The organism is Limnohabitans sp. DM1, from assembly GCF_001269385.1.
Lineage (GTDB): Bacteria > Pseudomonadota > Gammaproteobacteria > Burkholderiales > Burkholderiaceae_C > Limnohabitans_A.
On sequence record NZ_CXOO01000026.1, the window covers coordinates 1 to 57,671 of the forward strand.

General features: G+C 62.0%; 25 protein-coding genes, 1 tRNA gene and 1 pseudogene (1 of these 27 running past the window's edge). 9 read left to right on the plus strand and 18 right to left on the minus strand.

Annotated elements, in window-relative coordinates:
• The first annotated feature begins 531 nt into the window (after positions 1-531).
• Complete coding sequence (locus AMM33_RS10020) at positions 532-1,305, plus strand: FadR/GntR family transcriptional regulator (RefSeq protein ID WP_053173462.1); 774 nt, start codon at positions 532-534, stop codon at positions 1,303-1,305.
• A 137-nt stretch (positions 1,306-1,442) separates the two neighbouring features.
• Here AMM33_RS10020 and AMM33_RS10025 read toward each other — a convergent pair.
• Together AMM33_RS10025 and AMM33_RS10030 are read right to left on the minus strand one after the other, a co-directional pair.
• Positions 1,443-2,441, minus strand: a pseudogene (locus AMM33_RS10025) (Bug family tripartite tricarboxylate transporter substrate binding protein).
• Positions 2,442-2,674: 233 nt separating this feature from the next.
• The gene (locus tag AMM33_RS10030) at positions 2,675-3,274 is read right to left on the minus strand and encodes an isocitrate lyase/PEP mutase family protein (protein ID WP_090141294.1); all 600 of its coding nucleotides are present in this window, start codon (positions 3,272-3,274) and stop codon (positions 2,675-2,677) included.
• 71 nt (positions 3,275-3,345) lie between these two features.
• On the opposite strand from AMM33_RS10030, the gene AMM33_RS10035 reads away from it, so the two are divergent.
• Positions 3,346-4,140: an SDR family oxidoreductase gene (locus tag AMM33_RS10035; RefSeq protein WP_090140933.1), complete on the plus strand. Its 795-nt coding sequence runs from the start codon at positions 3,346-3,348 to the stop codon at positions 4,138-4,140.
• 106 nt (positions 4,141-4,246) lie between these two features.
• Positions 4,247-4,834 (plus strand): lipocalin family protein, encoded by a 588-nt coding sequence (locus AMM33_RS10040; protein WP_090141295.1) that lies wholly within the window; start codon positions 4,247-4,249, stop codon positions 4,832-4,834.
• 109 nt (positions 4,835-4,943) lie between these two features.
• On the opposite strand, the gene AMM33_RS10045 is transcribed toward AMM33_RS10040, so the two are convergent.
• The 10 genes from AMM33_RS10045 to AMM33_RS10090 form a co-directional block, all read right to left on the minus strand.
• Positions 4,944-5,483: a hypothetical protein gene (locus AMM33_RS10045; protein ID WP_090140935.1), complete on the minus strand. Its 540-nt coding sequence runs from the start codon at positions 5,481-5,483 to the stop codon at positions 4,944-4,946.
• A gap of 268 nt (positions 5,484-5,751) precedes the next feature.
• Complete coding sequence (locus AMM33_RS10050) at positions 5,752-6,180, minus strand: c-type cytochrome (RefSeq protein ID WP_090140937.1); 429 nt, start codon at positions 6,178-6,180, stop codon at positions 5,752-5,754.
• Between the two features lie 191 nt (positions 6,181-6,371).
• Entirely contained in the window at positions 6,372-6,560 is a 189-nt protein-coding gene (locus AMM33_RS10055) for a hypothetical protein (RefSeq protein ID WP_090140939.1), read from the minus strand.
• Between the two features lie 164 nt (positions 6,561-6,724).
• Positions 6,725-9,085, minus strand: a complete 2,361-nt coding sequence (locus tag AMM33_RS10060) for a tetratricopeptide repeat protein (protein WP_090140942.1) — start codon at positions 9,083-9,085, stop codon at positions 6,725-6,727.
• A 36-nt stretch (positions 9,086-9,121) separates the two neighbouring features.
• Entirely contained in the window at positions 9,122-9,946 is an 825-nt protein-coding gene (locus AMM33_RS10065; protein WP_194945368.1) for an FkbM family methyltransferase, read from the minus strand.
• Entirely contained in the window at positions 9,936-10,928 is a 993-nt protein-coding gene (locus tag AMM33_RS10070; protein WP_194945369.1) for a glycosyltransferase, read from the minus strand. The genes AMM33_RS10065 and AMM33_RS10070 overlap by 11 nt, the downstream gene beginning before the upstream one ends.
• A 1,061-nt stretch (positions 10,929-11,989) precedes the next feature.
• Positions 11,990-46,033 (minus strand): Ig-like domain-containing protein, encoded by a 34,044-nt coding sequence (locus AMM33_RS22420; RefSeq protein ID WP_090140947.1) that lies wholly within the window; start codon positions 46,031-46,033, stop codon positions 11,990-11,992.
• 498 nt (positions 46,034-46,531) lie between these two features.
• Positions 46,532-46,786 (minus strand): DUF2789 domain-containing protein, encoded by a 255-nt coding sequence (locus AMM33_RS10080; RefSeq protein ID WP_090140950.1) that lies wholly within the window; start codon positions 46,784-46,786, stop codon positions 46,532-46,534.
• A gap of 163 nt (positions 46,787-46,949) precedes the next feature.
• Positions 46,950-47,513, minus strand: coding sequence for an NADPH-dependent FMN reductase (locus tag AMM33_RS10085; protein ID WP_090140952.1), 564 nt, complete (start codon positions 47,511-47,513; stop codon positions 46,950-46,952).
• 31 nt (positions 47,514-47,544) lie between these two features.
• Entirely contained in the window at positions 47,545-48,078 is a 534-nt protein-coding gene (locus tag AMM33_RS10090; RefSeq protein WP_090140953.1) for a ferritin-like domain-containing protein, read from the minus strand.
• 101 nt (positions 48,079-48,179) lie between these two features.
• On the opposite strand from AMM33_RS10090, the gene AMM33_RS10095 reads away from it, so the two are divergent.
• Both AMM33_RS10095 and AMM33_RS10100 read left to right on the plus strand, forming a co-directional pair.
• Entirely contained in the window at positions 48,180-48,341 is a 162-nt protein-coding gene (locus AMM33_RS10095) for a hypothetical protein (protein ID WP_194945370.1), read from the plus strand.
• The gene (locus AMM33_RS10100; protein ID WP_090140956.1) at positions 48,338-49,699 is read left to right on the plus strand and encodes a class II fumarate hydratase; all 1,362 of its coding nucleotides are present in this window, start codon (positions 48,338-48,340) and stop codon (positions 49,697-49,699) included. Before AMM33_RS10095 ends, AMM33_RS10100 begins: the two co-directional genes overlap by 4 nt.
• A gap of 136 nt (positions 49,700-49,835) precedes the next feature.
• Here AMM33_RS10100 and AMM33_RS10105 read toward each other — a convergent pair.
• From AMM33_RS10105 to cysS, 6 genes are all read right to left on the minus strand, one after another.
• A tRNA-Ser gene (locus AMM33_RS10105) sits at positions 49,836-49,928 on the minus strand.
• Between the two features lie 18 nt (positions 49,929-49,946).
• Positions 49,947-51,209, minus strand: a complete 1,263-nt coding sequence (locus tag AMM33_RS10110) for an aspartate kinase (RefSeq protein WP_090140958.1) — start codon at positions 51,207-51,209, stop codon at positions 49,947-49,949.
• Between the two features lie 146 nt (positions 51,210-51,355).
• Positions 51,356-52,300 carry a tRNA lysidine(34) synthetase TilS gene (gene tilS, locus AMM33_RS10115; RefSeq protein WP_090140961.1) on the minus strand — a complete coding sequence of 315 codons (945 nt, stop codon included), beginning with the start codon at positions 52,298-52,300 and terminating at the stop codon, positions 51,356-51,358.
• 29 nt (positions 52,301-52,329) lie between these two features.
• Entirely contained in the window at positions 52,330-53,304 is a 975-nt protein-coding gene (locus AMM33_RS10120) for an acetyl-CoA carboxylase carboxyltransferase subunit alpha (RefSeq protein WP_090140962.1), read from the minus strand.
• A 44-nt stretch (positions 53,305-53,348) separates the two neighbouring features.
• Positions 53,349-53,996 (minus strand): DNA-3-methyladenine glycosylase family protein, encoded by a 648-nt coding sequence (locus AMM33_RS10125; protein WP_090140964.1) that lies wholly within the window; start codon positions 53,994-53,996, stop codon positions 53,349-53,351.
• A complete protein-coding gene (gene cysS, locus AMM33_RS10130) occupies positions 53,993-55,378 on the minus strand; it encodes a cysteine--tRNA ligase (RefSeq protein ID WP_090140965.1) in 1,386 nt (461 codons plus the stop codon). The genes AMM33_RS10125 and cysS overlap by 4 nt, the downstream gene beginning before the upstream one ends.
• A 268-nt stretch (positions 55,379-55,646) precedes the next feature.
• On the opposite strand from cysS, the gene AMM33_RS10135 reads away from it, so the two are divergent.
• The 4 genes in view from AMM33_RS10135 to AMM33_RS10150 are tightly spaced (at most 58 nt apart) and all read left to right on the plus strand, a layout consistent with a single transcriptional unit that may run on beyond the window.
• Positions 55,647-56,159 carry a tetratricopeptide repeat protein gene (locus tag AMM33_RS10135; RefSeq protein WP_090140967.1) on the plus strand — a complete coding sequence of 171 codons (513 nt, stop codon included), beginning with the start codon at positions 55,647-55,649 and terminating at the stop codon, positions 56,157-56,159.
• A gap of 58 nt (positions 56,160-56,217) precedes the next feature.
• A complete protein-coding gene (locus AMM33_RS10140) occupies positions 56,218-56,901 on the plus strand; it encodes a peptidylprolyl isomerase (RefSeq protein ID WP_090140969.1) in 684 nt (227 codons plus the stop codon).
• 4 nt (positions 56,902-56,905) lie between these two features.
• On the plus strand, positions 56,906-57,412 hold the full coding sequence (locus AMM33_RS10145) for a peptidylprolyl isomerase (RefSeq protein ID WP_090140971.1): 507 nt from the start codon (positions 56,906-56,908) through the stop codon (positions 57,410-57,412).
• A gap of 54 nt (positions 57,413-57,466) precedes the next feature.
• Positions 57,467-57,671 carry the 5' portion of a UDP-2,3-diacylglucosamine diphosphatase gene (locus AMM33_RS10150; protein WP_090140973.1) on the plus strand. It continues 599 nt past the right edge of the window, so 205 of the gene's 804 nt are visible here — the first part of the coding sequence; its start codon is at positions 57,467-57,469; the stop codon falls past the right edge of the window.

Sequence of the window (57,671 nt, forward strand, 5' to 3'; positions counted from 1 at the left end):
CGAGGCCCTGCAAGCGGGCATCGATGGCGGCGGCCAAGCCCACCGGCCCTGCGCCAATCACGATCAAAGGTTTGCGCAACGGCGGCGTGGCCATCAGGTCGGCGGGCGACTTGTAGGGATAAATCGGGTTGATGTAGGCACCCATGAACGGTCTCCGATCTCTTCAAAAGCACCCTCTGGTGCAACAACCGATAATTTACTATAGATAAATAGATTTACCTATTCGTAATTTTAAACAAAGTTGTAAACCGACGACTTCGCCCCGACAAGTGCCTGCGCCAAACCACCAACGTCAGAGCTGAAGCTGTCGACCTACACACATACCGCATCCCCGTAGGTCGGCGGCTTCAGCCCCGACAAGTGCCTGCGCCAAACCACCAACGTCGGAGCTGAAGCTGTCGACCTACACATACCAACTCACCGCAGGTCCGTGGACTGCAGACCGCCACCCACAGCACAAGTTCAGCGCGCCACACACGCAGCCGTTGCGTTGCGGCTATGCTTGGCAACTTGTCTTTTGTATGACAAGTCATGAGCCACCACTTCACCCCCGTCACCAGCGGCGCCCGATTGTCTGACCAAGTGGGCGAACAACTCGCCGCCGAAATTCGCCAAGGACGCCTTTTGCCCGGCGACAAACTGCCCACCGAGGCGCGCCTGGTCGAGCAGTTTGCCGTCAGCCGCACCGTCGTGCGAGAAGCCGTCTCGCGCCTGAAATCCTTGGGTCTGGTCGAATCACGTCAGGGCAGCGGCGTGTTTGTCAGCCAACAGCAACCCTTTGCACCGCTCAATTTTGAAGCCCGCCACGCCGCCTCGAAAGACGCCGTGGTGCAAATGGTCGAGGTGCGTCGCGCCCTGGAAGCCGAGGTTGCAGCACTGGCCGCACAAAGGCGCAGCGAAAGCGACCTGCACGCCATTCGTCAAGCCGCCAAGGCTTTGGACACAGCCGTCAAAGAAGGCGGCAATGGGGTGGCCGAAGACGTGAAATTTCACCGCGCCATTGCCGACGCGGCATGCAACCCGTTTTTGATCCAGACCCTCGAATACCTCGGACAGTTCTTGCACGGGGCCACGCAAGTCACACGCGCCAATGAAGCGCGCCGCGTGGACTTTGCCGCCGAAGTGCAAACCGAACACCAAGCCATCTTGCAAGCCGTCGAAGCAGGCAATCCCAGCGCCGCCCGCCAAGCCGCCGCCGCCCACATGGGCAATGCCATCGTGCGCATCCAGCAAGCCGACCCGACGTTCTGGCAACAAGAAGGCGAACGCCTGGCGCAACCGCTGATCAAGGGTCTGCGCAAATAAGCGCTTCGTGCATGCGTGTGGGTGCCCCATCGGGCAAACGTCGGACTCTTCGAGTACCGACCTACGAAGAGATGGCCCCCAGGGTTCCCTGTAGGTCGGTGGTCGAAGACCCCGACATGAGCTTGTGACGAAGACGCTTACTCGGCCTTGATGTTGGCCGCTTTGACCACTGCCGCATAGCGCGTCAGGTCTCGCGCCATATCGCGGCCAAATTTTTCAGGGCCGCAGGGGCTGGCGGTGATGCCCAAGGTGTTCAGGCGCTCGCGCACTGCCGGGTCTTTCAGCACGGCGTTCAGTTCGGTGTTGAGCTTGTCCACAATGGCCCGGGGCGTTTTGGCCGGGGCCAGCAAACCGACCCAGGAGTTGATGACGAAATCGGTCACGCCCGCTTCGATGAAGGTGGGCACATCGGGCATGGACGGGGCGCGTTGTGCGCTGGACACGGCCACCGCATGCAGCTTGCCCGCCTTGACGTGCTGGATCGCCCCCACCACGGCGGTGTAGACCAGCGGGATGGTGCCGCCCAGCAAGTCGGTCATGGCCTGGCCACCGCCTTTGTAGGGGATGTGTGTCAGGTTGGGACCTGTGCGCTGCTTGAGCAATTCACCCGCAATGTGCGGCGTGCCGCCCTTGCCGGAGGTGCCATAGGACAGGCCACCTGATTGGGTCTTGGACAGGGCGATCACTTGTTACAGTGTTTTGGCCGGCACACCGGGATGCGACACCAGAATCAAAATCGCGTCGCCAATCTTGCCGATGGGGGCAAAGTCTTTGGCGGTGTCAAAACCCACTTTGGGAAACACATGCGGGTTGAGCACCATCGTGCCGTCAAAACCCAAGAGCAAGGTGTAGCCATCGGGCTCGGCCGTGGTCACCATTTGTGTGCCGATGTTGCCCGAGGCACCGGGCTTGTTGTCCACGATCACCTGCTGGCCCAAGCGTTTGGACAGCTGCTCGGCGATCAGTCGGCCACTGGTGTCGGTGACCCCTCCCGTGGCAAAGGGCACGACCAGGCGGATCGGTTGACTGGTGTAAGTCGATTGCGCAGAGGCTGTGCCTGCGCCCAGCGCCAGGCAGGCGGTCACGCTGGTGGTCAGCAGGGTTTTCAGCCATTGGCGGCGGGGTGCAGCGTTCATTCTGGACATACAGATCTCCTGATGAATGGGGCCAAGTCAGCCTATCGCCAGCAGGGCTGGCTCCTACAAGGGCCGTGAATTGGGGGGTCAGCCCATCGCCAGCAGGGCTGGCTCCTACATAGGCCGTGGCTTGGGGGGGGGGCAGCAGCGATTGACGGACAAGGATTTGTTGTAGGAGCTTGCCCTGCAAGCGATGGTTTATGGGCCGCATCGGGTCGTGCTTCGCGCCGAGCTTATTCGGTTTCGGCGTAGCGTTTTTCAAACGCCCACACGTCTTCAAAACCCATGAGCTTGGTCAAATCGGCAAAGTCATACAAAGCCGTCTGGCCAGCGGCCGACGAGCCCGTGTCCTTGAACTGCTGGTACACCTGCGTCATGGACTGCACACTGGCCAAAAGCGCCGTCACCGGAAAAATCGCGATCTTGTAGCCCAGCGCCTCCAACTCGGGGCGGGTCAGCCCCGGCGTGTGGCCGCACTTCTTGGGAAACTCCTGGTCCTCCAGCTGAATCGCGCAGGCCCCTGCGGCCTCATAGCCACGCACGGTGTGGCGCATGTTGAGCAAGCCGCCATAGCCCGTATCGCCATCGGCCATCAAGGGCGTGCGCGCCATGCCCGCCATCGCCGTCACGCGGCCCACCATGTCGCTGTAAGTGGCCAGCCCCGCGTCGGGCAAACGCATGTGCGACGCCACCGTGCCGTAGCCCGTCATGTACAGCGCATCAAAACCAAAGCTGTCGGCCAGACGCAAAGACACCGTGTCAAAAACGCCCGGCACCACCACCAGACCCGGTTGATCCAAACGTGCGCGCAAGGCAGAGGTTTTTGTGTTCATGAAGGCACGGCTTTCCAAAAGGATGTTCAAATCTGCGGCTCAATTGCCTCCATTCAGCAGAAGAAAATTCCATGGACCTGCACCTCAGCGACAAACATGTGTTGATCACCGGCGGCAGCAAAGGCATTGGCCTGGCCTGTGCCCACGCCTTCTTGCAAGAGGGCGCCAAAGTGAGCCTGGTCTCGCGAGAAAGCGCCAACCTGAACGCCGCACGCGCCCAGCTGCAAGCCACCTTCCCCGCCGAGCGCATCCACACCGTGGCCGCCAATTTGCGCGACGCACTGGCCGCGCTCGCTGCCCTTGATTCGGCCGAAGCCGCATTCGGCCCCGTCGACGTGCTGGTCAATTCGGCCGGCGCTGCCAAACGCACCCCTGCCCCCGAGCTGACCCCCGAAGCTTGGGCCGACGCCATGCAGGCCAAGTACTTCACCTACATCCACATGATGAACCCCAGCATCCAGCGCATGGCCGCACGCGGCCAAGGCACGGTGGTCAACGTGGTCGGCAACGGCGGCAAAGTGGCCAGCCCCATCCACCTTCCCGGCGGCGCGGCCAATGCTGCCTTGATGCTGGCCAGCGCAGGCCTGGCCGCTGCCTACGGCCCGCAAGGCATCCGCGTCAACGCCATCAACCCCGGCCTCACGCGCACCGACCGCCTGAAAGAAGGCATGGCCGCTGATGCCCGCAACCAAGGCATCAGCCCCGAAGAAGCCATGAGCCAGGCCGTTGCCAAAATCCCCTTGGGCCGCATGGCCGAGCCCGAAGAAATCGCCCACGCCGTGCTCTTTTTGGCCTCATCCAAAGCCAGCTACGTCACCGGCATTTGCATGAGCATGGATGGCGCGCTCAACCCCATCGTGGTCTGAGCCCAGCCCAACAGCGGGGCCGGGTGCCAGCCTGGTCGCGCGGCGATGGCTGGTGCTCTACGAGGAACTATCGCGGCGATGGCGCCGCGCCGACAAGGAGGAATCCATGCATACATTTTTGAGCCCCATCAACAGCAAACGCCTGTTCTGCATCGCCCGCCAATGCGCAAGCGTGGGGCTGCTGAGTTGGACACTCAGCGCCGTGGCCACACCCGCGCAGGTGCCTGCGCTGCAAACCGTGCCCTCGGTCGACGTGCCACGGTACATGGGCACCTGGCACGAAATTGCCAAATACCCGAACTGGTTTCAAAACAAATGCGTCAGCAGCACACAAGCCACCTACAGCCTGCAAGCCGATGGGCGGGTGCAAGTGCTCAACCGCTGCAAAACCGACAAGGGCGAATGGAGCGAGGCGCTGGGTGCGGCCCGGCAAATGGGTGGGCCCACTTCGCCTCGGCTCAAGGTGCGCTTTGCCCCCGAGTGGCTGTCCTTCTTGCCGATGGTCTGGGGTGACTACTGGATCATTGAGCTCGACCCCGACTACCAATGGGTGGTGGTGAGCGAGCCCCAACGCGAGTATTTGTGGATCTTGTCGCGCACACCGCAAATGCCTGCCGCCACCTACCAAGCCCTGCTGGCCAAATTGCAGGACCGGGGCTTCGACCTGAAACGGATCGCGCCCAGTCTGCCTTGAGGAAATTTCGCTAAAACATGTCGGGGCTAAACCCACCGACCAACGACAGTCAGTTCCCGTAGGACGGCAGCTTCAGCGCCGACGCTGACTGGCTTGGCGCAGGTCAATATCAGTGCACCGCTTCGGTTTCTCGCACCGCGCTGACCGGCACCCCGGCTTGCAGGCGTTGTGCGGCGTCCGCGAAGTTGTGCGCTGCTTGGGCCAGGTCGTCAGCGTCCAAAGTGGCAGGTTTGAAGACCGGGCTGCAAGGCACCTTTTGACCGAGTGCTTGGTAAAAGACAGCCGCCAGGTGGGCCGATGCGCCATACACACTGCGCACTTGACCGGCCACCATCACACGCAAGGTGTAACCGTACTTGCCCTTGACGCACTCGGCCTGGGTGATGTCCTTCAAAGCGAAGGTGTGCACTTCTGTGCCCGTGTCGTGCTCTGAAATCAGCAAGTTCTGCTCGGTCAACAACCACAGGCCACGACCGGCCAGCACCACACGGCCCAAGACATAAGCCAGGACCCGTTCATCGGGCTGGATGTGAGCGCGCAGTTGGTCCACATCGGATTGTTTGAGCAAACTGTCACCGTAGGGATTGCAGCCCTCGATCAAGAGTTCGCTCAGTTCATTGCCATTTTTCAAAAAGTCCAGCCAAGCCATAGGTGTCTCCTCAACAACACGCCATGTTCGTTCATGAGCGAGTTTGCGTTGCCCACAGCCCAGAAATAGGCACTGATACAGCAAGGTTAATGCGCCGACCTCGCACAGTTGCGGGGCACTGACTTCGATTTAGACAGGACTGCTTGGATCACAGGGTAGATGTCGGGGCTAAAGCCACCGACCTACGGGGTGACTGGATGCAAACCTTTCAGTCTCCAACATGCCGGCTCCACATTCACGCAGACAGCGTGGTCAATCGCCTCAAACCTCATGGCACCTGAATCGACTCCAGGTACTTCAACAAAGACACGATCCGGTTACGCGCTGACCACTCGGCGGTGTTGGACGAATCGCCGGGCTGCCCCATGGCGCGGGCCTTGAATTCGTTGCCCCAAACCGGCATTTCGCGCGAACCATGCGGCCCTCCATCGCCCGACCACCGGCCGTCGATCACCTCCCACATCAGGTCTTGCGGAAACTTGCCCCCGTTGCGTTGGGCAATCGTGGTCAAGTCAGATGGGCGCTTGAGCAAAAAGGACTGCACCGGGCCATCGCCCTTGCCTGACACGCCATGACAGCTGGCGCAGTTGTCCTTGAAATCAGCGCGCCCCAATGCCACAGATGTTTGCCCCCAAGACGAGGACGTGACCGCCAAAATGCTGGCGATCAATGCTTGACTCATGGGTGGATGTTTCATGCTTTTCTCCAGTGGTTGAAAAGCCCATCATCGAAAGAACATCCTGCATGCGCTGTGCGTCAACTCGCACAATTTGAGCAAGGACGACCGGCAACAACTGAGCGTGTAAGCGCACACAGATGTGCGGGACCTCAACCGCAGACCAAATGGCTTGGCGTCGCTTTGTCAGGGGCCGACCACCTGAGTTTTTTTCAGGCCGAGACCAAGGTGTCATACAGGTCTTTGGAGGTGACGCCGCCCGATGGCGCGCTGGCCTGGATGATGCGGGCCAACAAAGCCGTGCTCATGGCGCCAGACAATTCTTGCAATTGGTGTTGCTCCATGATGTCTGTCAGGCCCTCGGAGATCTCTTGTTCATTTTGGTAAGTGATGGTGTTCATTTTGTATTTCAAAGTTGGGGTTGGGTTGGTAAGTGCGCAAATACTCCGTCATTGCGAGCCAAGCGTGGCAATCCAGCTACTCAACTCGTGCTGACGTCGGTGCTTGAGCAAGCGACACCGCTGGATTGCCGGGTCCAGCAGGTCGGCACTTGAAGAGGCCTGGTTTATTTGCTCTTGCAGAACTTCGTCCACATGCTGCGCAGGGCTTTTTCCATGTCGCGGGTGTAGGTGTCGACGTTCCAGGCGGGCAAGGCCAACTGGCGGTCACGCAGGCCCTGTTTGAGCTTGAGCAAGGCCTTTCGGTCTTTGGCCATGCGGGCGGCGATTTGCACATACTCGGCATCGTCTTTGGCCACCCACTCGGGCAAGGCTGCGGCGCGCATGAAGCTGGCGCCCATGCGCGAGACAAAATTGTTGCCTTCCTTGACCACCACTGGCACGCCCATCCACATGGCTTGCAGCGTGGTGGTGCCACCGTTGTAGGGCACGGGGTCCAAGGCGATGTCCACATCGGCGTACTCGGCCATCATGTCGGTCAGGCCGACCGGGCCACGGAACTCCAGGCGTGCGGGATCGACGCCTTCTTTTTCCAGACGTTCACGGAAGACCTTGATGGCCGACTCGTCCTTGAAGCTGGGCGCCTTGAGCAGCAAGCGCGAATCGGGCACCGCCTTGAGCACCTGCGCCCACAGCTTGAGCGTGTGCGGCGTGAGCTTGGGCACATTGTTGAACGAGCCGAACGTCAAGGGACGCTTGGCGTGTTCCTCGGTGTAAGTCGGGAATGGGTAATTGGCTTCTGGCGCATAGCAGAACACCGTGTTGGGCAGGCGCATGACCTGCTCGGTGCACAAGGCTTCGGCGCCCTGCGGCACCACCACCGAATCGGCCAGCATCCAGTCGATGTTGGGCACGCCGGTCGAGCCGGGATAGCCCAAAAACGTGGCCTGCACAGGCGCAGTGCGCTGCGCCAACATGCCCACGCGCTGCAAAGACGTGTGGCCTGCCAGGTCCATCAAAATGTCAATGCCATCGGCCTCAATGCGGCGCACTATCTGCACCTCGCTCAAGTTGGCACAAGCGACCCAATGGTCCACACGCTTGCGCGCCAACTGCGTCTGGTCATCATGCGAGACACCTGTGTGGTAAATCGTCACTTCAAACTGCGACTTGTCCAAGCGCGCCAACACCGGCTGCATGAAAATATTCACCGGATGTTGGTGGTGGAAATCGCCACTGACCAGACCCAACTTCAAACGCTTTTTAGGATCACGCTCATTTTTGAAACTGCTGGCTGCGCGTGCGCCCTCGCCCAACGGTGCAAACAATTCGCGGTGCAACTGGGCCACTTCCTCGGCCGTCATCGCATCGCTGTACAAAGAACTCATCGCCGCACTCGAACGCATGGCTGAACGCGGGCCTTCTTCTTCGGACAACTCTTTGTACAAGCGCATGGCCGTGTCCGCATCACCCAGGCGACCGGCCACCGAAGCGCGCATCGACTTGGCGCCCGGCTGCGGCGCAATCGCCTCGGCCTTGGCCAGGGCTTCCATGGCCTCTTCCATCATCCAGCTCTCGGCATACGAGTGCGCCAAATTCCAATACGCCGGGGCGCTGTTCGGGTGCAATTCCACATTGCGCTTGAGCACCTCTTGTGCCTCCACCCACAAATTGTTCTGAAACGACTGCGCCGCCAAACGCGACAACACCGCCTCGGACGTGGCCACCGAAGCGCGCTCAAACGCGCGGTGTGCTTCGGCGTGCAAACCCAGACGCATCAAGATCTCGCCCAAGTCAATCTGCACATCGGCGCGCTCGTTCACATCGGGCTCGGGCTTTTCGATGCGCATCATGCCCAGCGTCTGGCGCAGCGACTCCAAGGCCCGGGACGTATCGCCACGCTCGAGCCGATAGCGAGACATCAGGCGGTGCACCTGACGAATGCCGCCGGGCTTTTCTGAGGCCAGCGGCAATGCACGGTGGTAATGCAAAGCAGCCTCTTCAAATCGCCCCGCATCTTCCAGCTCACGCGCCAACGACAACAAGCCTTCCCAACGGTCTGGCGCAGCCAACACCGCACGCTGATAACTGATCAAGGCCTGCTCAGGAATGCCCAGCTGACGGCACAAGTGCCCCGCTTCCAGCCAAGCCGTGAAATGCTTCGGATTGCCCTTGAGGATTTGTGCAAACAATTCACGCGCCTGCTTGGGATCGTTCATGCGCACCGCGCAGCGCGCCAATTGCAAAGCCGCAGGCTCCATCGTCGGGTCACGCTGCAAAGCCTCTTCAAATGCCTTGCGTGCATCCACCAGATTGCCCGTGTCCATCAACGCATTGCCCAGATTGAAAAACACCGCACCCGGTGCCCCGCTCATACCCGCCGCCTGCTTATAGAACACCAAGGCCTCTTGCACCTTGCCTTCGCGGCGCAGCTGCACACCTTGGTCAACCAAAGCGCTGATCTCTTTCGGGATCACATCCGTCACTTCTTGCATCTCTTGCGTCATCTCATTCACTCCTTGATTCATGGTTTGTTCAATCCTTGAAAATCTTCGCGGCCCGCATCACAAACAGGCCATCCACTGCACCAAGTTCTCCTTGGGCAAAAACACATGGTCGCGGGCGCGATCATTGGGCACCACCTGCAGCTCGGCACTCAGCCAGGGCGCCTGCGGCTTCATGACAAAGTGCACATAGTCAAAACGCTGCACCAAGCCCTGCCAAAACCGCACATCCGTGCCCTCCAAAATCTCGCACACCAATGCTGGGCGCCAATGGTGCAATACCTGCATCGCACCGGTCAACACCTCCGACTCGGCCGTCTCCACATCAATCTTCATGAGCAGCGGCTGACCGGGCGCCAAGCCCTGCGTCAGGCTGGGCATCAAGTCATCCAACTTGCGCACGGGCACCGGCCGCTGGCCCGAATGCTGAGTGCGAAACTTCGGATTCAAAGAAGCCGATGTCTCCACCAGCCCGTGCTCGGTCGTGGGCATGAACAACAAGCCCTCACCCGCCTGCGCGCCCAAGGCCACCTGATGCAGCGTCACGCGCCGGGACAACTCCGAAATCGCCACATTGGCCTGCAAAACCTCGACGATTTCCGTCACCGGCTCAAACGCATGCACATGCTTCGCACCACAAGCGGCGGCCATCAAACTGTAAAAACCCGTGTTCGCCCCGATGTCGATCATCAAAGGCTGTAAGCCATGGCACCAACGCGCCACCAAATCGGGCAAAGGCGCCTCATACGCCTGCCAGCCATCGCGCTGCATCTGCTGGGCCACCTGATCGCGGCCACCGCACGAATCCATCCAAAAGCGCACATCTGCCCCGGCAGACACCACCGGACTGGTCACATCCGCCTGAATCAAATGGTTAATTCGCATGCACTGCTCCTTCAGGCTGGGGCAACATGAAATCCCGGCACTGATCACCCAGCACATGACGCCAAGCCAGCTCCAGCTCCTGTTCAAAACGCGACTCGGTGAAATGCGACACCGTCGCCTGCCCATTGAGCACCCGCATCTGCGCCTCATCGGCAGGCAACTCCAGGGCCTTGGCCACCGCATGGGCAAAACCCTCCAGATCGCCATCAGCCACCCAAAAACCGTTGTCCGGCGTGGCGTATTCCTGCCCACCTTGACCGTCAAAACCGCACACCAAAGAACCTGCAGCCATGGCCTCCAGCGGCGGCAAACCCAAGCCCTCGTACTGGCTCAAACTGGCAAACACCTGCGACTCGCCCAGCACCTGCGCCACCTGCGGGCGCGCCATATTGCTGATCTCCACCCATGGCACATCGGCCAAATGCGGGTACAGATTGGCAAACACCTGCTTGATCAGCATCGCGTCCACCGGGCGCTTGCGCGGCATGAACGCCACCTGGCGCTTCTTGTCCTTGCCCGCCATCTGCGAAAAAACTGGCAAGACAAAAGGCCGCACCACCTGCCAATCCAATTGGGTGCCCAAACGCCCCAGCATCTGCGCTGTGAAGCGGCTGCAACACAGCCCCCCCGCCAGGCCATAGGCATTGAGCGCCGGCATCGCGCCAAAGCTCTGGAACGTGTAATACGGGTTCTGGTTGTGCATCACCTTGCGACAAGGCATGGCCGCAAACTTTTCCCAGGATGCAGGCGGCGTGATCTCGGGCAACACCAACACATCGTCAGGCTGAAACACCATCGACTCGCCCATCTGCACCATCGGCACCGCATAAGGGCGGCTGGGCACCGCGACTTTGGAGCCGTCATCGAGCAGCGCAAAAGCCCGCCACCCCTTGCGTCGCAAAGTGGCCACATGCTGAAAATTCACCAACTCGCCTCCGGCAGCCACCGGCAAACGACAGGCGTAATAAATAGAAGGCTTCATCTTGGAAACCCCGCACTCGAAATCATGGTCATTCACATCCCTTCATACCAAGTCATCACCTCGCAAAACGCCACAACCTTGTCTTTTTTGTCCATAAATTGACATAAAACGCAAAATTGCATGAAATTTCAGAAAATGAAATTAATTGGCTTTTTGGTGATTAAATTAATTTGATGCTGAAGATATCGACAAAGATGCCAAGTAAAAACCCCCAATTGGGTAATTGAATGGGAAGTTTTTGAACCATCAACGATCTGGGGGTGATCGGGCAGATGTCGGACTCTTCGCGTGCTGACCTACGAACAGCTGACCTACGGGGTCTTTGCGGATTTTTTGTGACGGTTTTGGGTTTGTTAGTGGATTGGCGGGTGTTTACAAATTAAAACAATAGAAATTGCTATTGAAGGTTATTTTTAGGAATCTTGATGGATACTTAAGGCGTCAATCGCGAAAGTTGTTATGGATTCGATCCGATGAAGTCTGAGCCGTGTGTTGCCCGTTGGGAGGATTTTGTAGGAGCTTGCCAGCCAAGCGAAAAGCCTGTGGTCCACATGTGTCTGATCGCCAGCAGGGCTAGCTCCCACAAGGTGCAGGATCGGCCCGATGAAGTCTGAGCCGTGTGTTGCCCGTTGGGAGGATTTTGTAGGAGCTTGCCCTGCAAGCGAAAGCCTGTGGTCCACATGTGTCTGATCGCCAGCAGGGCTAGCTCCCACAAGGTGCAGGATCGGCCCGATGAAGTCTGAGCCGTGTGTTGCCCGTTGGGAAGATTTTGTGGGAGCTTGTCAGCCAAGCGAAAAGCCTGTGGTCCACATGTGTCTGATCGCCAGCAGGGCTAGCGTCCACAAGGTGCAAGATGGAAGTCACCCTGCAAACTTCACAGGGCCGGATCAATAGAAGGTATTTTTAGGTTGATGGGATGGGGCGGGTGAATGGGCATGGTGTGAAGGCTCAATGTCGGGGCTAAAGCCACCGACCTGCAAGGGGCAGGGCGGTGGCGGGGTAAAAAAAACCCGCCACGGTGGGCGGGCTTTGGAAAGGTCCGTGCGGGGGCACGGGGGCCTTTACACCTGGGTCACTGTCAATTGCTGGTCGATCAGCAGTTGGACGGCGCTGGTGTTGTGGTTGTAGGCCACGTAGGTGTGGCCGCCCGCGACGACGTTGGTGGCGTCGGCGGTCCAGTTGGTCAGGTCAGACAGGACAACCTTGTCGCCGGTGTCGCCGTCCACCATCAGCTGGTTGCGGTTCACTGTGGTGGCCAGGCCGCTGGTGGTGTTGCTGGCGTTGAACGCGTTGGAGGTGGTGGCGTGCTGCAGCAGGTCACCCAGGTTCAGCTTGAGCGTGTTGTCGCCGCTGCCGGTCAGGTCAACCTTTTCGATGTTGTGCACCGCAGTCGCAGCCACCGCTGTCAGGTCCAGGACCAGGCCTGTGCCGTCGAGCTTGATGGTGTCGATGCCCGTGCCGCCGTCGATGCGCGCGATGTTCTGGCTCGTGCCCGACATGCCCAGCTGCACCAAGTTGTCCGCGTTCAGCACCAAGGTGTCGTCGCCACGGCCGCCATACAGCACGTCCGCACCGCCGCCGCCAATCAGCGTGTCGTTGCCGTCACCGGCCACCAGCTGGTTGTTGCCTGCGGTGCCCGTCAGTGTGTCGGCTGCAGTGGTGCCCAAGGCATCGCCATTGGCCGTCTGGAACGTCATGCTGTCGAGCTTGTCCACGCCGCCATAAACAACACGCGTCACACCTGCATCCGCGCGGCTGGCATCGGGGTCATCCACCCGAGCCGTGATGGCGATGTCTGCAAAACCGTCTCCATTGATATCGCCAATGGCACTGGCACCAAACTGCCCCAGATTGATGTCACTGGAAATGCCCTGAATACGGAAACCCTGGTCGGGGGTCAACGCGCTCAGCACAACGTTGGTCGTCGAAGTCCTGCCAAACACGACCGTGGCACCCCCCACCTTCACGCCTTGTGCGGTCAGGTTGGTGTTGCTGATGAGCAGGTCGGCCAGGCCATCGCCATTGAAATCCCCGATCACATCCACATCGCTCACGAAATCGGTCGAACCTCCAGCATTGCCCTGAATGGTGAAGCCACCAGAACCCAGCGCAGCCAGATTGACAGGACTGCTGTCAGTCTTGCCCAAAATCACATAGGTGTTTGCATTGCCATCGTTGACGATCAAGTCGTCCATGCCGTCACCATTCACGTCAGCCGCGTTGGTGGCGTAATACGCGGTGCTGGCAGAACTCAAGTTGGAGATGGCAAAACCGCGCCCGTTACCCGCTGTATCCAGTGAGGCCGTCGATACATTGGTCAACGCTGATCCACCATAGAACACATAACCCTTGGCCGTTCCTGTGGTGTAGTCATTGAGCACGAAATCGCTGTACCCGTCACCGTTGAAGTCACCACTGGCCGTGGGCAAGACACCGCCAGAAGTCAAGCCCGATGCAGGAGCAATGTAGAAGCCGTTGGTATAGGTGGTGCCCACAGCTGGCGAAGTGGGCAAGGCCACGGTGCCGCTGCTGGAACTGCCATACAGCAAGTAATTGCCACTGGAGAGATTGAACAAGATGTCTTCGTAGCCATCGCCGTTCACATCACCCACAACACTGTGACCGAAGGACCCGACATCGGCCATCGTGACCTTGAAGCCATCGCTGGCCGCCAGGCTGGTGATATTGAAAAGGCCAGGGCTGCTGGTCTTGCCATACACCACCCAGCTGGTGGTGCCGTTTTGCTTCACAACGATGTCGCTCAAGCCATCGCCGTTGACATCACCACCACGGGTATTGATGCTGGTCGTACCGCTGATCACAAAGCCATGGGTGTTGCCCGCAACCGTCAGGCTGGACAATTCAACCGTGGCGAGACTTGTCTTGCCATACACCACATATTTATTGGCTCCCGCAACGCTTGTGATGCTGAAGTCGTCGTAGCCATCGCCGTTGACATCGCCCACATTGACCACGCCAGAGCGTTGGTTGTCATACCCTGTGCCCTCGTTTGCATTCATGCCATTGATGGCGAAACCGGCGCTCAGACTGGTCAAATCACCCACAGGCAGGTTATAGGCCCAGTTGACGACCACAGGATTGCCAGCCGACAGATTGCCCGAAGTCCCACTTTCAATTTGAGCATTCACCGTGACCTGACCAAAAGCCTCCTTTTCAATGACCGACAAAGGCACTGTGAACTGGATGAACTTGTTGGTGAGGTCGGTGGCCGTCAACGCCGCAGAACGGATGCTTGAGCTGCCCCATGTGAGAACAACAAAATCACCCACCTGGGCAGGATTGACCACGCCCGTCACGCCTGCAGTGGGCAGTTGCACCTGAAGCACCGTGCCCGGATTGCCGCTGGCGATCACCTCGCTGTAAGTCAGGCTGTTGTCCACATAGGAAGAAGTCACGCCAATGGCGGTCGTACTCTGCTTGTCGAAATATGCCTCAGGAATAGCCTGCACGGTGCTGGTACTGCCTGCACCCGTCGAAGACCAGGTCACCGTATTGATGGTCGGTGCTGTGGGCAAAACAAAGCTCACCGGGATCGACTGCGGATCGCTGGTTGACAGCGTTGTGCTGCCGTCCAGCAAGGTCACCGAGGCGGGCACATTGGCTGTGGTGCCAATGGCCGTGACAGCGGTCAGCGTGGCCGTGGGCACCAAGACACTAGCCGTGCCAGCGGCAATGTCTGCCGCTGTCAGCGTGTAGCTGATGGTCTGGCCGCCCCAGTTCAGTTGCAGCGTGTTGCCTGCCACGGCACCCGTAGCCATCAAGGAGATCGGCACAGTCGTTCCCCCATCGCTGTTGGCCTCGGCCAGGTTCAGGCTGCCCGCCAACTCATTGGCATTGCTCAAGATGGCGGGGGTCAGGCGCAACTTCACATCGCCATGCACCAGCACCTGGGCCATTGCTTTTGTCATGTCCTCCAGCACGGTGTAGGTCTTGCCGTTGTTCTCCACGGTGCCCACACTGGCCCATGCGCCACGCAGGTACAAATCGCTGGTCGTGGTGCCATCCACCACCACCTGCGCACCCACGTTGACCGTGCCCCAGTTGGCCGGGCCACCTGTGGCGCTGGCCGTCCAGCCTGTGGTCGTGTTGAACGGGTTGTTCTTCTCGGACAAGTTCAGCACATCCAGCAGGTTCATCGTCAAAGACGCGCCCGTGCCGGTCATGTTGAAGCGCTCAATGCTCTGCATGGCCACTGAACGCAACTGCGTCAAATCCAGCGACGCATTGGTGAACTCGATCGTGTCCGTGCCCGTGCCACCGTCGATGCGCGCAATCGCTTGTGCGTTGTTGCCCGTGTTGGTGCCCAGTGCCGTGATGTTGCTGGCGTTGATGACGATGGTGTCGTTACCGCGTCCACCGTACAAAACGTCTGCACCACCGCCGCCCACCAGCGTGTCGTTGCCGTCACCGGCCACGATCTGGTTGTTGCCTGCTGTGCCCGTCAAAGTCTCGGCACCCTCGGTGCCAATGGCGTCGCCATTGCTCACCTGCACCACCATATCGTTGATGCGGCCCACACCGCCGTACACCACACGGGTGATACCGGCGTCTGTGCGCGAGCCTGTGCTGGGATCGTCCAAGGGCGCTGAAATCAGCACATCGGCAAAGCCGTCGCCGTTCACATCGCCCGCAGCGCCAATGGTGTAGCCCGAATAGCCGTTGGGCGACACGCCGTTGATGCGGAAGCCCTCAGAGGCCGCCATGTCGCTCAGGACCACGGTCGAAGTGCCCGTGCGGCCATACACCAGATAACCCAGGCCAATTCCTGAAGTGCTGTTGAGCGGCATGCCGAACTGCGACACCAGCATATCGGACAGACCGTCGCCGTTGAAGTCGCCCACCAAAGCCACATCGGTGATGCCGTTGGTCGCCTGCCCTGCCAGCGTAAAGCCGCCCCTGCCTGCCGCCAGGTCTGACACCCACACAGGTGCATCGCCCGTCTTGCCAAACACCACATACGCCGCGTTCACGCCGTCATTGACCAGAATGTCATCCAGTCCGTCACCGTTCACATCGCCGCCTGTCGTGGTGTAAACGCCCGTGGTCGCTGTCAGCCCCTGAATCGCAAAGCCCCGGCCTGTGCCCGCCACGCTCATCGTGTTGGACGTGACGCCTGTGAGGGCACTGCCACCAAAGTGCACATAGGCAGTGCCCGCCGTGTTGGCCACGTTGTTCATCTGAACAAAGTCGGCATACCCATCGCCGTTGAAGTCGCCACTGGCCGACACCAGCACGCCACCCGAGGGAATGGAGGCGTTGCCGTTGTTGATGAAAAAGCCAGTGCTGAACGTGCCCGAAGAACCCGTCGGCAACGTGGTGTTGACGTTGGCTGAGCTGCCATACAACAAGAACGCACTGTTCGGCGCGGCGTTGAAGTTGATCAACACATCGTCATAACCATCAGCGTTCACGTCTCCCACCACACTGATGCCCGAAATGTTCGTGGTGGGCGACGTGATGGTGTAACCATTGCTGATCGTGAAACCAGCCGTGGTCGTGGTCATCAGACCAGGGCTCCTGGTGTTGCCCAGCACCACATAAGCGGTGGTCGTGCTGTTTTGCATCACCACATCGTTCAGGCCGTCACCGTTGATGTCACCCGCCGGTCCGTTGTAATAAGCCGTGTTGTTGAAGGTATAGCCAATGGCATTGCCCACGGCCGACATGCTCGACAACTCAACGGTGGTCAAACCGGCCTTGCCGTACACCACATAGTGGTAGCCAAGGATGTCAACAAGGTCAAAGTCTCCATAACCGTCACCGTTGACATCACCCACATTGATGGCGCCCTGCCCTGCGTTGACATAACCCAGCAGGTAGTTGGCCGCCGGGCCGTTGATGGCAAAGCCAGCGCTCAGAGCCGTCAGGCTGTCCAGCGGCAAGTCAAAGGACCAGTCCACCGTGACCGTGGCCGCTGGCGAGGTGTTGCCCGTCAATGCACTGGTCACCGCAGCGGTCACCACCACATCGCCAAACGCCTGGCTGTCGATGGTGGCAAACGGGATCGTCACATCCACATATTTGTTGGTGATGTCCGTGGCCGCAATCGGCGTTGGCACCTTGATCACCTGGTCTCCCCAGGTGATGGTCAGCGTATCGCCCGCCAGTACCGGATTGGTCACACCGGTCACACCGGCTGTGGGCAACTGCACCCGCATGATGGTGCCGGAATTGGTGGGATTGCTCACCTCGTTGTAGTACAGCTTGTTGTCCACCAGACCGGTGATGCCCGCAAAGGTGGCGCCAAAACCACTGATAGACGCCTCGGGGATACCCGTGACTGCGCTGGTGTTGCCAGCGCCCGTAGCCGCCCAGACCACCGAGTTGATGGTCGGTGCTGTGGGCACGACAAAGTTGACGGCCACTGGCAGTGCATCTGATGCCGACACGGTGGTGCTGCCATTGAGCAGCGTGACACCGACATCCACGGTATTGGCAGCCCCCACAGCGGTCACGGTGGTCAGCGTGGCTGTGGGCACAGGCACCGTGGCCGTACCCGCAGCAATGTCTTCAGCCGTCAGTGTGTAGCTGACGATCTGACCGCCCCAACTCAGTTGCAAGGTGTTGCCAGCCACTGCGCCGGTGTCACTCAGGCTGACCGCAATCGGTGTGCCACTGCTGCTGTTGGCTTCGGTCAGATTCAAACCGCTGGCCAGTTCATTGGCACTGGTCATCACGCTAGGGGCCATCAGCACACCGATATCTTTGCCAACAATGACTTGAGCGCTGCCCATGGCGCTTTGCAGCACCTTATAGACCTTGCCATTGTTCTCGACGGTGCCAATGTTGTTCCAGGTGCCGCCCAGCGTCAGCAAGTTGGTGTTGTCACCATCCACCACCACTTGTGCAAAGCGGTTGATGGCGCCCCAGTTGACAGCACCGCCTGTGGTGCTGGCCACCCAGCCGGTGGTGGTGTTGAAGTTGTTGTTCTCGCTGGCCAGGTCGATCACATCGAGCCTGCCCATTTTCAGGGTGTTGCTGCTGCCGTTCATGTCGATGCGGTCGATGTCATCAATCACCTGCGTGCGAACAGCGGTCAAATCCAGGCTGGTTTGATCGAGTCGAAGTGTGTCGATGCCATTGCCGCCATCTATGCGGGCCACAGCCTGTGCGTTGTTGCCCGCATTGCGGGCCAGCATGGCCACGTTGTCGGCATTGATCACGAACACATCGTCACCTCGGCCGCCATACATCACATCCGCACCACCGCCACCGATCAGGGTGTCGTTACCCGCACCGGCAATCAGCTGGTTGCTGCCCGTCGTGCCGGTCAGCAAGTCATCGGCAGTCGTGCCCAACAAGTCCCCGTTGCTGGCCTGAATGACCGAGTTGGTGATTTCAGAGAAACCGCCATAGACCACATAGGTCTTGCCTTCGGCATAGAGCTGTGCGGTGTTGCCATCGGCCGTGGCCACGCCCACCAACAGGTCATCAAAACCGTCACCGTTGACATCGCCAGCGGCGGCCACCATGGACTGGCCGACACTGCCATTTTCGTTGGCAAGGCGCACAAACTTGTTCAGATCGGCAACGCCCAGGTCAACCGTGACGCCGCCAGCGGATTGGCCAAACACAATGAATGAATGGCCACGGGCCGTGTTCAGTGCCAGGTCATCCAAGCCGTCACCGTTCATGTCACCCACATTGACCATGGTGCCCAGGCTCGAATCGTTGCTGGTGCCCGTGATGACAAAACCTTGGCTGCTTGCACCGGCGGCAATGGCACTGGCGCTGATGGCCGCGCCATCAGACTTGCCAAACACCACCACGGCCCGGTTGAATTGCGTGATCGCCATGTCGGCCAAGCCATCGCCGTTGACGTCGCCCAGAATTTGCACCTTGGGAGTGGCATCTTCACCGTCGGCACTCAAGCCCTGCACGGCTTGGGTGATCCTGAAACCACTGGTGCCATCGGCTGCCGTCAAAGAAGATGCATTGAGCGTGTTGCCATCTTTTTTTCCAAAGACCACAAAGACTGAGCCGCCGTTGCTGGAGGATGTTTGGGACACCACCAAGTCGGACAGGCCGTCGCCGTTGATGTCACCGCCGCCGCCCACCACCGTACCGAATTCGTACTGGGTGCTATAGCCAAACTGGGTGCTCCCGTTGATGAAGAAACCATTGCTCATCGATGTCGGGTTGGTGCTCATCGCCGGCAAGAGGATGTTGCCCTGATTGCCTGTAGAACCAAACAGCACAAAGGCACGACCCAATGACGACGAGGCCATGTTTTCGCCCACGATGAAATCGTCAATGCCGTCGCCGTTGACATCACCGGCATCAAACATGCCGGTGGTGGCGGGTGAGCCACCACCGCCCAAGGGGTGGTAAGCAGCGTTTCTGAAGTCGTAGTAAAACTGTCCAGCCATGCCGGCGAATCTTTCACTGTCCTTGATCATGAAACCCTGGCTGGTGGCTGTACCGGCTTCCAGGTTGCTCACCTGCACCGCAGCCCCATCGGACTTGCCATACACCACAAACACACGGTTGGTCTTGCCATCCGGATAGGCGGGCTGAGACATGCTGAGCATGAGGTCATTGCGGCCATCGCCGTTGATGTCAACACTGGCCGCGCCATAGTTGTAATAGCCCCAATAAGTGGGCGAGTCGATCATGAAGCCCTGCGTGCTGCCACCTGCCTCAATGGCCGACAAGTCCACCTTGGGCAAACCTGTTTGGCCAAACACCACATAGGACTTGAAGTTGGTGCTGTCAGTGACCAGTGCATCGTCCAGACCGTCGCCGTTCATGTCGCCCGCATTCACCACGGTGGCGCCCGAGGCATACCATTCGTTGTTGGCCGCCCCTGTGGTTGTACGCGGTCCGTTGCCATTGATGGCGTAGCCGTACATGGGGCTGGTGGGATTGCCCGGCATGGCCAGTGGCAGGTCAAAGGCGAAGTTCACCATGACCGAGGCCAAAGCGGATTCACCCCCCGTGGCCGCGACGATGCGGCTCGTCACGTTCACCTGACCATAGCCCTGGCTGCGGATCGTGGCCTCTGGCACCGTGAAGTCCACATATTTGGCCGTGATGTCTGCGGCAGTCAGCGTATAGCTGATGGGGGTGGCCGTACCCCAGGCCAACAAGACCGAATCACCCGCCTTGGGTGGAACAGCCGAACCGGTGCCAATGGGCAACTGCACACGCAGCACCGTGCCGTTGAGGAAAATCTCGGAGTTAAAGAGCGCGCTGTCTGTGCCAATGTTGTTGGCCACAGTGGTCTGCATGGTCGTGGTTTGCAACCAGTAGTTGGCCTCTGGAATACCTGTGAGCGAGCTGGTATTGGCCGCACCCGTAGCAGCCCAGGCCGTGGCGCTGATGGTGGGCGCCGTGGGCACGATGAAGTCCACCGCAATCGTCTGCGGATCGCTTGCCGACACGGTGGTGCTGCCATCGAGCAACGTCACGCTGGCCACCACATTGCCGGTTGCACCCATGGCCGTCACAGCGGTCAGTGTGGCTGTGGGCACAGGCACGTTGGCGGTGCCTGCGGCAATGTCTTCAGCCGTCAGTGTGTAGCTGACGATCTGGCCGCCCCAACTCAGTTGCAGGGTGTTGCCAGCCACTGCGCCGGTGTCACTCAGGCTGATGGCAATCGGCGTGCCGCCGTTGCTGTTGGCTTCGGTCGCATTCAGGCCGCCTGCCAACTCATTGGCATTGCTCAGGATGTTGGGCGTCAGGCGCAGCTGCACGCTGCTCTCCACCAGCACCTGCGCCATGGCCTTGCTGGTGTCTTCCAGCACCCTGTAGATTTTGGTTTCGCCGTTTTCGGTGTGCTCAACAGTGCCCACGTTGACCCAGCTGCCAGCCAGGTACAGGTCGCTGGTGGCGGTGCCGTCCACCACCACTTGAGCACCGGTGTTGACCGCACCCCACTTGACGGGGCCACCCGTGGCTGTGGCCGTCCAGCCCGTGGTCGTGTTGAAGGGGTTGTTCTTTTCGGACAGAGTGATCACATCCAGTGCCGACATCTTGAGCACAGTGCCAGTGCCCGTCAGATTGAAACGTTCGATGCTCTGTATAACCGTCTGTCCAACTTTTGACAGGTCAAGCTCGGCGCTGTCGAGTTGCACGGTGTCGATGCCGTTGCCGCCATCTATGCGGGCGATGGCCTGACTGCCATTGCCGCTGCTGCGCATCAGCATGGTCACGTTATCGGCGTTGATGACGATGGTGTCGTCACCACGGCCGCCATACAAAACGTCGGCCCCGCCTGCACCCATGAGGGTGTCGTTGGCGTCACCGGCCACGATCTGGTTGTTGCCCGTGGTGCCGGTCAGGGTGTCGGCGCCAGTGGTGCCAATGGCGTCGCCGTTGGCGGCCTGGAACGTCATGGGCTCCAGTCGGTCCACACCCCCGTAGATGACCCGCGAGACACCGCCCGAAGCGCGTGCAGCGTCGGGGCTGTCCAGGCGTGCGTTGACGATCAGGTCAGCAAAGCCGTCGCCGTTGACGTCACCTGCGGCGCTCACCGACATGCCCATTTGCACAGACACGGTGCCGCCATCAATGCGGAAGCCCTCTGAGGCCGCCAGATCGGTCATGGTCAGCGGCGTTCCGCTGGTGCGGCCATAGACCAGGTAGGCACCGCCGGTGGTCTTGTCGTTGATGGTCATGTTGGGGTGGCCCACCACCATGTCGGCCAGACCGTCTCCGTTGAAGTCACCCACAACGTCCACGTCCATGTTGTTGCTTGCCGTTGTAGAGCCATGGATGACAAAACCACCACTGCCTGCACGAACAGCACTGAGGTTGACAGGTTCGCTGTCGGTCTTGCCAAAGAGAACATAGGTGGATCTCGTGCCATCGTTGAAGATAATGTCGTCAAGACCATCACCGTTCACATCGCCGGTGGCTGTGCCCTGGAAACTGATGGTGGGCAGGTTGCCCGTATCAGTGATGCCGCTGATCATGAACCCTCGGCTGCTGCCTGCGGTGCTGAGGCTGGCAAGGCTGAAGCCGGACTGACTGGCGCCACCATAAACCACATAGGCTTTGTTGAATGCACCAGAGTTGAAGTCGTAGGTGACTTGCAAGAAGTCACCGTAACCATCACCGTTGAAGTCACCGCTTTCTGTTGCGTCCTTGCCGCCCGAGACGAAGTTGCCAGCGTCAATGAAGAACCCATTGGAGAAACTTCCGGTGGTGACATCGGGTATGGCTGTGTTGGCACCGCTGGCGCTGCCGTACATCAGGAAACTGTTCTTGTAGTTGAAGTTCAACAGCATGTCGTCAAAGCCGTCACCATTGACGTCACGCACAACGCTGCGTGATTCAAGGAAGTGATAGGCGTAGTCGATCGTCGCACCAACGTTGATTCTGAAACCCGTGGTGCTGGCAGTTGCTGGCACCAAGGCGGCAAGTGTGGTCAGACCCGGGCTGCTGGTGGTGCCCAACACCACATAGCTGGTGTCTGAACCACCCATCACCATGTCGTTCAAGCCATCCCCGTTGACGTCGCCAGCCGTGGTGTTGAACGAGTTGCCGACGTTGGTGATTATGAATCCATTGGTATTGCCCACGGCCTCCAAAGTCGACAATTCAAGCGTGGTCAAGCCGGGGCGGCCATAGACGATGTAGCGCGTCGTGGCCCCTTGGTTGGTCAGCGAGAAGTCATCGTACCCATCGCCGTTCACATCACCCAGATTGACCGATGCCTGCTGGTTGCCGTTGGAGCCGAGTTGTTCGCCGCCTACCCGGCCATTGATGGCAAAGCCATTGGCCAAGCTGGTCAACTCGGTGGTGGGCAGGTCATAGGCCCACTTGACGTTGAGCGGCGCTGCATCAGAAGTATTGCCCGTTGCCGCGCTGGTGACCTGTGCCACCACCGGCACGATGCCAAACGGCTGCGTCTCCAGGGTGCTCACAGGCACGGTGACATCGACGTATTTGGCCGTGATGTCTGCCGCAGTGAGGGTGCCCACCTGGATGATCTGGTCACCCCACTTGAGGGCCAGCGCATCACCGGCCACGGTGGGGCTGCTGGCGCCCGCTGCCACTGTGGGCAGCTGCACGCGCACGATGGTGCCTGCGTTTGCCGTGTTGCTCACTTCGCTCAAATAGAGCGTCATGTCGTTGGCGGTGCCGGTGATGGCGCTGAAGGTTGCTGCGTGCTTGTCGTAGAAGGCCTCAGGAATACCTTTGAGGTCGCTGGTACTGCCAGCACCCGTGGCGGCCCAGGTCAAGTTGCTGATGGTGGGCGCCGTGGGCGAGCTGAGGTCGATCAGGGCATTGACCGGTGCACTGGTCATGCCTGCGCCCAGTGAGGCCGTGACGGTAATGGTTTCGCTTGTGTTGACCGGTGTTTCGGCCTGCACGGTGGCCGTGGGCACCAGTACGGCCACGGTCTTGGCGGCCACATCAGCGACCGTCAGCACATGGCTGATGGTCTGAGCGCCCCAGGCCAAGGTCAGGGTCTGACCGGCCACAGCGCCGGTGTCTGCAATGCTGACGTTGACCACGGTTCCGCCTGCGGTCTGGCCGCTGTCGGTGCTGGCGACTTCGGTCATGCTCAGTGCGTTGCCGGTGGGGGCTTCGGGAATGCTGCTGATGACCGGTGGCTTGACGATGAGCAGTTCGCTGCTGCTGATGTCATGGCGCGTCACGGCTGCTGCAGTGCTGGTCACGTCCACGTTGTAGCTGTTGCCCTGGCTGAGCACGCCCGTGGGCACCAACAGACTCCAGGCGCCGGTGGTGGTGTCGTAACTCAGGCCTGCGGGGCTGCTGGTGCCACCCACCGTGAGGGTGTAGGTGCCCAGTGCAGCGGTGCCTGCCGTGTCTTTGATGACCACGGTCAGCAAGTCGCCAGCGGCCAGGTTGATGGCGGTGGCGCCATCGAGCTTTTGCGCCATGCCGGTCAAGGTGGGCGTGGTGCTGGCAGTGATCTGCTCGATCACGGTGGGCAGGTCGGGCGTGGCAACGTTCACGATCACCCCGTTGTTGGTGTCGGACACGGCGGCGTTGCCGGCCTTGTCGCTCACGCTGGCGGTGATGGCGTAGCTGTTGCCATGGTTGAGCTGCACCGCATCTGCCGAGGGCACGCTGACCGACCAGGTGCCAGCGCTGGCCTCTGCGGTGTAGGTCTTGCCGTCCAGGGTGACGGTGACCGTCTGGCCGTCTTCGGCGGTGGTGGTGCCGCTGATGACCGGCAGCGGGCTGACACTGGCGCTGAGGGTGAAGGTGGTGGTGTCGTAGCCACGCTCTGTGCCGTCAAAGGTGCCCTTGTCGGATTCGCCCACGGCGTCGCCAAAGACACTGGTGACCAGCACGGTGGGCGCGGTGTTGTCAATGGTGACCGAGCCGGTGACGGTGCTGGTGACACCATCTGTGCCTGTCAGGGTGACGGTGATGGCTTGCAGTCCATCGGCAAAGCCCACGGCTTTGTCTAAGGTGCCCGATGCGGGCGTGGCCACGCCGGTGTCCACGCTCCAGTTGCCGCTGGCGTCGGTCATGGTGTTGTAGGTCACGCCACCGATGGTGACGGTGATGGGCCGGCCTGGCTGGTCGCTGCTGCCGCTGATGGTGGGCGTGGTGTCTGTGGTGACGCCATCGGCGCTGCTGGTGCCGGTGTCGTTGGTGATGCTGGTGATGATCACCATGGGCCCCACGGGGGCCTCGATGGTCAAAGGCACGGTGGCAGGCGCACTGGTGTTGCCCGCAGGGTCGGTGACCGTGACGGTGGCCTCGTCTGTGGTGCCCACGGGCAGCGCCATTGTGGGGGTGACGCTCCAGGTGCCGTTGGCTGCAACGGTGGTGGTGAGCACCTCACCGGTGACAGGCATGACGACCGTGACGACGTAACCGGCTGCGCCGGTGCCACTGATGGTGGGCGTGTTGTCGGTGGTGATGCCGTCACCTGTGGTGCCGCTGTCGCTGCCGGGGTCAAGCTTGGAGGCCGGTGCGACCGGTGCTGCAGGTGCGCTGGTGTCGATGGTGATGGCCAGTGCGGCCGGCGCGCTGGTGTTGCCTGTGGGGTCGGTGGCGGTCACGCTCAGGGTCTGGGCGCCTTCAGGCAGCGCCGTGGTGGGCGTGATGGACCAGCTGCCATCTGACGCCACGGTGGCGGTGCCGATGACGGTGCCAGCTGGGTCTTTGAGGGTGATGGTGTCACCGGGCGTAGCACCCGCCCCGCTGAGGGTCGGTGTGGTGTCGCTGGTGGTGCTGTCACCTTGGGTGCCGCTGTCGCTGGCCGGGTCGATCCTGCCCAGGGGCGCGTCGGGGCCTGCAATCACGGTGTTGACGGCCAGCTCGATCAGCAGCTGACCTTGTGTGGTGCTGTGGTCGTAGATTTTGTAGGTCTTGCCGCCCAGCACCACTTGGCCTTTGTAGGCCCACTGACCCGTCAGGCCCGTGTTGCCTTCCACGCCCGTGCTGCCGGTGACGCCGTCCACGGCCAGGCCGCTCATGTCCACCGTGTCGGTGTTGGTGCCGTTGACCACAAACTGCACCTTGCCCACGCTGCTGGTGGAGCCGGTGGCCGCGATGTTGCCAATGGCGGTTTGGGTGGTGGCGGTGAAGTTGTAGCCGGTCAACTCGGTGCCGCCCAGGCTGAGCACGTTGTTGGCGTTGAGCGTGACGGTGCTGGTGCCTTGCAGCTCAAAGACTTCGATTTCCTGGAGGGTCTTGACGGTTTGGTTGTTCGTCAGGGCGATCAGGTCGAGGGTGGTGCCAGCGGCCAGCTTGAGGGTGTCGACCTTGGCGCCGCCGTCGAGCATGCCGCCCGAAGTCAGCAGGGTTTGCAGGTTGCTGCCTGCGCTGATGGTGTCTGAACCGTCACGGCTGTCCAGCATGCCACCGGTGTAGGTGAGCGTGTCCGGGTTGTCTGTGACACCCTCAAACGCGCCCCCTGCAACCAAGGTGTTGGCCGGTGCTGCGGGCTGGAAGGAAAGGTTGTCCAGCCAGAAATCGGCACCATTGGATGTTCCGTTGCTCTTGGCGGTGATGGACAGCTCGAGTGTTTTGGTGGTGGGCGCCGTGTAGGTCACGGTCAAATGGCCGCTTTCATTGAAGCCGTTGGCATTGCCAGTCACAAACTCGATGAGTTCGCCATCGATCACCATGCCCAACTGCTGCGCTTTTTCTGCGATTACCCACCAGTAGTTGGGGTCGGAGCGATTGGGGAAATTGGTGTTGATGTAATCGAGCTTGAATGTGTAGGTTTGCCCTGCCACAACCGGCACTGTGGTTTTCCAAATGGTGCCCACAGTCGCGTTGGAATACTCGCCGTGCATGACGGGGTTGGTCATGGTGCCGTCGGGGTTGGTATTGCCTGCCACGTACTGGGTGGACCAGGTGCCAAATGAATAAGGTTTCAGACCGCTCGAGGAGGTTGTTGCACCCGAACTGGTGGGCAGCCAATCGCCCAATGAATAGGCGTTCCACCCCCCCAAGGGGTAGCTTGAAGTTTTGACCAGATCGCTGGTAAAGCCGGGGCTTCCGGTCGTGGTCGAGAAATCGCCATTGGTCAGCAATTCGCTGGCCCCGGCTTTGACGGTCCACAGGTTGGAGCCCAGACTTTGATTGCCTTGTTCGTCAACCTGAATCGCAGAAAACGTGTTGCTGCCGGGGTAGGTGCCTGTCAACGAGGTCACGCTCCATTTGCCGTTGGCGTCCACGATGGCGGTGCCCACCAAATTGCTGTAGAGGTTGTCGTAGAGGTAAATTTTGGAACCCGCCGCCGCAGCACCTGCCACGGCTGTGCCACTGACGCTGGCCAGGGTGTTGGCAGTGCCCGTCGTGTCGCTCGTGCCGTCAACACCGACGCTGACCCCTGCCGAGTCCTTGACCTCGGTAATGACCGGTGCACTTTCCACCAAGTCAGTGGTGACCCGTTGTGTGGTCACAGGCCCCGCCACACCTGCGGCTGACACCACCTTGGCGGTGTAGGTCCAGTTGGCGCTGTAGCCGTTGGTGTCGGTGATGGCCCATTCGGTGCCGTTGACCACGGCGTTGCCAATGAGTTGGCCGTCTGCAAACACTTGCACCGTCTCGCCAGTGGCCAGCGCACGGTCGATGTGACCGGACAGCAGGCGGCCTGCGCTGGCGTCGTTGGTGGTCCAGTCGGCGTGGGCAGCGGCCAGGCTGCTGTCCTTGGTCATGCTGGAGAACGTGACCGTGTTGAGAGAGCTGTCCACAATGGTGATGGGCAGTGTGGCCGGTGCGCTGGTGTTGCCAGCGGGGTCGGTGGCGGTCACGCTCAGGGTCTGTGGGCCTTCAGGCAGTGCTGTGGTGGGGGTGACTGACCAGCTGCCATTGGTGGCGACCACGGCTGTGCCCATGATGGCACCACTGGGGTCTTTGACGGTGATGGTGTCACCCGGGGTGCCGGTGCCGCTGATGGTGGGCGTGCTGTCTTTGGTGCTGCTGTCGCCTTGGTCGCCGCTGTCGCTGGTGGGGTCGAGCATGGCCTTGGGCGCGTCGGGGCCTGCAATGACCGTGTTGATGGGCAGCTCGATCAGCAGCTGAGCTTGTGTGGTGCTGTGGTCGTAGATTTTGTAGGTCTTGCTGCCCAGAGCCACTTGGCCTTTGTAGTCCCACTGGCCTGTCAGGCCCGTGTTGCCTTGCACGCCTGCGGTGCCGGTGACGCCGTCCACGGCCAGGCCGGTCATGTCCACCGTGTCGGTCAGGGTGCCGTTGACCACAAACTGCACTTTGCCCGCGCTGCTGGTGCTGCCGGTGGCGGCGATGTTGCCCAGCGCGGTTTGGGTAGTGGCGGTGAAGCTGAAGCCCGTCAGCTCGGTGCCGCCCAGGCTGAGCACATTGTTGGCGTTGAGCGTAACGGTGCTGGTGCCTTGCAGCTCAAAGACTTCGATTTCCTGGAGTGTCTTGACAGTTTGGTTGTTCGTCAGGGCGATCAGGTCGAGGGTGGTGCCAGCGACCAGCTTGAGGGTGTCCAGGCCCGAGCCACCGTCGATGTAACCGCCATTGGCCAGCACCGTTTGCAGGTTACTGGTTGTGACGGTGATGGCGTCGTTACCTTCCAACGCGTCGAGTGCACCCACTTTATAGGACAGCGTGTCGGGATTGGATGTGGCACCACCGAATACACCGCCAGACAGCAGCATATTGGGCTCAGATGATTGGTTAAAACTGAAATTGTCGATCACAAAATCACCGCCAGATGCTGCTGAGTGCGAAGCCTTCACGCTCAGGGTGATGGTTTTGCTGCTGGGTGCGGTGTACGTGACCGTCAAGCGGCCAGCCTCTGACGGTGCAACGTTGTATGGTGAGACAAAGTGGATGGTGGACCCATCAATGGTCAGATTCATCGGCACAACGAAAAAGTGGCTCGCATAGTTCATGTTGAACTGATAAGTCTTGCCGGCTTCTACCGTGACCGTCGTGGCCCAAATCTCTTTTTCACCGCTGCCAACCTGACCTTGCAGCACATTGCCTGTGATGAACCCGTTGGGATTACCTGCCTCAGCTTGGTTCTGCCCTGTTTTGAAAACTTTGCTCCATGTGCCAAGTCCATTGCCCCAAGCCACAGGGGTCGAGTTGATACCCGTGGTGACATTCAATGGCGTTTGGCCCACGTTGGCTTCTGCGGCCGTCAAGATGCGGTAGGTATCCGTGCCGCTGGTGAAAACGTTACCGGCAACCTGTGTCAATGCGGTCGTGAAGCCACCTGATGATTCAAAATCACCGTTGGTCAGCATGTTGCTGGGCGTTTGAACGGTCCAGATATTGGACATGGCACTGCCGTTGCCGTTGGCATCGATCTGCATGGCGGCAAAGCTGTTTGTACCCAGATGGATGCCCGTGAGGTTGCTCACTGTCCAAGTGCCGTTTGAGGCGACAGTGGCTGTACCCACCAGGTTGGTGTAACTGTTGTCGTACAGATAAATCGTCGAGCCCGCAGTCCCTGAGCCACTGACGCTCGCCAGGGTGTTGGCAGTGCCCGTCGTGTCGCTCGTGCCGTTCACGCCGACGCTGACACCTGCCGAGTCCTTGACCTCGGTGATGACCGGTGCACTTTCCACCAAGTCAGTGGTGACCCGTTGTGTGGTCACAGGCCCCGCCACACCTGCTTCTGACACCACCTTGGCGGTGTAGGTCCAGTTGGCGCTGTAGCCGTTGGTGTCGGTGATGGCCCATTCGGTGCCGTTGACCACGGCGTTGCCAATGAGTTGGCCGTCTGCAAACACTTGCACCGTCTCGCCAGCCGACAGCGCACTGTCGATGTGACCGGACAGCAAGCGGCCTGCGCTGGCGTCGTTGGTGGTCCAGTCGGCGTGGGCGGTGCCGGTGCTGAAGTCCTTGGTCATGCTGGAGAAGCTGACCGTATTGAGGGAGCTGTCCACAATGGTGACCGGCAGTGCCGTGGCCGGGCTGGTCAGACCTTGCGGGCTGGTTGCGGTCACGCTCAGGTTGTTGAGGCCCATGGGCAGCGCTGTGGTGGGCGTGACGGCCCAGCTGCCGTCTGGCGCCACGGTGGCAGTGCCGATGACGGTGCCAGCTGGGTCTTTGATGGTGATGGTGTCACCTGGCGCTGCGCCCGCGCCGCTGAGGGTGGGCGTGGTGTCGGTGGTGCTGCCGTCGCCTTTGGTGCCGCTGTCGCTGGTGGGGTCAAGCATGGCAGCAGGCGCGGCTGGGGTGACGGCTTCGCCTTCGATGGTGATGGGCAGTGTTGTCGCAGGGCTGATGTTGCCCGACGGGTCGGTGGCGGTGACGGCCAGAGGGGTGGTGCCCACGGGCAGTGGCGTGGTGGGCGTGATGGACCAGCTGCCGTCGGGCGTGACCATGGCGCTGCCGATGACGGTGCCTTGTGGGTCTTTGATGGTGATGACGTTGCCCGGTGTGCCCGAGCCGCTCAAGGTGGGCGTGGTGTCGGTGGTGCTGTTGTCGCCCTGGGTGCCGCTGTCGCTGGTGGGGTCGAGTTTGACCGCCGGGGCCACGGGGGCCTGGGTGTCGATGACGACGGTGATGACCAGCGGGTTGATGCTGGTGTTGCCTGCCGGGTCGGTGGCGATGACGCTCATGGCGTTGATGCCTTCGGGCAGCGCGGTGCTGGGCGTGGCCGACCAGCTGCCGTCGGCCGCAACCACGGTGGTGGCAATGACTTGGCCTTGGGCGTCTTTGATGGTGATGGTGTCACCAGGCTCGCCCTTGCCGCTGAGGGTGGGGGTGTTGTCGCTGGTGGTGTTGTCGCCAGGCAGTCCGGTGTCGCTGCTGGGGTCCAGTACGGCGGTCAGGCTGGCCGGGGCGGTGGTGTCCACGGTGACGGGCAAGGTGGTGGATGGGCTGGTGTTGCCTGCCGGGTCGGTGGCCGTGATGTTGAGGTTGTTGAGGCCTTCGTTCAGCGCTGTGGTGGGCGTGATGGCCCAGGTGCCGCCGGCATCGACCACGGCGGTGCCAAGGATGGCGCCTTGGGGGTTTTTGAGGGTGATGGTGTCACCCGGTGTGCCGGTGCCGCTGAGGGTGGGCGTGGTGTCGCTGGTGGTGCTGTCGAGCAGCTTGCCGCTGTCGCTGGTGGGGTCAAGCACGGCGGCGGGCGCTGCTGGTGCGTTGGGGTCAATGACGACGGTGACGGTGAGCGGGCTGGTGATGGTGTTGCCTGCTGGGTCGGTGGCGGTGACGCTCAGGGCGTTGCTGCCGCTGGTCAGCGGTGTGGTGGGCGTGACGGACCAGCTGCCGTTGGCGGCAACGATGGCGGTGCCGATGACGGCGCCTGTGGCGTCCTTGATGGCGATGGTGTCGCCGGGTGTGCCTTTGCCGCTCAGGGTCGGCGTGGTGTCGTTGGTGGTGTTGTCACCCACGGTGCCGCTGTCACTGAGCGGGTCGAGCATGGCTGTGAGGGCGCTCGGGCCTGTGGTGGCGGGGGCTGTGGTGTCGATGGTGACGGCCAGTGGCGCGGCTGCGCTGGTGTTGCCTGCGGGGTCGGTGGCGGTCACGCTCAGGGCGTTGGTGCCTTCGGGCAGCGCTGTGGTGGGTGTGATGGACCATTTGCCTGCCGCGTCAACCACGGCGGTGCCGATGACGTTGCCCAGCAGGTCTTTGATGGTGATGGTGTCACCCGGCGTGGCGCTGCCGCCAGACAGTGTGGGCGTGGTGTCGCTGGTGGTGCTGTCGCCTGTTTTGCCGCTGTCGCTGATGGGGTCGAGCACGGCCGCAGGGGCTGCGGGTGCGGTGGTGTCCACGGTGATGGGCAGCGGGCCGAAGGGGCCAACGTTGCCAGCCGGGTCGGTGGCGTTGACTTGCAGGGCGTTGGGGCCTTCTGCCAGCGGTGTGGTGGGCGTGATGCTCCATTGGCCAGCCGCATCAACGATGGCGGTGCCGATGACGGCGCCACTGGCGTCTTGGATGGTGATGAGGTCACCAAAGGTGCCGGTGCCGGACAGCACGGGGGTGGTGTCGTTGGTGGTGGCGTCGCCTGTTTTGCCGCTGTCGCTGGCTGGGTCGAGCGCGCCTGTGGGGGCCGCTGGCGCGACGCTGTCCACGGTGACGGGCGAGGTGGTGGCCGGGCTGCTGACGCCGCCTACGGTGGCGGTGACGCTGAGCTGGCTCAGGCCTTGCGGCAGGTCGGTGGTGGGGGTGGCCGTCCATGCGCCGTCGGGCTGCACCTCGGCGCTGGCGATGACCACGCCATCGGCATTTTTGATTTCAATCAGGGCGCCCGGGGTGCCGGTGCCGCTCAGGGTGGGGGTGGCGTCGGTGGTGATGCCGTCGCCCTGGGTGCCGGTGTCGGCCACGGCATTGAGGCTGACCACAGGGATGCTGTCGTTGACGCTGAGGGTGGCGGGGTCGGTGGCGACGTTGCCTGCGGCATCGGTCAGGGTGGCGGTGACGGGGTAGGTCTGGCCGCTGGTGAAGGCGCCCAAGGTGCCGCTGGTCGGGGTGGCGGCGTTGGCACCCGTCACATTCAGCGTCCAGTTGCCCAGCGCGTCGGGGGTGACTGTGTAGGTGGCGCCGTTGACGGTGACGGTGAGCACGTCACCGACGGTGTAGCTGGCGGGCACGGTGCCGCTGAGCACCACGCCATCGGGGTTGGCGTTTTGGTCGTTGGCCACCACGCCGGTGGGCACGCTGGTGTCCACGGTGATGGGCAGCGCGGTGGGTTCGCTGGTCTGGCCGGTGGGGTTGGTGGCGGTAACGCTCAGCGCATTGGGGCCTTCAGGCAGCGCAGTGGTGGGCGTGATGCTCCATTGGCCGTTGGCGCCGACGATGGCGGTGCCGACCACGGCGCCGCTGGCGTCTTGGATGGTGATGGTGTCACCGGCGGTGCCGGTGCCCGACAGCACGGGTGTGCTGTCGTTGGTGGTGTTGTCGAGTTTGGTGCCACTGTCGCTGACGGGGTCGAGCACGGCGCCAGGGGCTGCGGGGGCAGGCGGCGTGGTGTCAATCACCAGGGGCAGCGATGCGGGCGCGCTGGTGTTGCCCGCCAGGTCGGTGGCGGTGATGGCCAGGTTGTTGATGCCGTCGGGCAGCGCGGTGGTGGGCGTGGCCGCCCAGGTGCCGTTGGGCTGGACCAAGGCGGTGGCAATGACGTTGCCTTGGGCGTCTTTGACGGTGATGGTGTCACCCGGCGTGCCGCTGCCGGAAAGCGTTGGCGTGTTGTCGTTGGTGGTGTTGTCACCCAGTTTGCCGCTGTCGCTGATGGGGTCGAGCTTGGCCGCTGGGGCGACGGGGCCTGCGGTGTCGACCACGACGGTGACCAGCAGCGGGTTGGTGATGGTGTTGCCCGCCGGGTCGGTGGCGCTGACGCTCAGGGCGTTGTTGCCTTCGGGCAGTGCGGTGCTGGGGGTGATGGACCATGTGCCCGCGGCGTTGACCACGGCGGTGCCGATGACGGCGCCAGTGGCGTCTTTGATGGTGACGGTGTCGCCAGGGGCGCCCGCGCCACTCAAGGTGGGGGTGCTGTCGCTGGTGGTGTTGTCACCCAGGGTGCCGGTGTCGCTGGTGGGGTCGAGTGCGGCGGTCAGCGCGCCTGTGCCGGTGGTGGCGGGGGCGCTGGTGTCGATGGTGATGGGCAAGGTGGCCGGTGCACTGGTGTTGCCTGCGGGGTCTGTGGCGGTGGCGGAGAGGTTGTTCAGGCCCTCGGGCAGCGCGGTGGTGGGTGTGATGGCCCAGGTGCCGTCGGGCGCGACCACGGTGGTGCCCAGCACGGTGCCGTCGGGCGCTTTGAGGGTGATGGTGTCGCCAGGCGTGCCTGTGCCGTCGATGGTGGGGGTGTTGTCGTTGGTGAGTTTGTCGCCCACGGTGGCGCTGTCGCTGGCGTCAGCCAACTTGGCCACGGGAGCGGCGGGGGCCAGGCTGTCGATGACCAGGGGCAGTGTGGCCGGTGGGCTGACGTTGCCAGCCGGGTCGGTGGCCGTGACGGCCAGCGCAATGGGGCCTTCGGGCAGGGCGGTGGCGGGCGTGGCCGCCCAGGTGCCATCGGCTTGCACGGTGGCCGTGGCGATCACGTTGCCCTGTGGGTCTTTCAGGGTGATGGTGTCACCCGGTGTGCCGTTGCCGGTGAGGGTGGGCGTGGTGTCGTTGGTGGTGCCGTCGCCCTTGGCGCCGCTGTCGCTGGTGGCCGCGAGTGTGGCTGTGGGGGCTGCGGGGCCAGCGGTGTCGAGCGTGATGTTGAGCACCAGCGGTGCGCTGGCGGTGGTGTTGCCCGCCGGGTCGGTGGCGGTGATGACCAGCGGGTTGTTGCCGGTGGGCAGCGCGGTGCTGGGCGTGATGGCCCAGGTGCCGTTGGTCAGCACGGTGGCGGTGCCGATCAGATTGCCAGCGGCGTCTTTGATGTTGACGGTGTCGCCGGGCGTGCCGGTGCCGCTCAAAGTGGGTGTGGTGTCGTTGGTGGTTTTGTCACCCAAAGCGCCGCTGTCGCTGGTGGGGTCGAGCACGGCCGTGAGGCCGCCTGCACCACTGGTGGCGGGGGCTGTGGTGTCGATGATGACGGGCAGCGGCGCAGCGGCGCTGGTGTTGCCTGCCGGGTCGGTGGCGGTGACGGTGAGGTCGTTGGGGCCTTCGACCAGCGGTGTGGTGGGCGTGATGGACCATTTGCCAGCGGCGTCGACCACGGCGGTGCCGAGCACGCTGCCGTCGGGCGCCTTGAGGGTGATGGTGTCACCGGCGGTGCCACTGCCGCTCAAAGTGGGCGTGGTGTCGTTGGTGGTTTTGTCGAGCAGGACGCCTGTGTCGCTGATCGGGTCGAGCATGCCGGTGGGGGCTGCAGGGCCTGCGGTGTCAACCACGACGGTGACGAGCAGCGGGTTGGTGATGGTGTTGCCCGCCGGGTCGGTGGCGCTGACGCTCAGGGCGTTGCTGCCTTGGGGCAGCGCGGTGGTGGGCGTGATGGACCATTTGCCCGCTGCATCGACCACGCCGGTGCCGATGACGGCGCCAGTGGCGTCTTTGATGGTGATGGTGTCGCCAGGGGTGCCCGCGCCACTCAAGGTGGGGGTGCTGTCGCTGGTGGTGTTGTCACCGAGCGTGCCGGTGTCGCTGGTGGGGTCGAGTGCGGCGGTCAGCGCGCCTGCGCCGGTGGTGGCGGGGGCTGTGGTGTCGATGGTGATGGGCAGCGCTGTGGGTGCGCTGGTGTTGCCTGCCGGGTCGGTGGCCGTGACGGTCAGCGCAATGGGGCCTTCGGGCAGCGCGGTGGTGGGCGTGGCCGCCCAGGTGCCATCGGCTTGCACGGTGGCCGTGGCGATCACGTTGCCCTGTGGGTCTTTGATGCTGATGGTGTCACCGGGCGTGGCGCCTGCGCCCGAGAGCGTGGGTGTGGTGTCGCTGGTGGTGCTGTCGAGCAGCTTGCCGCTGTCGCTGGTTGGAGCCAGCACGGCAGCCGGGGCGGCTGGGCCAGCGGTGTCGATCGTGATGTTCAGATCCAGCGGTGCGCTGGCGGTGGTGTTGCCCGCCGGGTCGGTGGCGGTGACGACCAGCGGGTTGCTGCCGGTGGGCAGCGCGGTGGTGGGGGTGATGGCCCATTGGCCCGCTGCATCGACCACGGCGGTGCCGATCAGCTTGCCAGTGGCGTCTTTGATGGTGACGGTGTCGCCGGGCGTGCCAGCGCCGCTCAAGGTGGGCGTGGTGTCGTTGGTGGTTTTGTCACCCAGGGTGCCGCTGTCGCTGGTGGGGTCGAGCACGGCGGTCAGCGCGCCTGCCCCGGTGGTGGCGGGGGCTGTGGTGTCGATGGTGATGGGCAGCGCTGTGGGCGCGCTGGTGTTGCCTGCCGGGTCGGTGGCCGTGACGGCCAGCGCAATGGGGCCTTCGGGCAACGCGGTGGTGGGCGTGGCCGCCCAGGTGCCATCGGGTTGAACGGTGGCCGTGGCGATCACGTTGCCCTGTGGGTCTTTCAGGGTGATGGTGTCACCCGGTGTGCCGTTGCCGGTGATGGTGGGTGTGGTGTCGTTGGTGGTGCCGTCGCCTTTTGTGCCGCTGTCGCTGGTGGCAGCGAGCACGGCAGCGGGGGCGGCAGGGCCAGCGGTGTCCAGCGTGATGTTGAGCACCAGCGGTGCGCTGGCGGTGGTGTTGCCCGCCGGGTCGGTGGCGGTGACGACCAAGGGGTTGTTGCCGGTGGGCAGCGCGGTGGTGGGCGTGATGGCCCATTGGCCCGCTGCATCGACCACGGCGGTGCCAATCAAGTTGCCAGTGGCGTCTTTGATGGTGACGGTGTCGCCGGGCGTGCCAGCGCCGCTCAAGGTGGGCGTGGTGTCGTTGGTGGTTTTGTCACCCTGAGCACCGCTGTCGCTGGTGGGGTCGAGCACAGCAGTCAGCGCGCCTGCGCCGGTGGTGGCGGGGGCTGTGGTGTCGATGGTGATGGGCAGCGGCGTGGGCGCGCTGGTGTTGCCAGACGGATCTGTGGCCGTGACGCTCAGGGCAATGGGGCCTTCAGGCAGCGCGGTGGTGGGCGTGACGGCCCAGCTGCCGTTGGCGGCGACCACGGCAGTGCCGATGACCGCGCCTGTGGGGTCTTTGATGGTGATGGTGTCACCGGGCGTGGCGCCTGCGCCGCTCAGGGTGGGCGTGTTGTCGCTGGTGGTGCTGTCGAGTTTTGTGCCGCTGTCGCTGGTGGGGTCGAGCACGGCAGCAGGCGCTGCGGGGGCCGTGGTGTCGATGGTGATGGGCAGCGGCGTGGGGGCGCTGGTGTTGCCTGACGGATCTGTGGCGGTGACGGCCAGGTTGATCAAACCATCTGGCAAGGCGGTAGTGGGCGTGACGGCCCAGGTGCCGTTGGCCGCGACCACGGCGGTGCCGATGACGGCGCCTGTGGGGTCTTTGATGGTGATGGTGTCACCGGGCGTGGCACCCGCGCCGCTGAGCGTGGGCGTGTTGTCGCTGGTGGTGTTGTCGAGCAGCTTGCCGCTGTCGCTGGTCGGGTCGAGCACGGCAGCAGGGGCTGCGGGCGCCGTGGTGTCGATGGTGATGGGCAGCGGCGTGGGCGCGCTGGTGTTGCCAGACGGATCTGTGGCGGTGACGGCCAGGTTGATCAAACCATCTGGCAAGGCGGTGGTGGGCGTGACGGCCCAGGTGCCGTTGGCCGCGACCACGGCGGTGCCGATGACGGCGCCTGTGGGGTCTTTGACGGTGATGGTGTCACCGGGCGTGGCGCCTGCGCCGCTGAGCGTGGGCGTGTTGTCGCTGGTGGTGCTGTCGAGTTTGGTGCCGCTGTCGCTGGTCGGGTCGAGCACGGCTGCAGGGGCAGCGGGCGCTGTGGTGTCGATGGTGATGGGCAGCGGTGTGGGGGCGCTGGTGTTGCCTGACGGATCTGTGGCGGTGACGGCCAGGTTGATCAAACCATCTGGCAAGGCGGTAGTGGGCGTGACGGCCCAGGTGCCGTTGGCCGCGACCACGGCGGTGCCGATGACGGCGCCTGTGGGGTCTTTGATGGTGATGGTGTCACCGGGCGTGGCGCCCGAGCCGCTCAGGGTGGGCGTGTTGTCGCTGGTGGTTTTATCACCCAGGGTGCCGCTGTCGCTGGTGGGGTCGAGCACGGCAGCAGGCGCTGCGGGCGCCGTGGTGTCGATGGTGATGGGCAGCGGCGTGGGCGCGCTGACATTGCCGCTCGGGTCGGTGGCAGTCACAGCCAGGTTGATCAAACCATCTGGCAAGGCGGTAGTGGGCGTGACGGCCCAGGTGCCGTTGGCCGCGACCACGGCGGTGCCGATGACGGCGCCTGTGGGGTCTTTGATGGTGATGGTGTCACCGGGCGTGGCACCCGCGCCGCTGAGCGTGGGCGTGTTGTCGCTGGTGGTGTTGTCGAGCAGCTTGCCGCTGTCGCTGGTCGGGTCGAGCACGGCAGCAGGGGCTGCGGGCGCCGTGGTGTCGATGGTGATGGGCAGCGGCGTGGGCGCGCTGGTGTTGCCAGACGGATCTGTGGCGGTGACGCTCAGGGCAATGGGGCCTTCAGGCAGCGCGGTGGTGGGCGTGACGGCCCAGGTGCCGTTGGCCGCGACCACGGCGGTGCCGATGACGGCGCCTGTGGGGTCTTTGATGGTGATGGTGTCACCGGGCGTGGCGCCTGCGCCGCTGAGCGTGGGCGTGTTGTCGCTGGTGGTGCTGTCGAGTTTTGTGCCGCTGTCGCTGGTGGGGTCGAGCACGGCAGCAGGCGCTGCGGGGGCCGTGGTGTCCACGGTGATGGGCAGCGGGGTGGCGGGGCTGGTCAGACCTTCGGGATCGGTGGCGGTGACGCTGAGGTTGTTCAGGCCTTCGGCCAGGGGGGTGGTGGGCGTGATGGCCCAGTCGCCTTGGGCGTCGACCACGGCGGTGCCGATGACTTGGCCTGTGGGGTTTTTGAGGGTGATGGTGTCGCCGGGGGTACCGGTGCCGGACAGCACAGGGGTGTTGTCGGTGGTGGTGTTGTCGTTGAGTTTGCCGCTGTCGCTGCTCGGGTCGAGCACGGCATCCGGTGCGGCTGGGCCTGTCCCGGCTTCAATGGTGACGGGCAGCGGTGTGGTGGGGCTGACGAAGCCTTCGGGGTCGGTTTGGGTGACGCCGAGGTTGTTCAGGCCCTGTGGCAGAGGGTTGACCGGGGTGGCGTTCCAGGTGCCGTTGGGGGCGACCACGGCGCTGGCAATGACGTTGCCTTCGGGGTCGGTGATGGTGATGGTGTCACCCGGTGTGCCGGTGCCCGTCAGGGTGGGGGTGCTGTCGGTGGTTTTGCCGTCGCCCACGGTGCCGCTGTCGCTGATGAGGGCGATGGCAGCCGTGGGTGCTTCGGGCAATACGTGGACGATGGCGGTGGGCTGGGTCAGGCCGTCTGTGCCGGTGAAGGTGATGGCCTGGCCTGCTGTCGGCATTTGCGCTGTGGTCAGCGGCACGGTGAAGGTGCCGGTGTCGTCAGCCACGGCGGTGGTGGTGCTGCCGTTGGGCAGGGTCACTTTGACGGTGCTGCCGGGCAGCGCAGCGCCGGTGAGCATGGCGCCGGTGGGCGTGATGGTTTGTTCAACGATGGTCACATCACCGAGCAACCAGCGGTTGAGTGGGGTGTCCACGGTGAAGGTGTTTTCCGGGGCGCTGCCGTCGGTGGCGCCTTTGAGGGCTTCCAATGCAACAACACGTCCTTCGTCCATCAGCGCGGCGCCTGCGGCAGTCAGGGTTCCGCCCGGCTGGACCTGGGTTTGCAGGGCATCCAGGCTGGCGTCGATGTTGCCTTGAACGCTGTCAAGGCCGGAGAGTTTGGCCAGCACGAGGCCGTATTTTTCGCCGTCGGTGAGCTCGACGAAACCGTTGGCGTCGTAGCGGTCGCTGGCGGTGAATTCGAAGCTGTTGGTGACGATGGGTTTTGCGGTGATGTCCACACCGTCCATGCCCAGGGCTTTGGCCACGTCGGCGTTGGCGGTGCTGATGGCCGTGACGCTGACGGGGGTGGTGGCGGTGTCGGCCACACCGGCTGTGCGCACGGCCAGTTCGGTGACGGGCGTGATGTACAGCGTCAGGACCGAGTTGAGGGCGTTGGGCACCTCGAAGTTGGGCTGGCCGACTTCGGCCACGCCCAGGGCGCGCAAGGTGGTGTCAAACGATTTGCCTGTGGCGCTGACTTCGTCGATGTAGTTGGTGGCGGTGCCGTTGACGTCCACCACTTTGACCAGAACAGCGCCCCGGTAGTCTTGTTTGTTGGCGAGATCGAGGCGCCAGGTGCCGTCTCCTGCGAGCGTGGTTTGGCCCAGGAGGGCGCCGGTGTTGTCATAGACAAACACGGTGGCGCCGCCCGTGGCGTTGGTGGTGACGGGGTTGCTGTCGAGGCCGGGCGTGAGCAAGGTGACCTCGCTGGTGTCGCTGCCCACGGTGGGTGTGTTGGTGCCGGGGTCGGTCAGAGTGAGGCCACCATCGTTGCTGGCGCCCGGGGGGGGCGCGGTGCCGGTGCCGCTGCTGTCGGTGGTGGGAGTGACCAGACCGGCAAATACGCCCCCCTGGATGATGAGTTTTCCGACGGCGGACTCAATGGTCAGGGGCAGTGCTGTGGGCGCGCTGGTGCTGCCGGCCGGGTTGGTTTCGGTGACGCTGAGGTTGTTCAGGCCCAGGGGCAGCGGGTTGAGCGGGGTGGCTTGCCAGGTGCCGTTGGGCTGCACGGTGGCGGTGGCAATCACATTGCCCTGAGGGTCTTTGACGGTGATGGTGTCACCGGCTGTGCCGGTGCCGCTCAGGGTGGGGGTGGTGTCGGTGGTGGCTTTGTCGCCTTGGGTGCCTGTGTCGCTGGTGGGGTCGAGGATGGCGACGGGCGCTGCAGGTGGCGGCGCAACGGGGGTGGCGCTGATGCTGAAGGAGGCGATGTTGTTGATGTCGGCGCCGTCTTTGTTGGCGTTGCCTGTGGCATCGGTGAATTTGTCACTGGTCACGAACAGCATGCCGCTTTGGGCACCGACTGCGGGCGTGAAGGTGGCGGTGTAAACCAGCGGGTTGGTGGTGCTTTGGGCAAAGCCTGTCAGGGTGCCGCCCATGACGGTGATGTCTGCAAGAGTGAAGTCGCTGGTGGCGTCACTCAGGGTGAAGGTGACGGTGGCGGTGTCGGTGGCAGCCATCAATGATTTGTTGGTGCTGACGATGACGCTGGGGGTGCTGCTGTCGATGGTGACGGGCAGCGGCGCGGAGGGGCTGGTGTTGCCGGCCGGGTCGGTGGCGGTCATGGTGAGGGCGTTGAGGCCTTCGGGCAGCGCGGTGGTGGGCGTGGCGGCCCAGGTGCCGTTGGGGGCGACCACGGCGGTGGCGATGGTGTTGCCCGCAGCATCTTTGACGGTGATGGTGTCGCCAGGGGTGCCGGTGCCGCTCAGGGTGGGGGTGGTGTCCGAGGTGGTTTTGTCACCTTGGATGCCGGTGTCGCTGATGGCGGCCAGTGTGCCTGCGGGGGCAGCGGGGGCCAGGCTGTCGATGGTGACAGGCAGCGCGGTGGGCGCGCTGGTGTTGCCAGCCGGGTCGGTGGCGGTGATGGCCAGGTTGTTCAGGCCCTGTGGCAGGGGGTTGAGTGGTGTGGCCGCCCAGGTGCCGTCGGGGGCCACAGTGGCGCTGGCGATGGTGTTGCCCTGGGGGTCTTTGACGGTGATGAGGTCGCCGGGTGTGCCGGTGCCGGTCAGCGTGGGGGTGGTGTCGGTGGTGATGGTGTCGGTCAACAAGCCGCTGTTGCTGCTGGGTGCCAAGATGGCGCCGGGGGCTGTGGGGGCAGCGCTGTCGATGGTGATGGGCAGCGGCTGGCTGCTGGTGGCACCGCTGGGGCTGGTTTCGACCACGTTGAGGTTGTTCAGGCCTTGGGGCAGTGGGTTGGCCGGGGTGGCTGTCCAGGTGCCGTTGGGAGCCACGGTGGCGGTGGCGATGGTGTTGCCAGCAGCGTCCTTGATGGCGATGGTGTCGCCAGGCGTGCCGGTGCCGGTCAGCGTGGGGGTGGTGTCGTTGGTTTTGCCGTCACCCAGGGTGCCGCTGTCGCTGGTGCTGGCCAGGCTGGCGCTCAGGGGGGTGATGGTGATGCCCGAGCTGATGCTGAAGGACAGGGCGTTGTTGGTGTCGGCGCCGTCGAGGTTGATGTTGCCAGCGGCGTCGCTGAATTTGTTGCTGGTGACCAGCACGGCAGCGCTGCTGGCACCGGCTGCGGGGGTGAAGGTGGCGGTATAGACCAGCGGGTTGGTGGCGCTTTGCGTCAGGCCGCTGATGCTGCCGCCGACGGCGGTGATGTCAGAGGTGGTGAAGTCTGAGCTGGCTTCACTCAAGGTGAAGGTGACGGTGGCGGTTTGGCCGGTGGTGAGCGCTGTGGCGTTGGTGCTGAGCGCAATGGTGGGGGCGCCACTGTCGATGACGATGGGCAGCTGGGCGGTGCTGGTGGCACCGCTGGGGCTGGTGGAGACGACGCTCAGGTTGTTGGGGCCTTGGGGCAGTGGGTTGGCCGGGGTGGCAGACCAGGTGCCGTTGGGCTGCACGGTGGCGGTGGCGATGGTGTTGCCAGCGGCGTCTTTGATGGCGATGGTGTCACCGGGCGTGCCGCTGCCGCTGAGGGTGGGGGTGGTGTCGTTGGTGACGTTGTCGGTGCTCAACCCGCTGTTGCTGATGGGGTTGAGGATGGCGCCCAGGGGCGATGGGGCCACGCTGTCGATGGTGATGGGCAGCGGTGTGGCGGGGCTGGACAGGCCGGCCGGGCTGGTTTCAACCACGCTCAGGTTGTTGAGACCTTGGGGCAGTGCGTTGACCGGGGTAGCCGCCCAGGTGCCGTTGGGCTGCACGGTGGCGGTGGCGATGGTGTTGCCAGCGGCATCTTTGATGGCGATGGTGTTGCCAGGCGTGCCGGTGCCGCTGAGGGTGGGGGTGGTGTCGTTGGTGAGTTGGTCACCTTTGGCGCCGCTGTCGCTGGTGGGGTCGAGGATGGCGGCAGGCGCTGCGGGGGCGACAGGGGTAACAGCCGCGTTGATGCTGAAGCTGGCGAGGTTGTTGAGGTCGGCGCCGTCTTTGTTGAGGTTGCCGGAGGCGTCGGTGAATTTGTCGTTGCCCACGAAGACCATGGCGCTGCGGGCACCGACGGTGGGGGTGAAGGTGGCGGTGTAGACCAGCGGGTTGGTGGCGCTTTGGGCAAAGCCGCTCAGGGTGCCGCCGATGGCGGTGATGTCGGCCACGGTGAAGTCACTGGTGGCGTCAGACAGGGTGAAGGAGATGGTGGTGGCCTCTCCTGCGGCCAGCAGGCCTTTGGGGGCGCTGACGATGACGGTGGGGGCGCCGCTGTCGATGGTGATGGGCAGCGCGGTGGCGGCGCTGGCGAGACCCGTGGGGCCGGTTTCGATGACGCTGAGGTTGTTCAGGCCTTGGGGCAGCGCGGTGCTCGGGGTGGCCATCCAGGTGCCGTTGGGCTGGACCACGGCGGTGGCGATGGTGTTGCCAGCGGCGTCTTTGATGGCGATGGTGTTGCCGGGCGTGCCGGTGCCGGACAAGGTGGGGGTGTTGTCGCTGGTGGTGTTGTCACCTTGTGTGCCGCTGTCGCTGATGGCGTTGAGGATGGCGCCCGGCGCTGCGGGGGCCACGGGCACAACGCCAGTGGCAATGGTGATGGGCAGTGCGGTGGGGGCGCTGGTCAGACCGGCCGGGTTGGTTTCGATGACGCTGAGGTTGTTCAGGCCCACGGGCAGCGGGTTGACGGGCGTGGCCATCCAGGTGCCGTTGGCCGCGACGATGGCGGTGGCAATGACGTTGCCAGCAGCGTCTTTGATGCTGATGGTGTTGCCGGGGGTGCCGGTGCCGCTCAACGTGGGGGTGTTGTCGCTGGTGGTGTTGTCACCTTGTGTGCCGGTGTCGCTGATGGCGTTCAGCATGGCACCGGGGGCTGCGGGCGCCACGGGAACGACTGCGCTTTGGATGGTGAGCGGCAGTGCGGTGGCGGCGCTGGCCAGGCCCGCCGGGTTGGTTTCGATGACGCTGAGGTTGTTCAGGCCTTGGGGCAGCGGGTTGACGGGCGTGGCCATCCAGGTGCCGTTGGCCGCGACGATGGCGGTGGCAATGACGTTGCCAGCAGCGTCTTTGATGGCGATGGTGTTGCCGGGGGTGCCGGTGCCAGACAAGGTGGGGGTGTTGTCGGTGGTGGTGTTGTCACCTTGTGTGCCGCTGTCGCTGATGGCATTGAGGATGGCGCCGGGGGCTGCGGGCGCCACGGGAACTGGGGTGATGGGTGTGCATTGCAGGCCGAAGGACCATGCGTTGTTGGTGTCGGCGCCGTCTTTGTTGAAGTTGCCTGCGGCGTCGGTGAATTTGTCGCTGGCCACGAACATCATGGCGCTCTTGGCGGTGGGTGCGGGGGTGAAGGTGGCGGTATAGACCTTGCCGCTGCCCACGAAGTTGGTCAGCGTGCCGCCCAGCAAGGTGATGTCGGCCAGGCTGAAGTCGGTGCTGTCTTTGCTCAGCACGAAGGTGACGGTGGTGACTTCACCGACGCCGAGCGCGGTTTTGGGGGCGCTGATGGCGATGGTGGGAACGCTGGTGTCGGTGGGCGTGCAGTTGAAGCCCAGCGAGACGGCGTTGTTCAGATCGGCGCCGTCTTGGTTGAAGTTGCCTGCGGCATCGCTGAATTGGCCGCTGCTGACGAGAACCATGGCCCCCATGGTGGTGGCAAAGGGGGTGAAGGTGGCGGTGTAGACCAGAGGGTTGGTGGGGTTGCGCACCAGGTTGCTCATGGTGCCGCCGATGACGGTGATGTCACTCAGGGCGAAGTCGTTGGTGGCTTCGGAGAAGGTGAAGGTGACGGTGGTGCTTTCACCCATCTCCAGCATGGTTTTGTTGCTGCTGATGGCCACCGTGGGGGCGGTGGTGTCGGCAGGTGGCGTGGGGGTGCCCGTACCTGATGGCTGCGCACTGCCGATGCTCAGCGAGACGGTGTTGTTGGATTCGGCACCGTCCTGGTTGTTGTTGCCTGCGGCGTCGCGGAAGGTGTTGCTGCTGACCATGACAGTGCCACTGCTGGCCCCGCTGGTGGGGGTGAAGGTGGCGGTGTAGCTGGTGCCAGAGCCCTGGAAGTTGCTCAGCGTGCCGCCGACCACGGTGACGTCGCCCACGGCAAAGTCTGTGCTGGGTTCGGACAGGCTGAAGCTGATGGTGGCGGTTTCGCCTGTGGCCAGCGTGGTTTTGTTGCTGCTGATGGCCACGGTGGGGGCGATGGTGTCGGGGGTGGTTTCTGGCGGGCAGTTGGTTTTGAGGCTGACGGCGTTGTTCAGGTCTGCGCCGTCTTTGTTGAGGTTGCCTGCGGCGTCGGTGAAGGTGTTGCTGGACACCACGATCATGGCGCTGCTGGCACCGGTGGTGGGGGTGAAGGTGGCGGTGTAGCGGGTGCCCGAGCCCTGGAAGTTGCTGAGCGAGCCACCGTTGACGCTGATGTCGCTCAGGGTGAAGTTGCTGCTGGCTTCAGACAGGGTGAAGGTGATGGTGGCCGTCTGGCCGACCAGCAGGTCAACTTTGTCGGTGCTGACGATGATGGTGGGCGGCGTGACGTCGAGGTTGATCGTGAAGTTGGCGGTGTTGTTGGCGTCTGCGCCATCGGCGTTCTGGTTGCCCGAGGCGTCGGTGAATTTGTTGCTGGCCACGGTGACGCTGCCGCTGATCACACCGCCTGTTGGGGCCTGCAAGCCACCCAAGACGGTCACGTCAAAGGCCGTGAAGGTGGCGGTATAGACCAGGGGGTTGGTGGCGCTTTGGGCAAAACCACTGAGCGTGCCGCCGGAGACGGTGACGTCAGCGGCGGTGAAGTTGCTGGAGAGTTCGCTCAGGGTGAAGGTGATGAGGGCGGACTGCCCTCCTGCCAAGGTGGCTTTGTCTGCGGTGACCGCAATCGTGGGTGGGGTGGTGTCGATCTTGCACTGGATGGCGATCGAGGCCATGTTGTTGAGCTCCATGCCGTCCTGGTTGAAGTTGCCTGCGGCGTCGGTGAAGCTTTCGCTGGCAATGAAGAGGGCCGCGCTCAGGGCGTTGGCGTTGGGCGTGAAGGTGGCGGTGTAGACGAGCGGGTTGGTGGCGCTTTGCATCCAGCCGCTGAGCGTGCCGCCGATGACGGTGACGTCGCTTTGCGTGAAGTTGCTGCTGGCTTCAGACAGGGTGAAGGTGATGAGGTCGGTTTCACCAGGGCTCACGCGGGTTTTGGTGTTGCTGATCATCACGCTGGGGGCGGTGCTGTCTGCGGGGGCGTTGGTGTTGCACAGCAGGCCGATGCTGAACGACGCGGCGTTGTTGGCGTCTGCGCCGTCTTTGTTGAGCGTGCCTGTGGCGTTGCTGAAGGTGTCGCTGCCGACCATGACGAAGGCGCTGGAGACGTTGGCGCTGGGCGTGAAGGTGGCTGAATAGCTGGTGCCCGAGCCGGTGAAGTTGCTGAGCGTGCCACCAATGGCCGTCACGTCAGAGGCTGTGAAGTTGGTGCTGGCTTGGGACAGGGTGAACGACAGGGTGGCGGTTTCGCCCATGGCCAGCTTGTTTTTGCTGGCAGCAATGGCGATGAAGGGGTTGGTGCTGTCGTTCATGGCTGTGTTTCCTGCTGCTGTTGTTGTGTTGCTTGCGCTGTTGGTGACGCTGGGGGTGTTGGTGGGGACGACTGTGGTGCGGGGTGTCATCGCGGGGCTGTCTGTGGTGTCTGTTGTGGGGACCATGGTGTTCATCGCAATCAGGTCGTTCAGGCTGGGCAAGGTGGTGTTGCGCAGGATGGAGGGGTCAAACGGGACAGGGGTGTTGGGCAGCACGGGCCACAGGGCGTCGGTGCTGAAGGTGCTGAGCAGCGCGTCGTTGGGCGAGGCATTTTGGAAAGTGGTGATGAGCGCGGGGTCGCTTTGTTGCGCTTGCAAGGTGGAGATGACGTGGTCGGCAAAGCCCAGCCACTGCACCATGAGGGCGCTGGTTTTGTCGGCCCCCAGCTGCACCAGGGCCTGCGCGGTGTCGGGCTTGGCCAACAAGAGTGCGGGCATGGCAGCGGCCAGTTCGTTGGCCGCGACGTCCAGCAGTTCTTGCACGGCCTGTTTCGGGTCCATGCCCGGCTGAGCGCCCAGCATGACGATGTGAGCACTGAGCGATTTGCGGATGGCCGCGTCCAGCATCAGGCTTTGCCCGGCTTGGAGCAAGGTGTTGGCCGCCGCCAAATCCGCGCCCGCGAGGGTGAGGGGCTGTGTTGTATATGCGCCTAATTCAAGCGTGATGTTGTGGCTGTTGATCGTCATGGCCGTCCTGTGGTGGTGGTCATTGCTTGTTTTCTTGTTATTGCGGTCATGACTGTTTTGGTCTGCAGTTCAAGCGCTGCGCATTGCCCCCTTGCATGGCTCGAAAAACCCCGCAAACCGACGCGCCAAAGCACCGCACTTCCTTCTGTAGAAGGCCGTGCGGTGCCCCGCTGGTGATGGCATCCGAAATTCACTTTTCACTCATGATTTCGGCGCTTTAAAGCCGGTTTTCGTCATATTTATCGGTTTCAAATTTGATTGGTTTTTGATATTTTTACCAATTCAAACATGAAGATATCGTCAAAAACGAAAACAAATAACCCCCAATTGGGGTGCTCCTAATTTTTTCTGCTTTTTTGTGCGATTTTTGATTTGTTATCAAATTTAAGGTGACGCAGGACCCGGGGCCTTTGGTATTGGTATTTGTATTTGTAGGTCGGCGGCTTCAGCCCCGACACGCTTGTGCGCCCAGGCCAACACAGAGCAGACGCTTGATTTTCAGGACGAGCGGACGTCAGGTGAGCAGTGCAGCTTGGTATTGAGTTCGTCGACCACAGGCGCCCAAGCGGCATCCAGCACCAAGGCCTCACGCAGAAAGCTGGCCTGCGAAGGCGTCCAAAAGGGCGCGTCGTGCAAGCAGGTGGTGCCGTCCATGATCATATGCGTGGCAATGAAGCGGTCGATACTGGCGTCATCATTGGCCTCACCCAGTTGCGCAAACAGGGTATGCATGTTCTTTTCAATCAGTTCCATGGTCAATCCTTGCTACAGGTGTGCGCATTGCCGTACCTTGATGGACAACTGCGGCCGGGCAGTCATGACTGAAAATTGGCAGCCAGCTCAGGACTCGCCCAGATGCTACGGCGCTGACCACCGCAGCCGTGGCCAAGCTCGAGGCATGCCTGTGCCACCCGTTTCACAGCGTCTTGCGCTGCACATGCTTTCGCACCCAAGCCACATACTGATCCACCCATCCCTGCACAAAGCCCAGACTGGCGGCACCGATGTGACCATCTTCTGTCAAGAAGCCTTCTTTGGCGTGGATAAAGGCTTCAGGTTGCCCCATCGTGGGCACATTCAGATAGGCCAGAATATTGCGCAAATGCTGCTGCGCCAGTGCCGTGCCCAGGACACCCACAGAGGCTCCGAGCACGCCTGCTGGTTTGCCGTCCCACACGCTTTGGCCATAGGGGCGTGATGCATGGTCAATCAGGTTTTTCAGCACACCGGGAATCGAACGGTTGTATTCCGGTGTGACAAACAACAGGCCATGCGCCGACTGGATTTGCGACTTCACACGCAAGACCGAAGCGGCCTGGTGGTCGTCATCGTCTTGGTTGTATGGCGGCAAGTCATCGAATTTGACCTGAGTGAAACTGAAGTCAGTCGGCGCCAATTGGACCAAGGCATCAGCCAACTTTTGATTGAGCGAATCGCGACGAAGGCTGCCGACAATGACGGCAATGTAGAGGGTGTTCATGGAGAGGTCCTGTGCCATGCAATCGGACGGCTTACATGCCGCTGAGCAGACTGGCCAAATCGTCGGCATGCTCCTCTTCCACGGCGAGGATGCGCTTGAGCATGTCGCTGGTGGTGGAGTCTTTATCGCCAATGCTTTGGATGGTCTCGCGGTAGCTGTGAATGGCGATGCGTTCGGCCACCAGGTTTTCGCGGATCATGTCCTCCAAGTCGGCGCCGACTTTGTATTCGGCATGACTTTGATCTTCCAGATTTTGCGGCGCAAAGTCAGGTTCACCCCCCAGCTGCACGATGCGCGCAGCCAGGCTGTCGGCGTGGGCCAGTTCCTCGTTGGAATGCGCCAAAAATTCATCAGCCACTGCACGGGAGTGGATACCCCTGGCCATGAAGTAATGGCGCCGATAACGCAACACACACACCAACTCTGTGGCCAGCGACTGGTTGAGTTGTTTGAGCAACTCAAGACGGTCGGCTTCGTAATCTGCCGTCACGGCACCTTGCTCAAGATGTTTGCGGGCCTCGCGGCGCATGTCCTTGATCTCGGTGATATTGGATTTATTCGACATGATCTTCTCGCTGAGTAAAAGCCTCACTCTGCAACAGAGCGTTCATAGGCACCGTGCGGCAGCGAACCGACTTGCAGTTTGAGCAATGCGCCAATGACATCATGCAAACCCCAAAACCTGCCCCTGATTTAGGCACCGAAACACCGACGCCCGAGCGTGATCAGCCTGGTCAAGCCCCAGTGACCCCGCAAGAGCCCGATTTTCCAGAGCGCCATGATGACCCTGAACAAGCTGAGGAGCTGGAGCGCCAGCAAGACGCATGAGGGCCACCCGCACAGAATCCGATAGCTTCGGCGCACTGGAGATTGCAGCCGATGCACTTTGGGGTGTGCACACCGAGCGCAGCTTGCGCTTTTTCAATATCGGCACGCAGCGCATGCCGCTGGAAATCATCCACGCGATGGCGCACATCAAGGCGGCGGCGGCCACAGTCAACGCGCAGCTGGGCCTGCTTGATGAGACCCAGGCATTGGCCATCACGGCGGCCGCTCAGCGCATTACCGCAGCGCAACTCGATCACGCCTTTCCCCTCTCGGTGTGGCAAACCGGCTCCGGCACGCAAAGTCACATGAATGTGAACGAAGTCATCGCCACACTCGCCAAACAAGCCGGAGTGACCGTGCACGCAAACGACGATGTCAACCTGGGCCAGTCATCCAACGATGTCTTTCCCTCGGCCATGCATATCGCCGTGCTACAACTGACTCACAGCAAGCTTTTGCCTGCGCTCAATGCTTTGCATGAAGCCTGGCTGGAAAAAGCCGTGGCCTTCAAGGATCTGGCCAAAGTGGGTCGCACACATTTGCAAGATGCCGTCCCCATCACACTGGGTCAGGAATTCAGTGGCTATGCAGCGCAACTGGCCCTGTGTCAGGACAGCATTCACCATGCCTTGGACGGGGTGTGTGCGCTGGCCATAGGCGCAACGGCCGTGGGCACGGGTCTGAATACGCATCCGGAATTTGGCAGCCGCGTGGCCAGTTTGCTGGCCACACAACTTCGCCTGCCACTGCGCCAGTCCAGCAATTTGTTTGCAGCCTTGGCCGGACATGAAGCGCTGGTGGCGCTGCATGGCAGCCTGCGCATGCTGGCCATCGCTTTGAACAAAATCGGCAACGACATCCGCCTCATGGGCAGCGGCCCACGCGCAGGCCTGGGTGAGCTGCTGCTGCCGCAAAATGAAGCCGGCAGTTCCATCATGCCGGGCAAAGTCAACCCGACCCAAGTCGAAGCCCTGTGCATGGTCTGCGCTCAAGTCATGGGGCATGACGTGGCGATTGGCATTGCAGCCAGCCAAGGCCAGCTGGAACTGAACGTCTACAAACCCTTGATCGCCATGAATGTGCTCGACAGCATCCGGTTGCTGGCCGATGCCATGCACAGTTTCAACGTGCATTGCTTGGCAGGCCTGAAAGCCAACATGCCACAACTGGCCCATAACCTGGAGAGGTCACTGATGCTGGTCACCGCCTTGAGCCCCCATATCGGCTACGACCGCGCGGCACAGATTGCCAAGCTGGCCCAGCAAGAAGGCACCACGCTTCGCGAGACTGCGCTCCAGTTGGGCGCGGTCACGGCGCAGCAGTTTGATGAATGGGTCGATCCGCGCGGCATGTTGTAAAGAACCCCTGGCAATAGCCCACACACAGAAGACGTCGTTTTCGTGCGCCAATAAAGACCAACAAAGTGACCTAAGCTTTTGCTTTTATCCATAAACAAAAAACCCCGCTGAATAATTGCATTCAGCGGGGTATGTTTGGCGGAAACGGAGGGATTCGAACCCTCGATGAGGCTCTACACCCCATACTCCCTTAGCAGGGGAGCACCTTCGGCCACTCGGTCACGTTTCCAGCAGGTCAAATTATAGCTCAGGCTTGGTCCAAGTCGAAGGCTTTGTGCAAGGCGCGCACTGCCAATTCCATGTATTTTTCATCGATCACGACCGAGGTCTTGATTTCCGAGGTGGAGATCATCTGGATGTTGATGCCCTCTTCGCTCAGGCTGCGGAACATCTTGCTGGCCACGCCCACATGGCTGCGCATGCCGATGCCGACGATGGACACCTTGCAGATCTTGGCGTCACCCGCCACTTCGGCGGCGCCCAGTGCGGGCAAGACTTTTTCCTTCAAAAGATCAATGGTCTTGGCATAGTCATTGCGGTGCACGGTGAAGCTGAAGTCGGTCTTGCCGTCTTTGCTCAGGTTCTGGATGATCACGTCCACTTCGATGTTGGCATCGGCCACAGCGCCCAGAATTTGGTAGGCGATGCCGGGCTTGTCGGGCACGCCCAACACGGAGATTTTGGCTTCGTCGCGGTTGAATGCGATGCCGGAAACGACGGCTTGTTCCATTTGTTCGTCTTCCTCAAAAGTGATCAGGGTGCCGGATGCGGCTTCTTCATTGATGTCGATGTCCCAGGGCGTGAAGCTCGACAGCACGCGCATGGGCACTTTGTATTTGCCCGCAAACTCCACCGAGCGGATTTGCAGGACTTTGGAGCCGAGCGATGCCATCTCGAGCATTTCTTCAAAGCTGACAGTGTGCAGGCGGCGCGCTTCGGGAACCACGCGGGGGTCAGTGGTGTAGACGCCGTCCACATCGGTGTAGATCAGGCATTCGTCGGCCTTGAGGGCAGCAGCCACGGCCACAGCCGAGGTGTCAGAGCCGCCACGGCCGAGCGTGGTGATGTTTCCGTTGTCGTCCACGCCCTGAAAGCCCGTGATGATCACGACTTTGCCCGCATTCAGGTCACCGCGCACGCGCGCATCGTCAATCGATTCGATGCGGGCTTTGGTGAAGGCACTGTTGGTCTTGATGGCCACTTGCCAGCCCGCGTAGCTGACCGAAGGCTGGCCTTCAGATTGCAGCGCAATGGCCAACAAGGCCGACGAAGCCTGCTCGCCCGTAGAGGCCAGCATGTCGAGTTCGCGGCTGTAGGCATCGCCGGGTTTGGCGGGGGCCAGATCTTTGGCCAGTCCAAGCAGGCGGTTGGTTTCGCCGCTCATGGCGCTGGGCACCACCACGATCTGGTGGCCAGCACGGGCCCATTTGGCCACGCGCTTGGCGACATTGCGGATGCGCTCGGTCGAGCCCATCGAGGTGCCGCCGTATTTGTGAACGATCAAAGCCATGTGTCGTTTATGAATAGAGGATGACAGCGGGTGCACGCCTTCAAAGCCCGCACCGCAAAAATTTGAGAGGGCTTTGGCCCCAGCAAAACCCAAAGATTGTAGCAACCGCACACACAGATTTTGCTGACAAACCATGACCCCGGCAATCAAGTTGCATGCCAAACCAGAAAGGCCTCCTCTCGCCTGACAAAGCCCTGCCCCACTTTCAGGTGCAGGCGATGGCCCCGGGTGGTGCATGCGGCCACCTGGTCGAGCAGTTCATGGAGCTGGGCCGTGCTGGGGGTAGTGGCATGTTGACTGCGCAGCCAGTGGCGCAGCACCAAAGCCTGGCGCGGGCGACTGAGCAACTGCAAGGCGGCAATGCGCGGCGGCACGCCCAAGAGTACCAAGTCTTGCTCCGCCACCTCGTTCAAAACCTCTTGGGCCTGCGCCGCATGGGCAGCGCTGCGGGCAAAGGTGTCGCGAAAAGCAGGCAGGGCTTCGGCCAGTGCAGGCAGCACTTGCGCTCGGATGCGGTTGCGCGTGAATTGCGTACAGGTGTTGCTGGGGTCTTCGATCCAGGCTTGGCCTTGCGTGGTCAGCCACTGGCGCAAAACGGCACCTGGCACTGCCAACAAAGGCCGATGCCAATGCAGGCCCAGCCGCTGCCAGTTCGCAGGCATGCTGGCCAGCCCCGGCAAACCGGCACCACGAGACAAGGCAATCAGCAAAGTCTCCACTTGGTCGTCTGCATGTTGGGCAAGCGCAATGTCCCGGACCTCGGGCCATTCGGTATGCACCGCTTCGGCAAGCGCCTGGTAACGGGCTTTGCGGGCCGCGTCTTCGGGGCTTTGCCCGGGGACATTTGCGGCCTGAACCCGACGCACAGCCAGGGGCACCTTCATTTGCTGGCAAAGCGCCTGGCAATGGCGCTCGAAATCATCGGCGGCCGCTTGCAGGCCATGGTGGATATGCACCGCCCTCACCAGCCCCGGCCAGCGCTGAGCGCAGGCCAACAACAAGGCGGTGGAATCAGCCCCGCCGCTGTAGGCCACCGCAAAAGGAAGGCCTGGGCTGAATGCAGCCAGGGCCTGTTCCAGGGATTGCGCCATGTGTGCAGCCCGAAGGCTCAGCTCAGCGTTTACTTGCCCGCTTTGGTGTCGGTGAAGCGCCCATAGCTGTTCAGGCGCTCATACCGACGCTCTTGAAGTTCTTTGGGCTTAAGGTCGGCCAATTGGCGCCAGGCGTCGCCCAAGGCACGTTTGAGGAAAGAGACCATTTGCGCGGGGTCTCGGTGTGCGCCGCCCACAGGCTCGTTGACGATTTTGTCCACCAGACCCAAAGCCTTGAGGCGGTGCGCCGTGATGCCCAAAGCCTCAGCAGCCACCTCGGCTTTTTCGCTGGTTTTCCACAAGATGGAAGCGCAGCCTTCCGGGCTGATCACCGAATAAACGGAATACTGCAGCATCAGCACCTGATCGGCCACCGAAATGGCCAGCGCTCCGCCGGAGCCGCCTTCGCCAATGATGGTGGTGATGATGGGCACCTCCAGCTGGGCCATCTCGAAGATGTTGCGGCCAATGGCTTCGGACTGGCCACGCTCTTCTGCGTCGATGCCGGGGTAGGCACCGGGCGTGTCCACAAAAGTGAACACGGGCAGTTTGAATTTTTCAGCTGTCTTCATGAGCCGCAAGGCTTTGCGGTAGCCCTCGGGCTTGCTCATGCCGAAGTTGCGCAGGGCGCGCTCTTTGGTGTCTCGGCCTTTTTGCTGCCCCAGCACCATGCAAGCCTGGCCATTGAAACGCGCCAGCCCACCCACGATGGACAAGTCATCGGCAAAGTGACGATCCCCGTGCATCTCGACAAAGTCGGTGAAGATGCCGTTGATGTAGTCCAGCGTGTAAGGGCGCTCGGGATGGCGCGAGATTTTGGTGACCTGCCAGGGAGTCAGGTCACTGTAGATGTCTTTGGTCAGTTGCTGGCTTTTCTTGCTCAGCTGGTCAATTTCAAGGGTGATGTCCACCGCCGATTCGCTTTGCACATAGCGCAGCTCTTCGATCTTGGCTTCGAGTTCGGCAACGGGTTGCTCGAAGTCGAGAAATGTTCTTTTGGCCAAGTTTTACTCCTCAGTTAATCATCTCAAGGGCAGCTGCCCCAAGTTCAATACGCCACCGGCACGGGGTCCAGCGAGCGCCAAATATACCAAGTTGCCACGGTGCAATAGGGGCTCCAGGCCTGGGCCACTTCGCGGGCATCGCTGCGGCTGACGGGTTCACCCGAAAAATAGTTCTGGCTGATGCCATTGATCAGACCCACATCGTCGAGCGGCAACACATTCGGACGCATCAGGTGAAAGATCAGGAACATCTCGGCCGTCCAGCGGCCAATGCCACGGATGGCCACCAGCTCATCAATGATGGCCTCGTCGTCCATTTCTTGCCAATTTTTGACATGCACCGTGCCCGAGCTGAAGTGCACAGCCAGATCCACCAGGTACTCGACCTTGCGTGCCGACAAACCGGCCGCGCGCATGTCGTCCACCTTGAGCTTGAGCACGCCCGCAGGCGTCAATTTCTTGGACAGGACCGTAAAGCGGTCCCAGACCGACTGCGCGGCCTTGACGGAGATTTGCTGGCCCACGATGGAGCGCGCCAGCGTGACAAAAGCATCACCACGCGTCTCCAGAATGGCGCTGCCAAACTGGGGGATGAGTTTTTTCATCACCCGGTCTTTTTTGGACAAGTGGGTACACGCTTGCGCCCAATAGTCGGGCGTGACCGGGGTCACAGCAGTGGCGACAGCACTCACTGAGCGGCCTCCCAGGTCGTGCCGCTTGCGGAGTCCTTGAGCACGATGCCTTGGGCCAGCAAGTCGTTGCGGATGCGGTCGGCCTCGGCAAAGTTCTTGGCTTTCTTGGCATCGGCACGGGCCTGAATGTTCGCCTGAATGGCCGCTTCATCGAGACCGGCACCGGCTTGCAAATAGGTGGTGGGATCGGTTTGCAGCAAGCCCAGCACACCGCCCAGCGCCTTGAGCAAGCCTGCGCGTTCGGCAGACTGGCTGCGGTTGACCTCGCTGGCCAGCTCAAACAGGACAGACACCGCTTCGGGCGTGCCAAAGTCTTCGTCCATGGCGGCCTTGAAGCGGGCCGCCATCGGCTCTGTCCAATCCATCTGCACCGGGGCAGGCGGCACAGCCTGCAGTGCGGTGTAGAGGCGCTTCAAAGCGCCTTTGGCATCGTTCAAATGCACATCGCTGTAATTGAGCGGGCTGCGGTAGTGGCTGCGCACCACGAAAAAGCGCACGGTTTCGGCGTCAAATTCCTTGAGCACATCGCGGATGGTGAAGAAGTTGCCCAGGCTCTTGGACATCTTTTCGTTGTCCACATTGATGAAACCGTTGTGCATCCAAAAGCGTGCCAAGAGCTTGCCGCTTGCGCCTTCGCTTTGCGCGATTTCGTTTTCATGGTGAGGAAACTGCAAATCTGCGCCGCCGCCGTGGATGTCGAAGGTCTCACCCAAGAGCTGGCAGCTCATGGCCGAGCATTCAATGTGCCAGCCCGGGCGACCCATGCCAAATTCGCTGTCCCATTTGCAATCTTCGGGCTCGGAGGGCTTGGCCGACTTCCAGAGCACGAAGTCCAGCGGGTCGTGTTTGCCGCCCTCTTCGGTGTTGACCGCCACACGCTCGCCCGCATTCAACTCGTCCAGCGACTTGCCCGACAGCTTGCCGTAGCCCGGAAATTTGCGCACAGCGTAGTTGACATCGCCATTGCCTGCGCGATAGGCCAGGCCCTTTTGCTCCAGGGTGTGGATCATGCCCAGCATCTGGGGCACGTAATCGGTGGCCCGGGGCTCGAATTGGGGGCGCTCGATGCCCAAGGCGTCGGCGTCCTGGTGCAGCGCGTCGATCATGCGGTCGGTCAGGCTGCGGATGGTCTCGCCGTTGTCCAAGGCCCGTTTGATGATCTTGTCGTCGATGTCGGTGATGTTGCGCACATACGTCACATTCAGGCCGCTGGCCTTGAGCCAGCGCTGCACCACGTCAAACGCGATCATCGAGCGGGCATGGCCCAAATGGCAAAGGTCGTACACCGTCATGCCGCAAACGTACATGCGCACATGGCCAGGCTCAATGGGCAAAAACTCGGAAACACTGCGGGTCAGTGTGTTGAAAATGCGCAGACTCATGTCAAAACAAGGTTCGGAATATAAAAACCATCACAGCAGCCCATCAGCCACACAGGCAGGCCATTCAGCAAAAATCACAGGGGATGGGGCTCAAAACGGATACCAAGAGGGTGCGCTCCAGACGCTGTGACACCCACTGTTGTGCAGCTTGGGGGCATTCGGGCCTCCGCTACAATGACCTTCCAGTATATCCCCGACAGGTGGCCTCAACACCTGAATCGCCCACCGCCCCGATCCGTCCTGATCACGCCTTCGACCCATTCCCTGCATGCGCCTGCTCAATTTGCTCATCTTGTTTTGTGGCTTGTGGTCGCTCAGTGCATTGGCTCGGGCCGACATCTACACCGATGTGAACCGATTGATCCAGTCTGAAAGCTGGGACAAAGCGCTCGAGCAGGCTCAATCGCGCCTGAAAACCGCCCCCACAGACCCGCAAATGCGACTTCTGCTCAGCCGCATCCAGGACGGACAAGGCCAAACCGATGAGGCGTTGGACACCTTGCAAGCCCTGACGCAAAACTTTCCCGAATTGCCAGAACCGCACAACAATCTGGCCGCATTGCTGGTGCGGCAAAACCGGTACACCGAAGCCTTGACGGCCTTGCAAGCGGCCATTCTGGCCCGGCCCGATTACGCCATCGCCCTGGAAAATCTGGGTGATGTGCATGTTGCACTGGCCCGCGAGGCCTATGCCAACGCCCTCAAAGCAACACCGGCGCAAACGCGTATCCAAAACAAACAATTGACGCTCGATCAACTGATCAAAAACGCCGCCCCTTGACGGGCAGTACACCCCTGCACACGGTTTTCTACTCGGCTGACAACACGGCACCCATCCCATGAAACGCACCCAATTCCTGCGCACTTTGGCCCTCACTTTGCCCTTGATCCTGATGGCGCCATGGCCGAGCCAGGCCAACACGGGCAACGTCAGCAAGGTGCGCATCAGCACCTCCGCTGGTGACATCGAAGCCGAGCTGTACGCCGACAAAGCCCCTAAAACAGTGGCCAACTTTTTGCAGTACGTGAAAGACAAGCACTACGACGGCACCATTTTTCACCGCGTGATTTCAAGCTTCATGGTGCAAGGCGGCGGCTATGACGCGCAATACAAAGAAAAGAAAACCCGCCCCCCAGTGCCCCACGAAGGCCGCCAGGCGCTGGCCACAGGCTTGAAAAACACCACCGGCACACTGGCCATGGCCCGCACCAACGACCCGCAATCGGCCACCGCGCAGTTTTTCATCAACGTGGTGGACAACGCCTTTCTGGATCCCACCCCCATCCCTGACGGCGACCCGGTTGCCAAATTTGAATACCAGGGCCGCGTGTATGAAAACGTGGCCCGTGCCCAATTGCTGGGGGCCACCCAGCTTTACGGCTACACCGTTTTTGGCAAAGTCACGTCTGGCATGGACGTGGTCCAAAAAATCCGCAACACGCCAACCGGCGCAGGCGGCCCCTTCCCGACCGATGTTCCCCGGACGCCGGTTGTCATCCAATCCATCACTTTGTTGAAGTAAGACCATGAGCAATCCACAAGTAGAACTGCACATCACCGGCTACGGCGTCATCACCCTCGAACTCGATGCTGAAAAAGCCCCCAAGTCAACCGAAAACTTTCTGGCCTATGTGAACAAAGGCCACTACAACAACACGATTTTTCACCGTGTGATCCCCGGCTTCATGGTCCAGGGTGGTGGCTTTGAGCCCGGCATGAGCCAAAAGCCCACCGACGCGGCCATTGAGAACGAAGCCAACAACGGTCTCAAAAACAACGAATACACCGTGGCCATGGCACGCACCTCGGCCCCCCACTCGGCCACAGCCCAGTTCTTCATCAACGTGGCCGACAACGGCTTTTTGAACCACACCGCCCCCTCCATGCAAGGCTGGGGCTATGCCGTGTTTGGCAAAGTGGTCAAGGGCACCGAAGTGGTGGACCAGATCAAGGGCGTGAAAACCGGCAACCGTGGTGGCCACGGTGACGTGCCCAAAGAAGACGTGGTCATCGAGAAGGCCGTGGCCCTCTGATTCCACCGTCCTTTGCGCGTGCCCGCTGTCATGTCCGCCGCTCTTTCTGCTCAAATGCCCAAGCAGGCGCCAGGCAACGACGTTCATACAGTTGACAACTGGGGTCTGTTACAGGCCCCAGCGGCATGGCACACCGTGGACCTGATTTCCGACTTGCACCTGCAAGCCAGTGAAACAGCCACCTTCGAGGCGTGGCAACACTTCATGGCGACCACGCCCGCCCAATCGGTGCTGATCCTGGGCGATCTGTTTGAGGTGT

Coding starts and splice junctions, on each gene's coding strand:
- AMM33_RS10020 (WP_053173462.1), top strand. CDS start 532: ATGAGCCACCACTTCACCCCCGTCACCAGCGGCGCCCGATTGTCTGAC.
- AMM33_RS10030 (WP_090141294.1), bottom strand. CDS start 3,274: ATGAACACAAAAACCTCTGCCTTGCGCGCACGTTTGGATCAACCGGGT.
- AMM33_RS10035 (WP_090140933.1), top strand. CDS start 3,346: ATGGACCTGCACCTCAGCGACAAACATGTGTTGATCACCGGCGGCAGC.
- AMM33_RS10040 (WP_090141295.1), top strand. CDS start 4,247: ATGCATACATTTTTGAGCCCCATCAACAGCAAACGCCTGTTCTGCATC.
- AMM33_RS10045 (WP_090140935.1), bottom strand. CDS start 5,483: ATGGCTTGGCTGGACTTTTTGAAAAATGGCAATGAACTGAGCGAACTC.
- AMM33_RS10050 (WP_090140937.1), bottom strand. CDS start 6,180: ATGAAACATCCACCCATGAGTCAAGCATTGATCGCCAGCATTTTGGCG.
- AMM33_RS10055 (WP_090140939.1), bottom strand. CDS start 6,560: ATGAACACCATCACTTACCAAAATGAACAAGAGATCTCCGAGGGCCTG.
- AMM33_RS10060 (WP_090140942.1), bottom strand. CDS start 9,085: ATGAATCAAGGAGTGAATGAGATGACGCAAGAGATGCAAGAAGTGACG.
- AMM33_RS10065 (WP_194945368.1), bottom strand. CDS start 9,946: ATGCGAATTAACCATTTGATTCAGGCGGATGTGACCAGTCCGGTGGTG.
- AMM33_RS10070 (WP_194945369.1), bottom strand. CDS start 10,928: ATGAAGCCTTCTATTTATTACGCCTGTCGTTTGCCGGTGGCTGCCGGA.
- AMM33_RS22420 (WP_090140947.1), bottom strand. CDS start 46,033: ATGACGATCAACAGCCACAACATCACGCTTGAATTAGGCGCATATACA.
- AMM33_RS10080 (WP_090140950.1), bottom strand. CDS start 46,786: ATGGAACTGATTGAAAAGAACATGCATACCCTGTTTGCGCAACTGGGT.
- AMM33_RS10085 (WP_090140952.1), bottom strand. CDS start 47,513: ATGAACACCCTCTACATTGCCGTCATTGTCGGCAGCCTTCGTCGCGAT.
- AMM33_RS10090 (WP_090140953.1), bottom strand. CDS start 48,078: ATGTCGAATAAATCCAATATCACCGAGATCAAGGACATGCGCCGCGAG.
- AMM33_RS10095 (WP_194945370.1), top strand. CDS start 48,180: ATGCAAACCCCAAAACCTGCCCCTGATTTAGGCACCGAAACACCGACG.
- AMM33_RS10100 (WP_090140956.1), top strand. CDS start 48,338: ATGAGGGCCACCCGCACAGAATCCGATAGCTTCGGCGCACTGGAGATT.
- AMM33_RS10110 (WP_090140958.1), bottom strand. CDS start 51,209: ATGGCTTTGATCGTTCACAAATACGGCGGCACCTCGATGGGCTCGACC.
- tilS (WP_090140961.1), bottom strand. CDS start 52,300: ATGGCGCAATCCCTGGAACAGGCCCTGGCTGCATTCAGCCCAGGCCTT.
- cysS (WP_090140965.1), bottom strand. CDS start 55,378: ATGAGTCTGCGCATTTTCAACACACTGACCCGCAGTGTTTCCGAGTTT.
- AMM33_RS10135 (WP_090140967.1), top strand. CDS start 55,647: ATGCGCCTGCTCAATTTGCTCATCTTGTTTTGTGGCTTGTGGTCGCTC.
- AMM33_RS10140 (WP_090140969.1), top strand. CDS start 56,218: ATGAAACGCACCCAATTCCTGCGCACTTTGGCCCTCACTTTGCCCTTG.
- AMM33_RS10145 (WP_090140971.1), top strand. CDS start 56,906: ATGAGCAATCCACAAGTAGAACTGCACATCACCGGCTACGGCGTCATC.